General features: G+C 38.5%; 39 protein-coding genes and 1 pseudogene (1 of these 40 cut by a window edge). 17 read left to right on the top strand and 23 right to left on the bottom strand.

From position 1 onward, the window contains the following. The 4 genes from galE to BM327_RS07325 form a co-directional block, all read right to left on the bottom strand. Window positions 1-809, bottom strand: the 5' portion of a protein-coding gene (gene galE / locus BM327_RS07340; protein ID WP_090247724.1) for a UDP-glucose 4-epimerase GalE. The gene continues 217 nt to the left of window position 1, outside the view; only the first 809 of its 1,026 coding nucleotides appear in the window; its start codon is at window positions 807-809; its stop codon lies off the left edge, out of view. Window positions 810-858: 49 nt separating this feature from the next. Next, entirely contained in the window at window positions 859-1,749 is an 891-nt protein-coding gene (locus tag BM327_RS07335; protein WP_090247723.1) for a hypothetical protein, read from the bottom strand. 5 nt (window positions 1,750-1,754) lie between these two features. Beyond that, window positions 1,755-2,120: a hypothetical protein gene (locus tag BM327_RS07330; protein WP_090247722.1), complete on the bottom strand. Its 366-nt coding sequence runs from the start codon at window positions 2,118-2,120 to the stop codon at window positions 1,755-1,757. Window positions 2,121-2,216: 96 nt separating this feature from the next. Next, the gene (locus tag BM327_RS07325) at window positions 2,217-2,456 is read right to left on the bottom strand and encodes a hypothetical protein (RefSeq protein WP_090247721.1); all 240 of its coding nucleotides are present in this window, start codon (window positions 2,454-2,456) and stop codon (window positions 2,217-2,219) included. A gap of 114 nt (window positions 2,457-2,570) precedes the next feature. Here BM327_RS07325 and BM327_RS15850 point away from each other — a divergent pair, with 114 nt between their 5' ends. From BM327_RS15850 to nadD, 9 genes are all read left to right on the top strand, one after another. Next, on the top strand, window positions 2,571-2,744 hold the full coding sequence (locus BM327_RS15850) for a hypothetical protein (protein WP_170853707.1): 174 nt from the start codon (window positions 2,571-2,573) through the stop codon (window positions 2,742-2,744). Further along, a complete protein-coding gene (locus BM327_RS07320) occupies window positions 2,741-3,187 on the top strand; it encodes a nucleoside deaminase (RefSeq protein ID WP_090247720.1) in 447 nt (148 codons plus the stop codon). Before BM327_RS15850 ends, BM327_RS07320 begins: the two co-directional genes overlap by 4 nt. Window positions 3,188-3,267: 80 nt before the next feature. Beyond that, complete coding sequence (locus BM327_RS07315; RefSeq protein ID WP_090247719.1) at window positions 3,268-4,320, top strand: M42 family metallopeptidase; 1,053 nt, start codon at window positions 3,268-3,270, stop codon at window positions 4,318-4,320. A gap of 99 nt (window positions 4,321-4,419) precedes the next feature. After that, the gene (locus tag BM327_RS07310) at window positions 4,420-5,274 is read left to right on the top strand and encodes a hypothetical protein (protein WP_139230291.1); all 855 of its coding nucleotides are present in this window, start codon (window positions 4,420-4,422) and stop codon (window positions 5,272-5,274) included. A gap of 338 nt (window positions 5,275-5,612) precedes the next feature. Further along, on the top strand, window positions 5,613-5,966 hold the full coding sequence (locus BM327_RS07305) for an arsenate reductase family protein (protein ID WP_090248897.1): 354 nt from the start codon (window positions 5,613-5,615) through the stop codon (window positions 5,964-5,966). Then, a complete protein-coding gene (locus tag BM327_RS07300; protein WP_139230290.1) occupies window positions 5,966-6,952 on the top strand; it encodes a DMT family transporter in 987 nt (328 codons plus the stop codon). The genes BM327_RS07305 and BM327_RS07300 overlap by 1 nt, the downstream gene beginning before the upstream one ends. A 21-nt stretch (window positions 6,953-6,973) precedes the next feature. Further along, window positions 6,974-7,831 (top strand): YicC/YloC family endoribonuclease, encoded by an 858-nt coding sequence (locus BM327_RS07295; protein ID WP_211664720.1) that lies wholly within the window; start codon window positions 6,974-6,976, stop codon window positions 7,829-7,831. A 77-nt stretch (window positions 7,832-7,908) separates the two neighbouring features. Further along, window positions 7,909-8,481 carry a guanylate kinase gene (gene gmk / locus BM327_RS07290; RefSeq protein WP_090247715.1) on the top strand — a complete coding sequence of 191 codons (573 nt, stop codon included), beginning with the start codon at window positions 7,909-7,911 and terminating at the stop codon, window positions 8,479-8,481. 3 nt (window positions 8,482-8,484) lie between these two features. Continuing rightward, window positions 8,485-9,090 (top strand): nicotinate (nicotinamide) nucleotide adenylyltransferase, encoded by a 606-nt coding sequence (gene nadD / locus BM327_RS07285; RefSeq protein ID WP_090247714.1) that lies wholly within the window; start codon window positions 8,485-8,487, stop codon window positions 9,088-9,090. Window positions 9,091-9,210: 120 nt separating this feature from the next. Here the strand turns inward: nadD and BM327_RS07280 are convergent, their stop codons facing one another. From BM327_RS07280 to BM327_RS07240, 9 genes are all read right to left on the bottom strand, one after another. Further along, window positions 9,211-9,675, bottom strand: a complete 465-nt coding sequence (locus BM327_RS07280) for a hypothetical protein (protein ID WP_090247713.1) — start codon at window positions 9,673-9,675, stop codon at window positions 9,211-9,213. 12 nt (window positions 9,676-9,687) lie between these two features. Then, window positions 9,688-10,101 carry a hypothetical protein gene (locus BM327_RS07275; protein ID WP_090247712.1) on the bottom strand — a complete coding sequence of 138 codons (414 nt, stop codon included), beginning with the start codon at window positions 10,099-10,101 and terminating at the stop codon, window positions 9,688-9,690. Between the two features lie 189 nt (window positions 10,102-10,290). Beyond that, complete coding sequence (locus tag BM327_RS07270) at window positions 10,291-13,260, bottom strand: M1 family metallopeptidase (RefSeq protein ID WP_090247711.1); 2,970 nt, start codon at window positions 13,258-13,260, stop codon at window positions 10,291-10,293. 192 nt (window positions 13,261-13,452) lie between these two features. Then, window positions 13,453-15,831, bottom strand: a complete 2,379-nt coding sequence (locus tag BM327_RS07265) for a TonB-dependent receptor (RefSeq protein WP_090247710.1) — start codon at window positions 15,829-15,831, stop codon at window positions 13,453-13,455. Window positions 15,832-16,219: 388 nt separating this feature from the next. Further along, window positions 16,220-16,651: a hypothetical protein gene (locus BM327_RS07260; RefSeq protein ID WP_090247709.1), complete on the bottom strand. Its 432-nt coding sequence runs from the start codon at window positions 16,649-16,651 to the stop codon at window positions 16,220-16,222. Between the two features lie 338 nt (window positions 16,652-16,989). Next, on the bottom strand, window positions 16,990-17,736 hold the full coding sequence (locus BM327_RS07255; RefSeq protein WP_090247708.1) for a succinate dehydrogenase/fumarate reductase iron-sulfur subunit: 747 nt from the start codon (window positions 17,734-17,736) through the stop codon (window positions 16,990-16,992). A gap of 75 nt (window positions 17,737-17,811) precedes the next feature. Beyond that, window positions 17,812-18,174, bottom strand: a complete 363-nt coding sequence (locus tag BM327_RS07250; protein ID WP_090247707.1) for a four helix bundle protein — start codon at window positions 18,172-18,174, stop codon at window positions 17,812-17,814. Between the two features lie 38 nt (window positions 18,175-18,212). Continuing rightward, window positions 18,213-20,213, bottom strand: coding sequence for a fumarate reductase/succinate dehydrogenase flavoprotein subunit (locus tag BM327_RS07245; RefSeq protein WP_090247706.1), 2,001 nt, complete (start codon window positions 20,211-20,213; stop codon window positions 18,213-18,215). 2 nt (window positions 20,214-20,215) lie between these two features. Next, window positions 20,216-20,902 (bottom strand): succinate dehydrogenase cytochrome b subunit, encoded by a 687-nt coding sequence (locus BM327_RS07240; RefSeq protein ID WP_090247705.1) that lies wholly within the window; start codon window positions 20,900-20,902, stop codon window positions 20,216-20,218. A 296-nt stretch (window positions 20,903-21,198) separates the two neighbouring features. On the opposite strand from BM327_RS07240, the gene BM327_RS07235 reads away from it, so the two are divergent. The 4 genes from BM327_RS07235 (at window position 21,199) to BM327_RS07220 (ending at window position 23,841) form a co-directional block, all read left to right on the top strand. Beyond that, complete coding sequence (locus BM327_RS07235) at window positions 21,199-21,918, top strand: hypothetical protein (RefSeq protein ID WP_090247704.1); 720 nt, start codon at window positions 21,199-21,201, stop codon at window positions 21,916-21,918. A gap of 117 nt (window positions 21,919-22,035) precedes the next feature. Beyond that, window positions 22,036-22,776, top strand: coding sequence for a lysophospholipid acyltransferase family protein (locus BM327_RS07230; RefSeq protein WP_139230289.1), 741 nt, complete (start codon window positions 22,036-22,038; stop codon window positions 22,774-22,776). 499 nt (window positions 22,777-23,275) lie between these two features. Next, the gene (gene gatC / locus BM327_RS07225) at window positions 23,276-23,566 is read left to right on the top strand and encodes an Asp-tRNA(Asn)/Glu-tRNA(Gln) amidotransferase subunit GatC (protein ID WP_090247702.1); all 291 of its coding nucleotides are present in this window, start codon (window positions 23,276-23,278) and stop codon (window positions 23,564-23,566) included. After that, entirely contained in the window at window positions 23,566-23,841 is a 276-nt protein-coding gene (locus BM327_RS07220) for a hypothetical protein (protein WP_090247701.1), read from the top strand. Before gatC ends, BM327_RS07220 begins: the two co-directional genes overlap by 1 nt. Window positions 23,842-23,912: 71 nt before the next feature. On the opposite strand, the gene BM327_RS07215 is transcribed toward BM327_RS07220, so the two are convergent. From BM327_RS07215 to BM327_RS07200, 4 genes are all read right to left on the bottom strand, one after another. Further along, window positions 23,913-26,177 (bottom strand): OmpA family protein, encoded by a 2,265-nt coding sequence (locus tag BM327_RS07215; protein ID WP_090247700.1) that lies wholly within the window; start codon window positions 26,175-26,177, stop codon window positions 23,913-23,915. A 12-nt stretch (window positions 26,178-26,189) separates the two neighbouring features. Beyond that, window positions 26,190-27,104: a PorP/SprF family type IX secretion system membrane protein gene (locus BM327_RS07210; RefSeq protein ID WP_090247699.1), complete on the bottom strand. Its 915-nt coding sequence runs from the start codon at window positions 27,102-27,104 to the stop codon at window positions 26,190-26,192. Between the two features lie 12 nt (window positions 27,105-27,116). Continuing rightward, a complete protein-coding gene (locus BM327_RS07205; protein ID WP_090247698.1) occupies window positions 27,117-36,869 on the bottom strand; it encodes an HYR domain-containing protein in 9,753 nt (3,250 codons plus the stop codon). Between the two features lie 146 nt (window positions 36,870-37,015). Continuing rightward, window positions 37,016-37,501: a GNAT family N-acetyltransferase gene (locus BM327_RS07200; protein ID WP_090247697.1), complete on the bottom strand. Its 486-nt coding sequence runs from the start codon at window positions 37,499-37,501 to the stop codon at window positions 37,016-37,018. A gap of 243 nt (window positions 37,502-37,744) precedes the next feature. Between BM327_RS07200 and BM327_RS07195 the strand changes: the two genes are divergently transcribed. Continuing rightward, a complete protein-coding gene (locus BM327_RS07195) occupies window positions 37,745-38,722 on the top strand; it encodes a T9SS type A sorting domain-containing protein (protein ID WP_090247696.1) in 978 nt (325 codons plus the stop codon). 461 nt (window positions 38,723-39,183) lie between these two features. Here the strand turns inward: BM327_RS07195 and ileS are convergent, their stop codons facing one another. The 3 genes from ileS to BM327_RS07180 form a co-directional block, all read right to left on the bottom strand. Then, window positions 39,184-42,606, bottom strand: coding sequence for an isoleucine--tRNA ligase (gene ileS / locus BM327_RS07190; RefSeq protein WP_090247695.1), 3,423 nt, complete (start codon window positions 42,604-42,606; stop codon window positions 39,184-39,186). A 216-nt stretch (window positions 42,607-42,822) separates the two neighbouring features. After that, window positions 42,823-43,458, bottom strand: a complete 636-nt coding sequence (locus BM327_RS07185) for a DUF2306 domain-containing protein (RefSeq protein ID WP_090247694.1) — start codon at window positions 43,456-43,458, stop codon at window positions 42,823-42,825. Between the two features lie 235 nt (window positions 43,459-43,693). Further along, window positions 43,694-44,629 carry a LytTR family DNA-binding domain-containing protein gene (locus BM327_RS07180; RefSeq protein WP_090247693.1) on the bottom strand — a complete coding sequence of 312 codons (936 nt, stop codon included), beginning with the start codon at window positions 44,627-44,629 and terminating at the stop codon, window positions 43,694-43,696. A 138-nt stretch (window positions 44,630-44,767) separates the two neighbouring features. Here BM327_RS07180 and BM327_RS07175 point away from each other — a divergent pair. Together BM327_RS07175 and BM327_RS07170 are read left to right on the top strand one after the other, a co-directional pair. Then, window positions 44,768-45,532: pseudogene (locus tag BM327_RS07175) on the top strand (cation diffusion facilitator family transporter); the annotation flags it as partial. A 148-nt stretch (window positions 45,533-45,680) separates the two neighbouring features. Further along, window positions 45,681-47,414 (top strand): T9SS type A sorting domain-containing protein, encoded by a 1,734-nt coding sequence (locus BM327_RS07170; RefSeq protein ID WP_090247692.1) that lies wholly within the window; start codon window positions 45,681-45,683, stop codon window positions 47,412-47,414. 176 nt (window positions 47,415-47,590) lie between these two features. On the opposite strand, the gene BM327_RS07165 is transcribed toward BM327_RS07170, so the two are convergent. After that, complete coding sequence (locus BM327_RS07165; RefSeq protein WP_090247691.1) at window positions 47,591-50,491, bottom strand: HYR domain-containing protein; 2,901 nt, start codon at window positions 50,489-50,491, stop codon at window positions 47,591-47,593. Between the two features lie 117 nt (window positions 50,492-50,608). Beyond that, window positions 50,609-52,981, bottom strand: a complete 2,373-nt coding sequence (locus tag BM327_RS07160; RefSeq protein WP_090247690.1) for a lectin-like domain-containing protein — start codon at window positions 52,979-52,981, stop codon at window positions 50,609-50,611. A 560-nt stretch (window positions 52,982-53,541) separates the two neighbouring features. Between BM327_RS07160 and dxs the strand changes: the two genes are divergently transcribed. After that, window positions 53,542-55,491 (top strand): 1-deoxy-D-xylulose-5-phosphate synthase, encoded by a 1,950-nt coding sequence (gene dxs, locus BM327_RS07155; RefSeq protein ID WP_090247689.1) that lies wholly within the window; start codon window positions 53,542-53,544, stop codon window positions 55,489-55,491. Window positions 55,492-56,142: 651 nt separating this feature from the next. Here the strand turns inward: dxs and radA are convergent. After that, window positions 56,143-57,504: a DNA repair protein RadA gene (radA, locus tag BM327_RS07150; RefSeq protein ID WP_090247688.1), complete on the bottom strand. Its 1,362-nt coding sequence runs from the start codon at window positions 57,502-57,504 to the stop codon at window positions 56,143-56,145. Window positions 57,505-57,671 lie beyond the last annotated feature (167 nt).

The raw sequence follows: 57,671 nt of genomic DNA, 5'->3' as shown, positions 1-57,671 counted from the left end.
CCTGTTCCTAAATTAAAAGCATCCCAAAACTTATTGTCTTGATGGTCTAAATAATTCAATGCCAAAACATGGGCTTCAGCCAAATCAACCACATGTATATAATCTCTTACGCATGTACCGTCTGGCGTAGGGTAATCATTTCCGAAAACAGTTAAGGCTTCTCTTTCTCCTATTGCTGTTTGGGTTATATAGGGCATTAAATTATTCGGTACTCCCTGTGGTTCCTCTCCAATGATTCCTGAAGAATGAGCTCCTATTGGATTGAAATATCTTAATGATACAACCTTAAAACCCGTTCCTTTATCAAAACTATCTTTTAAAATTTGCTCACAAAACAACTTTGATGCACCGTATGGCGATAACGGAGCTCCAAGGGGTGTTTCCTCGGTTACGATTGCTGTATCTGCCGCTCCATAAACGGTACAACTGCTAGAAAACACAATATTCTTAATTTCAAATTTCTCCATGAAATTAAGTATAGATAAGAAGCTTGTTAAATTATTATCATAGTACTTCAGGGGTTTTTGAACTGATTCACCTACCGCTTTATCCGCAGCAAAATGAATGACTCCCCAGAAATTATATTGTTGACCAAGTTCATTCAATAACTCTTCATCCTGACAAGCACCCTTAACGGCAATTATCTTTCTGCCTGAAATTCGTTCTAAACGATCTGGAACATTTTCATTTGCGTTTCTATAATTATCTAAAATAACAGGTTCATACCCATTATTGATTAAGGCTAAAACGGTGTGAGAGCCAATATAACCAGCTCCTCCAGTTACTAAAACGTACTTCTTTTCGGTCATGAAATCAAAAGTAATAAAAATAGAAACCGGAAGAGGTGATCTACAGACTTTATTGTACGACTATGGGCTTTACTCCTCGTATTCCCATGTCCACCAAAGAGTCCCCATCCAAGGGTTCAAAAATATTGTTTTGGGCAGCGTCGTACCATTCTATACTTTTGTTTGTACTGAAAGATACGTCAACAATAATGTCTTCTGTTTCATTGCCTGTAATCACTAAGTCTTGATCAAAGTCGCCCGTTAACACACAACTTCCAGGAGGAATGGGCGAAGTTGCCGCCAAGGGGTTGGGAACTGTAATTTGTCCCGACTCACCCGTGCTTACAATAGGATTTTGAATCACATCATTTGGGTGGATTTCCAAGGCCCAATAGCCTTGTAATTTATTGCTGTTAACCGTTTCCGTTTGCGTTTTTATAACATGATCTGTAATGTAGGTGTTGAAACCTAGAAAACACGCCAAAGTTGCTGTGGCATCTATACCATTAGCCCTAAATTCTATATCCGCATTTTGATAACTCACAGAAACACGTATCCACTCATAAGTATCTGCCTTCAAATCTGCAATCGGAATTTCAGCCAACACCTCACCGTCATTAACGCGAATTGCCTTATCGTAATCTATAGCGTTATCGCCACCTGCCGTAGTTTGCGCTCCTATATAACACACCTCCCCGTCTTGCAATTGGGTATACGCATTTTGTGCTAGCTCAATGTAATGAATAGAAAAAGCATTGTAACTCGGATCTTGCGCTCCATGATTTGCGGGTACTGTTGCAGGATTACCCAAATTATCTGTACGTTCCTGATTGGGGTCTAACTTTAATCGGAAAACCACTTTAGGCGCTTCATTACTATTTGTCCCGTCGTCATTATTATCTTCCTTCTTGCAGGCCAACAAGCTCAATGCAAGCAAAGAAAATACAAGTGTTTTTTTCATACTCCTTAGTTTAATTCCACCTCCATTTGTACAATTTGCACCTGATTATCAAAGGCATGTTTGTAACCCAAATCATAAATCATCACATAGCGCGACCCATCTGGTGCATTAAAATTGTGGGTGTGGTAATCGGTTGAGAATCCCTGTTTTTCCAATATCTCCAGCTTCACCGGTGATGACCTGTAAATATCAAAGGTTTGATTTAAAACGGAATAATTGCGTTGTAATTGTCTGTTCAAGGCCGTAAAGAGGGCGTTCTTCTCTTTGTTGCGTTGATTGTGAAATTGATTTTTACATGAAGAAGAACAAAACTTCTTGTTAGATCTCCCTTTGAATTCTTCCTTGCAATTTTCACAGATTACTGCTTTCATAAGTTTGTCAGTTTTAGCAAATAAAATAATTAATACATAAATAGTTTGGGTTTAGTTTTTAAATCAATGTTAAGGGTAGAATAGCTGCGCGTTATGTTAATCTTCCCACTTACAAAGGCTGCGTTGATAGGTCCCTTTTGCTGTGGCTAAACTCACCGCAATAATGTCGTGGGTGCAGGCGTTCAATCCACGGCACGACTTCTTTAAGTGATAGCGCTGAGCACTGGTACTCTTACAAATATAGACTTGGTTTTGTACAGCCAGATCAGGCACATCCTTCCCTTGGAAAGAAGAAAAAAGTACAACTACCGAAGTAAGTAGTAATGTTTTTAACATGAATAGCGCGTTTCCTACAAATCTAACGAATTTTTTCAATGCGAAAAAAAGAAGCTTTTTCTATCCTTTTTCATCCCTCAACTTCCTCTTAAATTAAGTATCTTCACAGCTGCAATGGATTTACAACAACACAGGCATTACAAAAAAAGCTACAAACTTTTTATCCGTTATTTCATCTACGGTATTGTCTTGCTTGTACTCTTGTATTTGATACGCAACAAAATGGAAAAGCCAACCACAGCTGTTACTCCACAAGAAATAGAAAACTTTAGCATAGAAACTGAATGATAGATCCGTATAACGACGAGTATTTTATGAAACAAGCTTTGGCCGAAGCTCAAAAGGCATTTGACAGAGATGAAATACCTGTTGGAGCCGTTGTGGTTGCCAATAAGAAAATTATAGCGCGTAGTCATAATTTAAGCGAAGTCCTCAACGATGTAACCGCCCATGCAGAAATGCAAGCCATTACCGCTGCGGCAAATCATTTAGGAGGAAAATACCTCATTGATTGTACACTCTACGTTACACTTGAGCCTTGTGTAATGTGTGCCGGAGCATTGTCTTGGGCACAAATCAGTAAAATTGTATATGGTGCTAGCGATGATAAACGAGGAGCTGGAAGGTTCGATACTTCGCTCTACCATCCTAAAACAGAAATTTCTGGGGGTATCATGGCCGAAGAATGCAGCGAAATCATGCAACGTTTTTTTGCCAATAAGCGCAAATAGCCTTTACTCAGGTTATACTTGCAGCTCATCAAATAAGAAAAAACAAATAGGAAGATTAACTTTAAGTCAAAACCGAAAAAATGAGTTTTAACATAGATTTATTGAAACGCGTATGTGAGGCTCCAGGAGCTCCTGGGTTTGAGCAACGCATTAGACAAGTTGTATTAGAAGAAATCAAAGACCTAGCAGACGAGGTAGAACTCGACAACATGGGGAATGTATATGCCATCAAGCGTGGAAAAAATGACAAGCGCGTGATGGTGGGGGCCCACATGGATGAAATAGGATTTATCGTTACCCACATAGACGAAAAAGGATTTATTCGTTTTCATACTTTAGGTGGATTCGACCCTAAAACCTTAACCGCTCAACGTGTAATTATCCACGGTAAAGAAGATGTTATGGGTGTTATGGCTTCTAAACCTATACACGTAATGTCCACCGAAGAAAGAAACAAAGTCTCAAAAATTACCGACTACTTCATAGACACAGGTCTACCCAAAGAAGAAGTTGAAAAATTGGTAAAAGTAGGTGACCCAATTACTCGTGAGCGCGGACTAATAGAAATGGGAGATTGTGTAAACTGTAAATCTTTAGATAACCGTTTGGCTGTTTTTATTCTTATCGAAACCTTGAGATACCTTAAGGACAAAGAAATTCCTTACGATTTCTACGGAGTATTTACCGTGCAGGAAGAAGTAGGTATTAGAGGGGCAAACGTAGCAGCTTTAAGAATTAACCCAGACTTTGGATTTGGATTAGACACTACCATTGCCTACGATTTACCAGGTGCTCAACCGCATGAGAAAATTACAAGTTTAGGAGATGGAACAGCCATCAAGATTATGGACTCTTCTACGATTTGTGATTACCGTATGGTAGAATTTATGAAGAACACAGCCAACAAGCACAGCATTAAATGGCAGCCAGAAATCTTAACGGGTGGAGGAACAGATACTGCAGGAATTCAACGTATGACTGAAGGTGGATCTATCGCCGGAGCCGTGAGTATTCCTACACGTCACTTGCACCAAGTTATAGAAATGGCCCACAAAGAAGACATTAAATACTCTATAGAATTGCTTTCGAAGTGTATACAAGAAATTGATACTCACGATTGGAGTTTTAAATAAAACTATAAAGCGTCAATGGCTTAGGGGTCATTGACGTTTTTAACATTTCAACTTAAAATATAATCACACATGAAGCGTTTTGCTTCAAACTTAAAAATCATGAAAACTATCAAATTATTGGTTTTGGGACTCTGCCTTCCTTTTTTAGGTGCTGCCCAAACAACTACACCAGCATTAAGAATTAATGAGGCCTTTATGTCACTCGGTGCACAAGGCTCTTTCGAACCAGGTCTATCACAAGCAACTTTCGAAAAATTAAGCGAAAATTCAACATTATTACCTGATAACATTGGTTCTTCTTACACCTACTTTGGAAATAACACGTTTAAATTAGGAGTAGGACTTCAATTTAGAGATCGTGAAAAATCAGGTTTTAGAAAACACATGGAATTACGTGTAGGACTTGCATACAGCAATTCCTTAGGTTATTATTCTTCATCAGGAAATTCAACAAAACATCCATACGACACACTTGTTTCTCAACAAACCGGTCAAGAGTACTACATAGATTCTATCTACTCTGAATACACTACAGTACATCACAATTTTGACATGTTATCTATTGATGCATCACTCATTTTCAGAACAAATTCAGAGGCAAGGTGGTCATTATACGGTGGTCTTGGAGCATCGTTCGGATCATCTTTATTCAGTAAAACCTACTTAAGAAGTGGTTCAAACGGATATACTATTGGTGCACAAAGTGGCAACTCTCATAGCTGGAGTACTAATAATTCTGAAAGCGAAACGTATACCAACGGAAGCAATACCTCACTAACTGCATATGTTCCAATTGGTGTAGATTTTAGAATTGCTAACAACAATGCCTTCTTTAACAAAATGCATTTGTACACCGAAATCACTCCTAATTTTACGATGCGCAACATCAACAATTTGGAAACAATATCATCAGCAAGTGTAGGGTTCAACTTTGGTGCATACTACAGGTTTTAATCCTTATCCCAAATAATAATTAGAAAGGCTGTCTTCCACAAGGCAGCCTTTTTTGCACCCTATAATTTTTGAATTTTAAACCTTAAATTTTGAATTATTAACTGATGCTGGCAAACGGCCAGGCTATCCTTCCAAGCTCACTCCCCAAGGCTAAGTATTCACAAGGCTTACAGGGGCTTCTTTTAGTCGCCGCTTTAAACCAGTTCAACCTAAGCCTTCGCTTCACTCACTTTCCATCCTATCCTTGTTTGTCCTCTACTCCCAACTCACACTCAATACTGCCTTTGCTCACGCTCAATACTGTTTTTCTCTTATCTTTGCCCCTTCAAGAAAAGGCTATGAAAAAAATATATCATTTATCATCGTGTAACACTTGTCAACGCATCATCAGCGACCTAGAATTAAAGGGTGATGTTGAGTTACAAGACATCAAACAAGAGAACATAGACGAAGCTACTTTAGACATGATCAAAGAAAAAGTAGGATCTTACGAAGCCCTGTTTAGCAAACGTGCTATGAAGTATAGATCTATGGGCTTGAATGAAATGAATTTATCAGAGGCTGATTACAAAAAGTACATGTTAGAAGAATACACCTTCTTAAAACGTCCATTCATTATCTTAGAAGATGAAGTGTTTGTAGGAAATTCTAAAAAGGTAGTAGAGGCTGCCAAAAAAGCGTACCAAGCTTAGTGAGAAATGTAATCATTGCCCATCTGGCCCTTTTCTGCGTAAACATGATTTACGGTGCCAATTACATATTGGCCAAAGATGTTATGCCGAATTATTTAGGTCCAAATGCCTTTATCTTCATGCGTGTGGCAGGAGCCTCTCTTCTCTTTTGGATTATTTTAATGTTCCAAAAACGAGAGAAAATTGCCAAAAAAGATTGGTTAACCATAGCAGCCTGCGGCTTGTTTGGTATTGCCATGAACCAGCTCTTCTTTTTTAATGGATTGAGTTTAACCTCGGGAATTAACGCGTCTATTATTATGACCAGCACCCCTATTATTGTGGCAGTTTTGGCTTTCTTTATTCGTAAGGAAGCACTGAGCAAAATGAAGATATCTGGAATTATCATCGGTGCTATTGGCGCTATTAGTTTGACTTTAGCAGGGAGCAATCCTGCTGTAGATTCTGCCTTAGGTGATTTGTTCATCTTCATCAATGCGGCGAGCTACAGTATCTACCTTATCTTGGCCAAGTCACTCATGGAAAAATATAAACCTCTAACGGTTTTAACCTATGTAATGACCTTTGGACTTATCTTAATAACACTTTTCCCTTTAACCGTACCCGAACTTTTGGCAACTGATTTTGCCAGTTTCACGGGACCCATCATAGGAAAAATCATCTTTGTAATTGTAGGGGTTACCTTTGTGGCCTACCTCTTTAATATATTTGCATTGCAACATGTAAGTCCAACAGTTTCTGGATCTTACATATATTTGCAACCTATACTGGCCATTTTCTTCGCCTTCTTCTTTTTCTACATCGGTATTTCTGATGATGATTCTGGAAGTGTATCCCTAGAAAAAGTGCTGTATATGTTATTGGTATTTGCGGGAGTTTTTATTACTTCACGTTCTACCTACCTCGAAAATAAAAAACGTAAAGCTTTGGCGCATAACAATGCCAAAGTTGAACCAACTATTAATGCTGTTGACCAGCAAAATTGAGATTAGAGTATGCTTCAATCCATGACAGGCTACGGAAAAGCCACAGGAAATTATAAGGATAAAAAAATTGTTGTTGAAGTTCGTTCTTTAAACAGCAAGAATTTAGATTTAACTGCGCGTATAGCACCACTTTACAAACCGCTAGAATTAGAGCTACGTAAGAAAGTAGGTCAAGTTTTAGACCGTGGTAAAACAGAGTTAAGCATTAACATAGAAAACACCGGAGCTACGGCAAACTATGTCATTAACCAAGCTTTGGCCAAGGCTTATTACAAAGATTTAAAGCAATTGTCTGCCGACTTAGAAGAAGAGCAAGACCTCTTGCCTATGGTATTGCGCATGCCAGAAATCTACATTAACCAAACCGAAGAATTAAGCGAAGAAGAAAGTAACTACTTGATGGAGTTATTAGATGAAGCTTTACAAAAATTGGTTGATTTTAGAGCTCAAGAAGGTGTTTCATTGGCCCAAGATTTTACGGATAGAATTACGACCATCAAAACCTTGTTAGATGAAGTTCCGAAGTACGAAGATTTACGTATAGACATCATCAAAGAGCGTATGCGTAAAGGTTTTGAAGACAACAATGCACAAAGCATAGATGAGAACAGATTTGAACAAGAGTTGATCTATTACATCGAAAAATTGGATGTTTCTGAAGAAAAAGTAAGGTTGGCCAACCACTTGGATTACTTCATAGAAACCATGAACCAATCAGACATTCCTGTGGGTAAAAAATTAGGTTTCATCTCTCAAGAAATTGGTAGAGAAATCAATACCCTAGGAAGTAAATCTTACCATGTTGATTTACAGAAAATCGTAGTGAACATGAAAGATAATTTAGAGAAGATTAAAGAACAAGTGTTAAACACACTTTAAATTCAGAATTTAGAATTAAGAGTTAAGAATTAGCCAATATTCTTAATTCTGTATTCTTCATTCTTAATTAGTACAGAATGAACAAAGAAGGAAAATGCATCATATTCTCAGCGCCATCTGGAGCAGGGAAAACGACCATCGTACAACATTTATTGAAACAAGATTTAGGTTTATCTTTTTCTATTTCGGCGTGTTCTAGAGATCCTAGACCCAATGAAGTGGATGGGAAAGATTACCACTTTTTAGGATTGGCAAAATTTCAACAAGCAATTTTAGACAATGCCTTTTTAGAGTGGGAAGAAGTTTACACCAACAATTACTACGGAACCTTGAAAAGCGAAATCGAACGCATTTGGAACGAAGGTAAAACCGTAATTTTTGACGTAGATGTTATTGGAGGATTGAACTTGAAGAAATACTTTGGTGACAAAGCTTTGGCCATCTTCGTTCAACCCCCTTCTTACGATGAATTAGAGAAGCGTTTGCGCTACAGAAGTACAGAAAGTGAAGAGAAGATCAACCAACGTATGTCGAAAGCCAGAGAAGAGCTTTCTTACGCGCCAGAATTTGATCATATTTTAGTGAATGACAACCTAGAGCATGCTTTGGAAGAAGCAGAGAAATTAGTTGGGGCATTCATCAAAGCATAAGTTATGAAAGTAGGATTGTATTTCGGAAGTTTTAACCCCATACACATTGGTCATTTAATTATTGCCAACCACATGGTTGACACAACAGACATGGACCAAGTTTGGATGGTTGTTTCTCCCCACAATCCACTGAAAAAGAAGAAAAGTTTATTAGAAGATTATCACCGATTGGCCTTGGTAAACGAGGCCATCGAGGATAATGATAATCTTAGAGCTTCTGACATTGAGTTTAAACTCGAACAACCTTCCTACACCGCCAACACCCTGGCCTACCTTAAAGAAAAACATCCTACGCATGAGTTTGTACTTATAATGGGAGAAGACAATTTGCGCACTTTCCACAAATGGAAAAACTATGAACAAATTCTAGAGCGCTATGAAATCTACGTTTATCCCCGTGTGCTTACTGTACAGGAATTAGAAAAAGAAAAAACCGAATATAATACCTTACAAGACCATCCCAACGTACATTTTTGCGCCGATGCTCCTTTGATGAAAATCAGTAGTAGTTACATACGCAAAGCCATTAAAAATGAACGAGACGTCCGTTACCTCCTTCCCCAACCCGTGTTGAAATACATCGATGAGATGAATTTTTATAAAGGATAAATTTAGATTTCTAGAGGACTAATTATTTCGAAAACACGAAGCACATCTTACCACAAGTATTTTCTCGAGAAGCAGTGAAAACGGTATTTCGCAGGAGTAAGTGGTATTGACAATCCTCCCCTAAATAACAAACATCAAAAGAAGCATCAGGGTTACCGACACACAAATTAGTGTGGCTTGCACTAAGAATAAAACACTCATACTTTTTACAGCAACCAACAATTCTCTTTGATCTTTATTACTTAATGCCAACTTAATACGACGCGCAAACTTGTTGTACAAGGCGAACATATAGAGGTAAATAGACAAAACTATAGCACCCGTTATTAGTTCTGGAAGTTTTCTAAAAATTATGCGCAGCAAGACATTTTTATTTCCACCCGATGTGGAATAGAAATTACTATTGTACCTACTGTAAGAAGAAAAAACATCTATCATCAAAGAAAGAAAATAAATAACCGACAAAGCGAGTAGAATGATACTTATAATTTTCGACCACTTCCCCGTAGATAACAAAATGTTTTCGGTATGTTGACCGATGTTCAACAAAGGCTGTTTCACCTTGGTATTTGCAGTACTTTCCATTTGGTAATAGTTTTAGTTGTTAAACAAGAATATGGCAAACACTACAACAAGTAAGGATAAAATTGAAATAATTATTATCCCCTTCATTTTATAGTACAAACGCAAGTTATTAAGTGCAGTATCTAGATCTTTTTGCTCTTCGTTTTCCAATGCAACTTTCATTTTATTCGCTGCCGTGTTGAGAAAATGAAATAATACGTAGTACAAAAGAAATAAAAGAATGGCCAACATTACCCCGATGAAAATGCCCAGAAAATCGGAATTTACAAATTGCTTTAAAAGTAAAATGGCATAAATACTCGCCACGAATAAATAAGTTATTCCTAAAAACTTGCTGTTATTGATGAGTTTAAACAAGACCTTTCTAAGGTCGTAATTTACAGCTATACCATCCGTGTGATGGTCGTCTAGTATTTCATTTTCCATGTGTAGTGATTAAATTAGCTGCAACAATATACATAAATCTTTAATAAAATGTAACTCGTAAAAGCCTGAGACTACGTCTAAATTCATTGAGCACTTTTGACTTATCTCTTCTCCTTTATCATTCCATCCTTAAACAAAAAACTCCGCCCCAGAAAACTGAAGCGGAGAAAATCAACAAAAGATTTCGGACTATTTATCCAAAATTTGTTCTATTAAACCTTTATTGGTCAAATTGAACTTTAATGAGAATTTTATGCTTTGTGCGTAATTGCTATTCTGTAAATTGGTGCTTTGTACCAATGGAAAATAAATTCCGAAAACATCTCCCATTCTTATACCTAAACCAAGATCATACACTTCTTGTTGCACTCCGTTGTTAGAAATCATACCATAATCTGCAAACACACCTACTAAATGTGTTAATACAGGCAGTGGCGCATAGAAGTTTGCCATCACCATGCTTTCATTGGCTGTAAGTCCGCTAGCTGAACCAAACCCACCCATATCGTTGTTGTGTTGGTTGGCCCACATTCCGTTTACTTCATTTCTACCAAAGTAGTACTCTTCCATAAACAAATCTTGCGCTCCCGTTTTACCAGAAACAGGTGCTGCATACCTATTGGCATTGTAGGCGCTGTTTACAGCGTAAATAAAGTTATTCAACGCAAAGGCACGAAGCTCTATGTAGTTTCTTTTCTTTTTGATGTAGTAGTTCCATTTGTATTTCAATTCTATAGAAGCTCTTGCCATTTCATCGTTCAAGTTAGATTGCAAGTAACTCGCTCTAGCATTTGCCACAAACAAGTGGTTCGGACGCTTATAGGTATACTTATAATCTGCAAACGCTCCAATCTCCTCAATATTGGTAGCCGTTCTACGCGTCATTTTATACATCCCCTGCAACAACAAACGGTTGTGGTGTTTACTTTGTGCTCCTCGCTTTCCTAAGGTCAAATTTAAGTAAGGGTTTAAGGCGTAGTAGTTCGCGTTGTTTCTGCTTAATGAATCTACATCTTTAAAGGTCTTCATAGACAAACCTGCTTTCCCTAAACGAACTACATTGGCTGGTCTAAAGGTGTAAATCAATTCACCCATACCACTCAAATTTTGTCGACCTATAGAATACATAGGCGTTAACAAGAAAGTAAATTTATTGGGTGCCAATTGCAGGTTATGCAAACTTGCTCCTATCATAAACTTATCGCTGGTGTTAAATCCAATGGCTGGAGACCAAGCCAAGTTACTTTCATCTCTACGGTTGGCCGTAAACATAGGATTCAGTTTAAAAGGCTCTACTTTGTTAATGAACCAATCTTTCTTCCAGGTGTTGTTGGTTCTGTTCAATTCTGGAACTTGCGTATTTATGTCTACAACAACTTCTGCAGCTTCAGCATTTTCAAAAGTCACACGTTCTTTCCTACCTTCTGAAGTAGCCCATTTTGTAAGGGTATCACCTTCTGGCGTAATTAGTTGTACAGGAATTGGTCCGTGAACATGACCTTTGTGTTTTACCACAACTTCTGTATTTCCATCTTTCGCTTTTACACGTTTCAACTTGTAATCTATTTCATTCGCTGTCTTGATAATATCTTCGAACAACCAAGTAAAATCTTCTCCAGTTGCTTCCTCAAAACACGCTCGTAAATCTTCGGGCTGTGGGTGTTTAAACTTCCATTTTTGGTAGTAAGCATGCATGATGGCATCGAACTTTTCTTCTCCCAAATATTCTTTCAGGTAATCGAAAACTAACCCAGTTTTTTGGTAAACGATTATCCCGTAATTCACAGAGGCAAAATCATCTGAATGTAAATCCATCGGCTGATCTATACCCAACCCTTGAACGGTTCTGAACATTACGTCATTTTGGTCGTGGTAATCACACCCGTGGAAACGGAATCTACCGTTGGCAACCATGTCTGCTAAACGCGTATTGTCTGGGTATTTCGTTTGGATGTATCGTACTTCATTTAAGGTGTTCAATCCTTCATCCATCCAAGGATGTGTACGTTCATTAGAACCTAAGATACCGTAAAACCAGTTGTGTCCCACTTCGTGCACGATTACTACTTCCAAGGCTTCTTTATTCCCCGTATTTCCAATTACAGTTACGTTCGGGTATTCCATTCCACCACCTGCAGCTATAGTTCCATCCACAGCCGTTACTTGGTTATATGGGTAATCTCCATTCCATAAAGAATAATAGTACGTCCCATCATTGATGTATTCGATGGCATCTTCCCACAACATTCTGTTTTTTGGTGTAAACATGGCATAAGAAGTCACCTTTCTTTTAGAATGTGGCAACTCTACTTCACCTTGTAGTACTTCAAATCGCTTATCGGCAAACCAGGCAAAGTCGTGTACCTTAGCTTGTTTGTAAGTCAAAGTTTTGTATTCTTTCGAAGAAGCAGGGAAATCCATACTCGCTCCATTTTTGAAAGCGGCATCTTTAAATTGTTGTAGTGTAGAATCTGCTTTCGCTTTTAACCAAGCTTTTTCTGCAGGGTTTTGTAAATCTCCTGTTGCTCCAACTACGTAGTTTTTAGGTAGGGTAATACTCACCTCAAATGAACCGTATTCTGAGTAAAACTCTCCTTGGTTTAAGTAAGGCATAGCATGCCAACCGTCTTTGTCATATACCGCTGGTTTAGGATACCATTGTGTAATCATGTAAGATTCTTCTACGTGACCCAAACGCGAGTATTTTGCATTGGGTAATTTTACTTTGAAAGGCGTAGAAATGATGATTTTTTGTCCTGGTAACAAGGCTTCATTTAAAGTCAAAGTAGCCACATCTATGTGTTTTTCATCATAGGTTAAAGCAAGTGCTTTTCCATTCGCTTTAAAATCTAAAGAATCTATCCAACCTCTATCTGCTTCTTCGGCAAAGATGAGTCCGTTATCTCCTCTTTTCTGCTTTTGTTTAGCCAAGGCAGTAGATGCATTTTTGTAGGTATTGGGCCACAAGTGCATTTTAATAGCCTTGAGCGTGTCTGAAGAATTGTTGTAGTATTCGATGTATTCGAAACCACGAAGCATGTGATTTTGGTCGTCCAGTTTCACATCTATTTTATAATTCACTTCTTGTTGAAAGTAGTCTTGCGCAAGTGCAACATTTGCTGCCAACAGCACACTTAAAAAAGTAAAAATATGACGCATAAGATTGTATTTTCTTTCGAAGATACAGAAAAGCAACTATGTCACATATTAAATTCAGTTGAAAGCGCTAGATGCCTTATGAAAAGATGCAAGTTTGATATAAACGGTTACAGGAAATTGGAGCACAAAAAAACCAACTCCCAAAAGGAAGTTGGTAAAACTTAAAAAAATCAAAACCAGAAAAAGTAGGGCTTACCTTCTTCCTCCTGTATACTGCATGGCTTCTCCTTTACCGAAACCATAGCTAAATCCAAGTGTGATAAATCTACCTCTATAGCTTTCGCTAAAATTGTAAAAATTACCTTGAAAAGTCTCAACTGTTCGTATACGAGATGCGAAAACGTCGCGAACGGACAAACTAAATACGGCTTTTCCTTTTTTCAATTTCTTACGCACTCCTGCATCCATGAATAACATATCACTTACATTACCTTGTACGGTTTGGTATTTCGACTGGTAATTCCCCGTTACTTCTAGATCAAAATTATGAGGTAATTTAACTTTTGCTGTCCATTTGGTTGACCATTGAGAGGCATTGAAATCGAAAACAGTTCCGTTCAATTCTCCATCTCTCTTGAAATAACTGTAATTCACATCTCCTTGAATATCCAATTTTTTCCAAGGCGTATATTTCATATTCATTTCTAAACCTGTAGAACGTTTTGTACCCACATTCTCCGGCATGGTAGTGGTTACATTATTTTCAAAACTTGCAATACGCTCAACCACATCTGTAGTATACAATTGGAAGGCATTTACATTCAAGCTCATTTTCTTGAAGATGAAAATACTTGACAACTCGTATGAATCCGTAAACTCAGGCATCAAGTTGGGGTTACCTGTTCTAATATTGTAGGTATTTGAAATGTTGAAGAAAGGATTCAAATCCCACAATCTTGGTCGGTAAATACGCTTAGAATACCCTGCTTGCAATGAAAATCTTTTATTGATTTTGTATGAAGTATGCACACTTGGGAATAAATTACTGTAGTTTACATCATTTTTTTCATTGGTCGTTTTCAAGACGGTTAACAGATCTGTATTTTCAGCTCTCAGTCCCATTTTTAAACCATATTTCTTTCCTTCATAAGCACCGGTAGCATAAAGTCCGAGTACATTCTGGTTGTAATCAAAAACATTGGTCAAGCCCAAGTCTTGTACCCACTCACCATTTACGAAATCAGAAACAGCATAATCATTACTCACATCTTGTATCACATACTGCGATCCGGCTTCCAGCTTAAAGTTCTTTTTAAAAGGTTTGATGTAATCTACACTAAAGGTTTGTTTACGCTCTTGAAAGTTAGTACTGGTTCGCTGCTGACTGTTGTCATCACTTCCACTTACTATTCTGTTAAAGAATTCAGACGACTGATCCTTCCCAAAGAAATTACCTTGCGCACTCATCAACAAGGTGTGCTCCTTGTTATCCTTAAACGTGCTCTTGTAAATTAAATCATATTGATATTTTGGGTTCACGGCTTCAGTGGTTTCTGTTCGTTGCCACGTAGAAACTATGTTCCCTGTTGAATCTTGAAAAGAAAAATTCGTAGTTGAGGGTTGTTGTTCTAATTCCAAAGCTACAGAACCTGATAAAGTCAACACATTTCTATCGTTAATGTGGTAATCCGTTCCGAGGTTTAGGTTGTAAAAGTTCTCATTTCTGTAGTTCAATCCATCACTAATTACAGAAGTATTGTTGATTAAATCTGTACTAATGTTCTCACTGTATCTCGGCATAGAACGGTAACCTGCTCCTAACTGACTAAACAAATTAAACTTCTCTGTTCTATAGTTCAAAGAAAGTCCAAGACTGTGGTTATGTGGTGCACCTGTATTTAAAGAAATGGAACCATTTAATCCTTTCTTCTCTTCCTTTTTCAATACAATATTGATGATACCCGCTGTACCTTCTGCATCATACTTGGCAGATGGATTGGTGATTACCTCTATGCGCTCAATCATGTCGGCTGTAATTGTACCTAAAGCGTTTCCTTGTTCACCGGCTATGACACTGGGTTTTCCGTTAATTAAGATTTGTGCTCCGCTTGCTCCTCTCAGGTTGATTTCACCCTCTATACTTACATTAACAGAAGGAACATTGTTCAACACTTCTAAAGCACTGGCTCCTGTGCTGCTTAAATCCTTACCTACATTAAATACTTTCTTGTCTAATTGGAATTCGACGGTAGACTTTTCGGCTTGGATGTTTACTCCGTCTAACTCTTGTACAGATTTGTTCAGGTATATTGTACCAAGATCTACATAACCATTTTCTGAAGGGAACTCTGAGATGGTGTCTTTAAAATAACCTATGAAACTAAGCTCTAAAAAGAAGTTGGGTACTTTTACTTGTAGTTCAAACTGACCCGAATCATTGGTGGTTGTACCTCCAACTACAGCAGAATCTATGGCGTTTACAATTTTCACTGTAGCATAAGGTATGGGTTGTTGAGAATCTGCATCCTGGATTTTTCCTTCTATGGTTAACCCCTTTTGTCCCCATGTGAGTGTATTAAAAAAGCATATACTCACTATTCCCATCATCAACCTTAAGTAGTTTGTCTTCATTCCTTTGCCTATGTTTCTATTTTATGTTTGCAAAAATACAGTTTCAATTATCTCCTGCTCTACCCTAAAAAAGGGTATTTCAATCTTACAATTTCTTATGTTCGCCTATAAGACTAAGAATTAACAAAAGGGTTTAATGCATCGTTCAATTAATTTTGTCTGCTCTTAACATTTTGCATTAAAAAGGGAGTTGAACAGGGAAGTCTAAGCAGGTGGAAAAGCAAGGTGGGGTTTTCATACATTAACCATACACTATCCATACTTTATCCATACTCTATCCATAGGGGAGCCATCGGTTGAAAAGGAAAGCAATTTTTAGGGGTAAAAAAGTTGTTTAAAAACAAAAGAGCCAACCAAAGTCGACTCTTTTTTTTAAAGGGATTAGATGTTAAAATAACTTTGAAATCTTGTCTCCTAAGCCTCCGAGTAATCCGCCATCTTTGTCGTTTTCATCCTTTGAAAGGAAAGTGCTTAAAATGGACATGCCGCCACTTTCTCCTCCGATTTTTTCTCTCAGGAAATTTAAAATCATTGGAATGGCTGCACCTTTTAATTTTTGTATCAGGCTTTCACTAGCTCCACCAGAGGAAAGTTTGTTTAAGAATCCTTCTTCAATTTGGGCCTCGAGTATCTCATCGTCTGCAGTATTGCTCTCCTGCGAAAGCATGCTCACCATTTGCGTACCATTGGAAGAAAATTTTTCATTGATGGTTTCCAGAGCCGCATTGATTACATCACCAGAGTTTTCTTGGTCAACGCCTAGTTTACTTAAAATGCCGTGTATTGCATCTTTGTTCAGTAGATCTTTAAGGTCTAACATATTATAAAGTTTAGTTTAAGGTATATTGACCTTTAAAATAGGGATTCTGCGGTAAAAAATGGCGTAAAATTGAGTTAAAATAAAAGGTCAAAGTCCCTATAAACGCTGGAGTAAACGAAAAATAAGGTGATCTGAGAAAACTTTTTTACTTGGTTACTTTTAGACTAAGTTGATTTTTTGATTGAGGGGTGCAAGTACTCAACGACTAAGTTGTAAAAAGTTATCCTATATCTCTCCCACTTTTGACTTATCTCTAGTCACTTATCACTCCCAAATAAACACAAAAAGGCAAGTCCAACGAATTGAACTTGCCTTTGATATATCAGAAATTTTGCGTCTTATTTCTTCAATGAAGCAGAAAGGTATTCTCTGTTCATACGAGCGATGTTTTCTAAAGAGATTCCTTTTGGACACTCTACTTCACATGCTCCTGTATTTGTACAGTTACCGAATCCTTCTTCATCCATAGCTTTCACCATGTTCAATACTCTGTCTTTCGCTTCAACTTTACCTTGTGGCAACAAAGCAAACTGAGAAACTTTTGCAGAAACATATAACATAGCAGAAGCGTTTTTACATGAAGCAACACATGCTCCACATCCAATACACGTCGCCGCGTCGAATGCTTTGTCAGCATCAGCCTTAGGAATAGGAATTGCGTTTGCATCTTGTGTATTACCAGAAGTGTTTACAGAAACGAAACCACCTGCGTGCTGAATTCTATCGAATGCAGATCTATCTACTACCAAATCCTTGATTACAGGAAAAGCTTTCGCTCTAAATGGCTCAATGTAAATTGTATCTCCATCGTTGAATTTACGCATGTGCAACTGACACGTAGTTACACCTCTATCTGGTCCGTGTGGTTCACCATTAATTTGTAATGAACACATTCCACAAATACCTTCTCTACAGTCGTGGTCAAAAGCAATAGGCTCTTCACCTTTATCGTTTAATTGTTGGTTTAAAACATCCAACATTTCTAAGAATGACATGTCTGGAGATACATCGCTAATTTGGTAGCTGTGCATTCCACCTTTATCATTACTATTCTTTTGACGCCAAATTTTTAAATTAAGATTCATCTTTTTTAGTTATTTCGCCTTCGGCTCATGTGATAAGTGAAGAGTGATAAGTCATAAGACTCGTAACTCGTTTACTTACTTTAGAGACTTTAATAAGGCATTTAACATCTTATTTTCTTCTTCAAGTAGGCCTTCCAAATCTGTCATTACAACTTCATTAAAATTCAGACCTACTTCTTTAATAATTATCAATTGTGTTTCAAGTTCAAAGAGAGAGCCTCTAGCGTTTCTTAAGAATCTACAAAAGTCTGTTGTACTTTCTCTACCATAACCCTCAGCAATATTCGAGGAGATAGAAGTTGCACTTCTTTTGATTTGTGACTTTAAATTATACTTTTCTGATTCTGAAATCTGTTCTGTAAGGATGTAAACCAACTTAACGATTTGTATTCCTTTCTGCCAAACTTTTAAATCTTTGTATGACTTAATTTCACCCAATTCTAAATCACTTTTGACTTATCACTTATCACCAATCACTATTTATAACTTCTCTCTTTTACTTCGATATCTTCGAACACTAAGTCTTCCTTGTGCATAACTGCATCTTTAGGCTCACCTTTGTATTCCCAAGCTGCTACATATTGGAATTCCGGTTGTCTTAATGCTTCTCCTTCTTCTGTTTGGTACTCCTCTCTAAAGTGACCTCCACAAGATTCGTTTCTGTGTAATGCATCTTTAGCGAACAATTCTCCTAACTCTAAGAAGTCGGCAACTCTACAAGCTTTTGCTAATTCCTCGTTAAATTCGTTAGCTCCACCTGGAACACGAACTTCTTTGTAGAATTCAGCTCTTAAAGCAGAAATCTCTTCGATTGCTTCTTTAAGTCCTTGCTCGTTTCTAGCCATACCTACTTTGTTCCACATGATTTTTCCTAACTTCTTGTGGAAGTAGTCAACCGACTGAGAACCGTTGTTGTTCACGAATTTGTTGATTTGGTCTTCCACCGCTTTCAATGCTTCGTCGAACTCTTTCGTTTCTGTAGAAATAGCTCCTGTTCTAATATCTTGAGATAAGTAGTCTCCGATTGTGTAAGGCAATACGAAGTAACCATCCGCCAAACCTTGCATCAATGCAGATGCTCCCAATCTGTTTGCTCCGTGATCTGAGAAGTTCGCCTCTCCAATCGCGTATAAACCTGGTACAGTTGTCATCAAGTTGTAATCTACCCATAATCCACCCATAGTGTAGTGAACTGCTGGATAAATCATCATTGGCGTTTCGTATGGGTTCTCGTCAACGATCTTCTCATACATTTGGAATAAGTTTCCGTATTTCGCCTTAACTACGTCTTTACCTAATTGTGTTACTAATGCTTTATCGTTTACGTCTAAGTGCTTCACGATTGCTTGCTCTTTTCCGTAACGTTGAATAGCAGATGAGAAGTCTAAGTAAACTGCTTCTCCTGTTGCATTCACACCGTAACCAGCATCACATCTTTCTTTTGCTGCTCTAGAGGCAACATCACGTGGTACTAAGTTACCGAATGCAGGGTATCTTCTTTCTAAGTAGTAATCTCTATCTCCTTCAGCAATTTGTGTTGGTTTTAATTTACCAGCTCTAATCGCTTCAACATCTTCCATTTTCTTAGGAACCCAAATTCTACCATCGTTTCTTAACGACTCAGACATCAATGTCAATTTAGATTGGTGATCTCCAGAAACTGGGATACATGTTGGGTGAATTTGTGTGTAACATGGGTTCGCGAAGAAAGCTCCTTTTTTGTGTGCTTTCCAAGCTGCAGAAACGTTAGATCCCATTGCGTTTGTAGAAAGGAAGAATACGTTACCGTAACCACCTGTTCCTAAAACTACAGCGTGTGCTGAATGCTTCTCTAATTCTCCTGTAACCAAGTTACGAGCAATAATTCCTCTTGCTTTTCCGTCAACAATAACTACATCCATCATTTCGTGACGGTTGTACATTTTCACTTTACCTCTACCGATTTGTCTGTTCAATGCAGAGTAAGCTCCTAATAATAACTGTTGACCTGTTTGACCTTTTGCGTAGAAGGTACGAGATACCAATACCCCACCGAAAGAACGGTTATCCAATAACCCTCCGTAATCACGTGCGAATGGTACACCTTGTGCTACACACTGGTCTATAATGTTTGCAGAAACTTCTGCTAAACGATATACGTTTGCTTCTCTAGAACGGTAGTCACCCCCTTTAACCGTATCGTAAAATAAACGGTAAGTTGAGTCACCATCACCTTGGTAGTTTTTAGCGGCGTTGATACCTCCTTGCGCTGCAATAGAGTGCGCTCTACGTGGTGAATCTTGGAAAGCGAATGCTTTTACGTTGTATCCTAACTCAGCCAAAGTAGCTGCAGCAGAACCACCAGCCAATCCAGTTCCAACAACAATAACGTCAATCAAACGCTTGTTTGCTGGGTTTACCAAATTAATTTTGTTCTTGTAATCAGTCCACTTCGTTTTAATTGGACCCTTTGGTACTTTTGAATCTAATATTGCCATGATTAATGTCCTGTTTGAGTTAAGAAATGAAACAATGCGATGAAGACGAATCCTAAAGGAACGATGATAGCGAAAGCTGTTCCGAATTTCTTTCTTCCCGCAGCCATTTTACCGTCTATACCTGTAGATTGGAATGCTGAGTTAAATCCATGCATCAAGTGCATTGCTAATAAAACAAAAGCAACACAGTAAATTGCTACTCTCCATCCATCCACAAACTTGTGTTGTAACTCTTCGAAGTATCTAAATTCTCCGGCTGCATTTAATCCAGTCATGTCTCCTTCAACAAACTTCGTAGTTACCTCTGGCAACCAGAAATCGTAGAAGTGCAATCCTAAGAAAGCCAATACAACCAATCCAGAAACTAACATGTTTCTTGAGAACCAAGAAGCATTTGCTGCACCGTTGTACTTCGCGTACTTTACGTTTCTTGCCGCTTTATTTCTTGCTTCTAAAATGAATCCCATCACAAAGTGGAATACAACAGCAAAAATCAAGATAGGCTGCATTAAGTACTGAATCATAGGATTTGTTCCCATGAAGTGAGATGTTTCGTTGAACATTTCTGGACTTACTACAGACATCATGTTTATGGCAAAATGCTGCAATAAGAATAACATTAGGAAGAACGCCGATAACGCCATGGCATATTTTCTTCCTAGAGACGAACTAAAAAATGAGTTACTCATAGTATTTGTAGTAATTTATAATCTAAACATCGCAAATTTAACGATGTTCACCGAAAATGGGTAATTCTCTGCTTATTTAGAATCAGTTTAGTTAATTGCGCTACGTTCTAGGGAAAACCAAGGGGGTGGAGTGAACAAATTTGGGAGTCAACGATTCAAAGATTCAACAATTCAACTATTAAAGGATTCAAGGATTCAATGATTCAAGAATTCAAAGATTCAAGGACAAGGAGTAGGAGGCATTCATCGCTATTTCAAGAAAACTTTGTATTTTCCTGACCCAAAAACTAATCACTATGGACCAAAACGATAGACTCTACTACTGTAAACAATGTATCAACCGTGGGTTTAACCCTAACTTGGGAGTTGTATGTAACCTAACGCAAGAAAAAGCTGATTTCGATGAAAATTGTGAAAGCTTTAAAGCCGATCCTGCCATTGTGCGAGAAAATCAAATGAATGATGGTCACCTTAGAGCAGAATACTCCAAAGATGCCGTAAACTTTTTACCGAAAGCCGTTAGAGATACACTTTACAAAGAACAGAATTACAAAATGGGCTTACTCGGTGGTATAGCTGCCGCTATAGTGGGAGCTTTGGTTTGGGCAGGAATAGCCGTAATCTCTGGTTATAACTTAAGTTTAGTAGCCATAGGAATAGGCTTGTTAATTGGATTTAGCATACGTTTTACAGGAAAAGGTATAGATGAAAAATTTGGAATCACCGGAGGAGTTTTAACTCTTTTAAGTATTATTTTGGGTGATTTCCTAAGCATCATCTTTATGATTTCTTCTGAGTTCGAAATATCTTTTATGGAAATAATCTTCGGAGGAAACTTTGGTATTTTGATGGATCTTTTTCTCGAAAACTTAGACTTATGGACGCTTATTTTTTGGGCAGTAGGTATAGGTGAAGGCTATAAATTTGCTTTCCGCGTAATCCCCCATCACCAAGTTGAAGAAATGATGAAGGCCAAAGCACCTAAAAACGCGGAACTTTTGGATACAGAGGCCTAATTCATCACCCCTTAAAAATCAGAAAGCAAAAAGAAAATAATACTGTAAAATCGCTACTACTTTCCTAGATAGAAAATTAGATTTTAGCTACTTTAGCCACCAAAATTTGTATTAACGGTGAAATATATAGCAGCTGTATTTTTTAATCTATGGAAACTGTACATCGGTTTGGTGTTCGCTTTCTTTTTGCTGCTGTTTTATCCCTTCCTGTTTTTATGCATCAAAGTAAAAGCTTGGCAGAAACACGCTTTTAAAATCAGTGTGTTATGGTCGTACTGCATGCGCATCTTTTGCTTTTATGCCGTTCGTGTGGAAGGAAAGAAAAACATTCCTGAAGGACCTTATATTATATGTGCCAACCATACTTCTTACCTCGACATCTTTTTAATGTACAGCATACTTCCCGAACACAAGTTTTTGTTTTTGGGAAAAAGCGAGATACTCTCCTACCCTTTGGTGAAGACCTTTTTTAAGAACTACAACATTCCCGTATTTAGAAAGGACAGATTAAAAGCTGCAAAATCATTTATTGAATGTAAAAAAGCAGTGGACAAAGGTTGGAGTTTGGCCATTTTCCCAGAAGGTGGAATTCCTGATGAAAACCTGCCTCAAATGATGGAATTTAAAGAGGGTGCTTTTCAATTGGCTAAAAAATGTAAGGTTCCTATCGTTAATTTAACCTTCATTAATAACTACAAACTTTTCTCAGATCCGGATCATGTGCTGAGTCCTTCAGGACCTGGTTTATCACGTGTGAAATTTCATGCAACCATAAGCAAGGAAGAAGTTGCTGCTATGAGTGTGGAAGAATTGAAGTTGAAAGTTAGGGCTCAGATAGAGAGTGCTATTGAGAATTGAGATTTAAGGATTCAACAATTCAAAGATTCAATAATTCAAGGATTCAATAATTCAAGGATTCAAAGATTCAAGGATTCAAAAATTCATCTCTCTATTATCGATTGAGAACCTTAATTCAAGGATTTGAGATGTTGTAAAGACGCGTTGTTAAAAGGAAGAGTGTTTTTTATATTGTTTTGCCTTCCTGCGGTATAATCAAGCGATAGCTACCGGTGGAATATTTAAAAATTTAAGTTCAGGCTTACGCCTGATATTTAAAGATTTAATGAAATGGTATCAAGGTTTCGAGTATTCATAGATTTAGGTTATACTTCCCATCCTGATGAGCAGTTCATCTTTTTTAAATTTTTAAATATGAACGCAGTTCATGCTTAAATTTTTAAATCTGTTAACCCTAACCACTCTAAAAGTCTAAGAATCTATAGGTCTAACCGTCTGCGAAACCAAATAAATCTTGTCTTTTTTAAGCTATGATAAGAATCCTTATTAATTTTGTGGTATGAATATCAATGAAGAATTAGTAGATCACATTGCGCACTTGGCGCGTTTGTCGTTCGAAGGAGAAGCGAAGGATGCGATTATTGCTGACATGAAGAAGATTACAGACTTCATGGATAAGTTGAACGCAGTTGATACAGATAATGTTGAGCCTTTGATTTTTATGTCAGACGAAATTAACCGTCTACGTGAAGATGTTCCAGCGCAAACTGTAACCCATGAAGAAGCATTAAGAAATGCTCCAAAGAAAGATTCTGATTACTTCCGTATTCCTAAAGTACTCGACAAATAATGAAACTATTCCTAACTTCCATTTCGGCAATTTTACTCTTTAGCGCTTGTTCAAGCTCTAATGAAAACACCTTGTGTGACTGTGTAGAAAAAGGTGCACAGGTAGATGCTTTGGCACAAGAAATCTTGGTTACACAAGAAGCTAATCAAGCAAAGAAAGACAGTTTAGATGCCCTGTTAGAAGAGCGTGATAGCATTTGTAAGGAGTTTATAGACATAGATCCTATGGAACTTGAAAAGGAACGCGCCAATTGTGAAGGAATAAAGATTCAGTAAAAAATATTACGCATACATAAACGGAGGATCCAATGATTTGAGTCCTCCGTTTTCTTTTCCATCGCTAACTATTAAAATGAGTCAGAACTTTGATTTTCCACCTTCACTTTATCGTTTCCGGTAGCTATCACTCTAAACTCAGTTCTTCTATTTTCTTGGTGTTGTGCTTCTGTACAATCAGATTTCTGACTTCCTTCACATCCACAATCATTTAACAATCTGTACTCTCCGTAACCTTTACCGTAAATCCTCTCTGGGTTACTAATACGTTGCTTAATATAATTGGCAGAAGCCTTTGCTCTTCTATCTGATAATTTCTCATTGAAACGTGCAGAACCTCTACAATCTGTATGTGCCCCCAGCTCAATTACCATCTCTGGATATTTATTCATGATGGCAACAATCTTATCTAATTCCACCGCTGCATCAGGTCTGATGTTGTATTTACCATAATCGAAATTGATAGGGTTGATGGTAATCATCTCCTCCAAATTCTTCACGATAGGATCTAAGGATAAATCTACCTCATCATTTATATTGAACTGACCATTTTCATCGAACTCAACATTATACGTAAGCACCTTGGAGAAATAACCGTCTTTTTCCAACACGAAGTTGTAACTTCCTCTGTCTCCTTTTTTCTTGTTGGGCAAGGCACTCCTATACAAACCATCTTCTGGGGTTGAGAAGCTTGATTTTTTACCCGTCATATTATCAATGATGGTCATTTTCACACCTTCTAAAGGCGCACCTGACTTAGCGTCGGCAACAAGTCCGTACATAGAAATACCCGGATCTTTCTCCAACACCAAATCTGCCGTTAGATCATCTTTAACTCCTTGCGTATCTAAATTCTTCTTATCGTCGAAATACTTCGGTTTTTTACCCCAAACTGTATAGGATTGATTGGGTTTCACGCGAAAACTATAATCTCCTTTATCACTGGAATTCGTACTGTCTAAAACAGTTCCTAAGCTGTCTAGAATGTACAATTTAGCATTCACTAGTATATCACCCTTCTCGTCTCTTACGACTCCATCTATGTTAATTTCATCAGAAATTTCTCTCAGCTGCGTGAAGGTGTAGATGTCATCGTTTCCAACGCCACCGATGCGGTTAGAAGAAACAAAGCCAGTTTTACCATCGTGGCTCATTACAAAAGCAAAATCATCATTTCTACTGTTCAGGGGTCTACCTAAATTTATAGGCTTTGCCGGTGAAGCACTCTCCTTTAAATTTTTCACGATGTAGACATCCAAACCTCCTAAACCAATTAATCCGTCTGATGCGTAATACAAATTCCCTTTTTCATCCATCCAAGGGAACATCTCTTGTCCTTCCGTATTGATGACTCCTCCTAAATTCACTGGGTTACCAAAAGACCCATCCGACATAATCTCAACGCTGTAAATATCAGCGCGGCCAAAACCTCCAGGCATATCAGAACTAAAGTAAAGCGTTTTTCCATCCTTACTAATACATGGGTGCCCTACAGAAAACTCTGGAGAAGCGAAGGAGATTTCCTTTTCTTTCCCCCAAGCTCCCTCTTCATCTATCTCTCGGATGTAAATCGACAACTTTTTAATCTCTCTATTTTTATCTTCCTCACCATACGAAGCATTATTTCGCGTATAGTAGACGCGTTTGCCATCGGGCGAAAAACACAGTGGTCCTTCATGGAATTTGGTATTGATTTTCTTCACCCTAGAGATGTTCTTCAAAGCTTTGTGATTCTCTTTCAATTCACCTTTAAACACATCCAAGAAGTTGTTTCCATCCCAGGCCCATTGACTATTGATCAATGCTCTTCTATATTTTGAAGTTATGAAGTAAACCTCATCATTATTCGTAGAGAAATACCCTCCAAAATCAGAACCCTCCGTATTTAACTCCGTCTCTTCTACCTGAAAGAAAGGTTCTTGTTCTGAGATGGCTTTTAAATAATTTTGCTCCAATTGAAAACGTTGCGCTCGGGTATCCAAAGGTTCATTTTCTGCAAAAGTCATCATCCACTGATCACTTTGCTTGTATTTCCCATTCTCTTTTAATACTTGGGCGTAGTTGTAGTAATCTTCATTATTTACGATTGGCGAGAGTATCATTTGACTGTAATACGCCTCTGCTTTTTCTGTATTCCCAACCTGGAAGTAACTAAAAGCCAACATAGACTTCAACTTCGCATCATCTACCTTGCTTCCAATTAATTCCTCGAATAAAGGAATGGCTGTGGAGTAGGCAAAATTTTGAAAGTGCATCGTTGCTTTATCAAATTTTGCAAGTTGTCCCCAAGCTCCTAGGGAAATAAATAACCCTATATATACTATTGCTAATTTCATATGTTTTTAGGTTTAGAAATATCTAGGTGATTTAATTCCTTCTCTGTTAAAGTTGAAATCATAAGACAACATTAACTCAAAAGTTCCTTCGTTATAGGTTCTAATTTCTTGTACTCCAAAATCTGTTGCCAATCCCACTTTAAACTGGGGATTCACTTGAATTTGGAAAAAGACACCTGCCGCGGCATCCCATCTATACATAGCACCGAGGTAAATTTTATCGCTGTGAATAAAAGCTGCACTTAGGTCTACACTCAAGGGAGAACCTTCAGCAATTTTAACTTGCGCCGTTGGTCTTAACTTCCATTGATCTGACAAAGTTGCGACCCCTCCAATTATTGCATAATAGTGTCTGATCTCTATGTTTGACGCACTGAATCCATCGTAACTATTTTGCAACAACTTTGGGATGCTTGCCCCCACAAAAAACCTATCCGAATGGTATAAAATTCCAAAACCAAAATTTGGGTTGACGTTGTTTTTCACGTTGTTCATTAAATGTCCGTCATTCCCCGTGGTTGTTTCTAACTCACTCGAATTGACGTTAATGATATTCGCTCCAGCCTTTAAACCAAAAGACAATTTGCTCTTACTCCTTTTAAACCTTAGCGAATATGAAAAATCTAGATTCACCATGGTTTGGTTTAGCGGACCAATGGCATCATTTACCGCCGAAAAACCTAGCCCCACAGAACGATAAGCCAAAGGCGTATGCATTCCTATGGTTGTAGTTCTTGGATGTCCATCGAAACCCGCCCACTGTTCTCTGTGAATTGCGGTTACATTTAGCATATCCCTACTCCCCGCATAGGCAGAGTTTATAAACAAAGTATTATCAAAATACTGCGTAAACTGTGGGTCTTGCTGAGCCCAGGAAAAAATCCCTGAACTCAAAAGACCAATAAGCGTTATGATTATTTTATACATAATTTCTAAATATTATCGTTGTAAGTAAATAAAGCCCTTAACTATACCAGCTTCCACATCGCCTGTATAAAGCACGTAGAAGTAAGTACCTGTTGGTAAATCTTCACCTACCATTTGAGAACCTTTATTTACTGTACCGTCCCAATCATTTTGGTAAGCTACCATCTCGTAAACTTCCGTCCCCCATCTGTTAAAGATGACAATACGGTTATCTGGATAATCTTCAATTCCCTCAATCACCAATACGTCGTTAACGCCGTCTCCATCTGGAGTAAAGGCTTCAGGCACATTGATTTGAGCTCCCTTGAAACAGTTATTTTCATCACCTGCTACTTCCACATAGAAAATACATGTCTCTGTATTTCCGTGCACATCTGTAAAGGTGTAAACCACTTCATAGTTTCCAATTTCGAAGAAATCTCCAGGGCTGTAATTAGAACTTACTGAAGACAACCCACAGTTATCTGTTCCTGATGGAATTGTCCAAGTAACTGTAGTTCCACAAGAGTCTAAGTTGGCGTCTACAAAAATGTCTTTTGGACAATCAGTGATCAATGGCGCCTCCCTATCTTCCACAGTAACAGTGAAGCTACATGTAGAACTTAAACCATTTTCATCTACAGCTGTGTAGGTTACCAATGAAGTACCCACAGGGAATACATCTCCACTTTGGTAATTAGAACTCACAGTTACGTTACCACAGTTATCGGTTGCGGTAGGCGTTGTCCATGTCACAATTGCTTCACATAAGGCACTATCATTATCCACTACGATGTCTGCAGGACAATCGTCAAAAACTGGAGCTTGATTATCTACCACTGTAACATTGAAGCTACACGTAGAAGTTAATCCTACAGCATCTGTAGCTGTATATGTAATGGTAGTTGTTCCTAAAGGCAACACAGATCCATTTGGATAGTTACTTGAAAGCGTTACACCAGAACAATTATCGATTGCTATTGGACTAATCCAATACACGGTTGCATCACATGAACCAGGATCTGTAAATACTGTTAAGTTAGACGGACAAGCCGTAATCTCTGGTGCTGTAGCATCTTGAACGGTTACATTGAACGAACAAGTAGCTATGTTTCCTGAAGCGTCAGTAACTGTATAGGTAACCGTTGTGGTTCCTAGCGGGAATATACTTCCTGGTGTATGTGTACTTACAATGGTTGCACTTGTTGGACAGTTATCGTTTAGTATAGGTGCTGTCCATGTAGCTTGTGCTGAACAAGAACTTAAATCACTGTTGACTACTATATCAGATGGACAAGCCGTAAAGAATGGCACATCATTATCCGTAACTGTTACTGTGAAGCTACACGTAGAACTTAATCCATTATTATCCACTGCTGTATAGGTTACAACTGTAGATCCTATAGGGAAGAAAGCTCCAGAGTTATGCGTACTCGTAAAGGATGCTAAGTTACAGTTATCTGCTGCTGAAGGAGCTGTCCATGTTACCACCGCTCCACAATCATTGGCATCATTACTTACCGTTATGTTAGAAGGACAACCTGAAATAATTGGTGCTGTATTGTCCTCTACTGTTACATTAAACACACAGGTTGCCGTATTTCCAGATGCATCTGTTGCAGTGTAGGTTACCACAGTAGTACCCACAGGGAAAGTAGCTCCACTATTATGTGTACTCGTTACTATTACCCCCGAGCAGTTATCGGCAGCTATAGGTAATGTCCATGAAACTTGTTTCTCACACGCTGTAGCTCCTGCATTTACAACAATATCATTTGGACATATCGTAAAATGTGGTGCTTCATTATCTAGAACCGTTACCGTAAAACTACATGTATCTTGATTACCTGCAGCATCAGAAACGTAATAGTAAACCGTTGTTACACCTACAGGGAAGTTATTTCCTGGTGCGTGAGAACTGGTTAAAGCCGAAACTCCACTACAATTATCACCTGCCGTTGGAGCTATCCAAGAAACATTCGCAGAACATGTGTTGTATGCACTTGCTACTACAATATCCGAAGGACAGTTTAATACACTTGGTGCTTCAGTATCTTCTACGGTTACCGTAAAACTGCACGTAGAACTTAAGCCATTAACATCGGTAAAGGTATAGGTAACTGTTGTTGTACCGATAGGGAAAATATCTCCTGGGTTGTGCGTGCTTGTCATGGTTGGTGTTCCACAGTTATCTGTTGCTGTAGGAACTGTCCATGTTACACTTGCATTACAACTACCAGCATCATTACCTGTAGTAATATTTGTAGGACAAGCATTGATAACTGGTGCGCTATCATCTGTAACTACAACATTAAAGCTACACGTTGTTTGATTACCTGATGCATCTGTAGCTGTGTAGGTAACCGTTGTAATTCCTACTCCGAAGCTATCACCACTACTATATGTAGATGTTAATGTAACTCCAGCACAGTTATCCATCACAGATGGTTCTGTCCATGTGGCCACTACATCACATGCATTGCCTAATGTTAAATGAATGTCTGACGGACAAGCCGTAAGTACAGGTGCCATGACATCAACTACTGTTACGTTGAATGAACATGTAGCAGTAAGTCCCGTTACATCTGTTGCCGTGTAGGTTACAGTTGTTGTACCTACTGGGAAAACATCTCCTGAATTGTAATTACTCGTCAAAGTAACTCCTGCACAGTTATCTAATGCCACTGGCAATACCCAAGTTACTTCTGCTCCACAGATTGTAGAATCTGCGTTTACAGTAATGTTTCCTGGACAAGCAGAAATTTGAGGAGCTTGTGTATCTTCTACGATAACATTGAAACTACAAGAATCTACATTTCCTGCTGCATCCTCTACATAGTAAGTTACCAAAGTAGTTCCAATTTCAAACTCATCTCCTGGATTGTGCGTAGACGTAATCGTTGTTGAAGAACAGTTATCTAAACCAACCGGTGCAGTCCATACCACATTGGTAGCACATAAGTTATACGTATTATTTACGGTTATATCAGTAGGACAGTTCAATAAACTCGGTGCTTCTTGATCTTCTACCGTTACGGTGAAACTACAGTTTGTTGTTAAACCATTTACATCCGTTACCGTGTAAGTTACCGTGGTAGTACCTACGCCAAAGAAGTCACCAGAATCATAGTTACTTGTTACAGTTGCTACATTACAGTTATCATAAGTAACAGGCGCTGTCCACGTAACGATAGCTCCGCATTCTGAAGGATCGCTGGATACTGTAATATCTGCAGGACAAACAATTTCCGGAACACTAGCATCATTCACCGTTACGTTGAAAGTACACGTTGATGAGTTTCCAGAAAGATCTGTAAAGGTGTAACTCACTTGAGTAGTTCCCACAGAGAATACATCTCCACTTGTATGACTCGCAACAACATTTCCATCTAAACCACAGTTATCTGTTGCTGTTGGTGCTGTCCACACTACATTGGTATCACAATTTGCGATTACATCAACTACTATATCAGAAGGACACGTAAGCTCCGGTGCCTGATCATCAAGAACCGTTACAGTGAAGCTGCAAGTTGAAACCAAACCTTGAGCATCAGTAGCAGTATAGGTTACAGTAGTTGTACCTACATTAAAAGTATCTCCACTGTTGTGAGAAGAAAGCATATTAGCTCCTGCACAGTTATCAAATACCAATGGCGCCATCCAAGTAACATCTGCAGAACATTGTCCGGCACTTGCACTTACCACTATATTGTTTGGACAACCTGTTATCTGAGGTGCTGTTACATCCTGAACTGTTACATTGAAACTACAAGAATCTTGGTTTCCATTGGCATCTTGTACGTAATATACTACCTGAGTTGTACCTAAGTTAAATGCACTTCCCGGAACATGAGTACTGGTTACCACAACATTTCCTCCACAATTATCGCTCACAGTTGGGGGAGTCCATCCTACGATAGCTGTACATAAGTTATAATTTGTATTTACCGTAATATCTGAAGGACAACCTACAAATGTTGGAGCTTCTACATCTTGTACCGTAACAACAAAAGAACATTGAGTAGTAACACCACTACCGTCTATTGCTGTATAGGTAACTGTAGTATTTCCTACTGGGAAGAAACTTCCTGGAGCATGACTGCTTACAAATGAACTGATAGAACAGTTATCTGATGCTGTCGGTGCTGTCCAAGTTACATTAGTTCCACAATTACCTGTAGTAGCGTTTACGATAATATCAGAAGGACAGTTTTCAATAACTGGAGAAACATTGTCTATCACCGTAACCGTGAAAATACAGCTATCCATTTGTCCAGCGTCATCCACTACGAAGTACTTCACTTCCGTAACTCCCAATGGGAATTCATCTCCTGAATTGTGTGTAGAGGTTACCGTTGGGCTAGGACAGTTATCAAACACGCCTGGCTTTTTCCATGTAACTACCTTAGAACAAGTAGAATCTGTTGTATAGACCACTTTATCTAACGGACAGTTCGTAAACATAGGTGCCTGAACATCTATTACATGCGCAACAAACTCACACGTTGATGAAGCTCCACTGGCGTTTGTAGCTGTATAAACAACATCATTATATCCAACAGGAACTAAATCTCCCGAGTAATAATTAGAAGTAAGTGTTATGTTACTTGAGGAACTACCCGAACAATTTGAATTAACTGCAGTAGGGTTAGTCCACGTTGCAATACCATCACAAATATTGTTTTGAGCGTATAAAGTAACCGTGTCTGACGGACAAGTTGAGTTAAAAGTAGGAGCTGTACCCTCAATTACCTCTATGTTAAAGGTATATATAACATAATGTCCATTCATGTATAGCCAATAATCTATAGAATAAGATCCAATAGGGAAACTCTGGGGAGACAAATAATTAAATGGCGACAATCCATTTGACATCCAATTCGTGGAATAATTATTCACCCAGTAATATGAATTTCCATTATGGATTTGACAGGCTTCAATAACTTGAGGTGGATCCCACATGAAATCGACCGTACACGACCCTGAATTGGTAATTAAAACGGTGTCCATAGGCAAGATAAACACATCATCAATATCATAAAAAACATTCGTTTGGAAACTACATGAACCTAACACGTTACCTGCAGCATCTAAGGCATAATACTCAATGTATTTTAAACCAAAACCTAATGTGTCACCCGGGTAATAATTCCCAACTATGGTATCTACTTCTGCCATACACCCATGCGGTGTAAATACAGGCATGTCCCAATCTACGATACCTCCACAAATACTTGTATCACCAATAATTTCATAAGAAAAATAACCGGTTAAGTAATCGTAGGTAGTTTCTGGACATGTTACTTCCAAGTAGGTTGATGTATCTATCACCTGTAACTCGAAACTACATGTACTTAAAGGAAATCCTAAACCATCTCTTGCTTCATAGTAAATATAGTGCGTACCTGTTGGTAGCAAGTCTCCTGGATAATAATTCCCTACCACTGTATCAAAATCATTTAAACAACCTTGAGCTGAGAACATTGGCTCATCAAATTGAATAGCCGCAGAATCACAATTTACAGAGATATCTACATAATTAATTACAGGTTGAGTAGGACAGATATCTTTTTGCACGCCTGATATTGTATCAACAACATTTACATAGAAGTTACAATTTGCTAAGGCATTACCAAATTCATCACGGGCTTCATAATTAACGTAATAAAACCCTAAAGGAATGGTATCGTTATTTTCTATCGTTGACGTAAATACTACTGTATCTAAAGGATTAGAACAGAAGGAAGTAATAAATGATGGCTCCACCCATGCTGCATAAACTTCACCACACATTGCTGCAGTATCCACTTGATACGTTAAGGTAGCATAAGGCTGACAGTCTACGACATCAACAAGGTTGGTAGATTTGTTTACTGTAATGTTAAAACTACAGGTTTTTGTAAGCCCATCAAAAGTGACAGCTTCATATTCTACTGTGTAATTTCCTGGAGCAAATACATCACCTGGTGTATGTGTTTGATAAATAGTATCGAATCCACAAGGATGATTAAATGTTGGCTCTGTCCAGAACAAGGCAGTGTCACAAACTGTAGAATCTAAATTCACAACAATATCTGAAGGACAAGAGTTCGTAATTTGAACTGCCACTTGATTAACCGTTACCCAGAAATTACACGTTCTAACATAACCCGATACATCAGTAGCTGTATAGGTAACTTGAGTTGACCCAAACGGGAAAACATCTCCTGGTGAGTAATTAGAAGTAAATGAAGCCAAACAATTATCTTCAACTGTTGGTTCTACCCATTGTACTATGGCACCACCACAGGTATCTGCATTAACTACAATGTTCGAAGGACAATTAGAAATTACCGGATAAGGATCTGAGACGTGAATTCTAAAGTTTCTTGAATAAGACCTTCCGTTAACATCAATAACGGTATAGTAAACGTAAGTATTTCCCAAAGGAAAGAAATCACCTGATTGATGGGTACTGTACATAGTATCAATACCACAAGCATCAAAGGGTACAGGTTCCGTCCAAGTTACATTAGCTCCTCCACAAGTATCTGCCGTTTCATACAAATAAGGAGGGAAATCTGTAAAAGTTGGGTTGTAATTATCATTAATCAATACATAGAATGCATTAACGATGGTGTCTGCTCCATTGGTGTAAGCAAACTCTATATCTGTTTGACCTATTGGAAAATCATAGGTTCCACCTGGTAAATAAGCACCGGGAATTAACCAATAATTACCACATAAATTACTGATTTGGGGCGTACCTAAAGTTAATGATCGAACACATTCTTGGTTCGATGTAAACCCTGTAGAAGTATTACCTACCGTAGAAATGAAATAGAAGTTACTTGGATTCGCTTTTACGTAAATATTGAATCTACAGGTATCTGTATTTCCAGCAGCATCTGTAGCAACATAAGTTACCGTTGTAGCACCTACTGGGAAAGCATCACCTGGGGAAAAATCTCCTACCACACTTACTACACCCGAACAATTATCGGAAGCAATTGGTGGCGCCCAATTTACACTCGCCAAACAGTTACCAATTGTAGCTGTTAAGGTTCTATTTGTTGGACAAGCCGTAAACATAGGAGCCTCTTGGTCTTCTACTGTTACAACGAAAGAACAAGTATCTATATTCCCAGCATAATCCGTTGCGATATAGCTAACAGTTGTTGAACCTAATTTAAAAACATGTCCTGGCTGATGTGAAGCAACAACAGATTTCAAGAAACAATCATCTGCATAAGTTGGTGGTGTCCACGTAAAGACAGCCTCACACATTCCCGGTTCTGTTGAGATTACAGTATCATTTAAACATCCCGTAGCAACAGGCGCTGTTAGGTCACCACTTTCTACATCAAATGGGACGTTCAACAAACAATTCTGGTTATCAATAATATTGACATAATGATTTCCAATTGGAATATCATTAGCAGTAGATAAAGTTACTGTACTATCGTGCGACCATTCATAATCAAAAGGAGAAGAACCTCCCGAAACGTTTAAACTTGCAAAACCAACGGTATCACATCCAGAAGGATCTACAACGTTAATGCTTGCACTGTAACCAGAAACTGCAACAGAGTTAATTGTTACAGAAGCACTGTCTATACAACCCAAGCTATCTGTTACATAAGCGGTATAGGTACCAGCAGTTAAATTGTAGACTTCATTACCAGAAGTTACAGGAGTTGTGTTCCACGTAAATTGGTAGTCTGGAGAACCTCCTCCTACCACAGCACGAGCAGACCCTGTTCCCGTTCCACAATCGTCAAAAACTTTTCCTGATGGAATATTGATGGCCAGTGAAGTACCTGTTGTCGGCCCAACCAAGGTTGTACTATCTTGGTAAACACAGCCTATATCATCCGTGACTGTTAAAACGTAGGTTCCAGCTCCAACATTTACTAAGGTATCATCTGTTTGGACTGGGTTAGCATTCCAGCTGTAGGTAAAAGGTCCTGTACTACCTGTAACATTTGCAACTACAGATCCATCTGGATTTGAAAGATCACAAACAGGCTCGTGCGATTCAAAACTTATATCAAAAGCATTAATTAAGGTAACAGAATCTGTTAATAAACATCCTCTACCGTAATCTGCGCTTACCCAGTAAGTACCTGGCTGCGTAACTTCATTGGTAATTTCAGAAGTTCCATCGTACCAGAAATAGGTAGTGTACAGGTTACCCACCATACCCGAAGCATCTAGTGTATATGGGAAAATGGAAGGACAAACAATGGAATCAGGTCCTATCCCTTCTAAAGGAGCACCTGGATTATATGCATCAAAATTAATATTCGTGTTATTTCCTAAATCTAAACTGTGCTCATTGATTTGAAAAGGCGCATCTGACCCTGCGGCTATAAGGCCACGAATACGAACATAGTCTAATACTAATTGTGTCCCTGTATTTACTGTTAAAGTTGAAGTGTTGGATGTATTTACATTTAAAAACTCCGTTAAATAACAAGGGTTTCCATTTCCATAAATTGCATCATTAATTGTCGTATTAATATTCGTTCCAAAACGGTAAGAGTATCCTGGTGAGAACACCATAGTATCCAATGAATTGTTGTTCCCCGTTATGTAACCATGATCGAAAAATTCTGCATATCCAATGGTATTAGAACCAGCAGAAATCAATCCGTCGTAATTCCTAAATTCTACATGTCCGATAGTATTGTTCCCACCGGCAATTTCATTGGCTGTAACTGCTGGAGTATTACCGATTCCGTTAAAAATAACAGTTTTAAATACTGCGCTAGAACCATACAATCTATTATTGTAAGCACTAGTAGTCCCATACCACGCATCATCTTCTGTATTGAATTCAACTGAGTCGATAACACAAGGAGAATATGCTCTAAAATCGTTGAAACCTTCATCTGAAGTCACCCTGTGAAAAGTACAGTTTACAACGTAACTGTAGAAAGAGGTATTAGAATACCTTTTACGTAATCGAACGTTGTGAAACTTTAATGTATCATCCAGACCATATACATATAACGGGTGTCTACCTCCATCTATATCTATCATAGAATTTGCGGCATTAACAGTAATTCCGCTACCATACAAGCTGAAACTCCAGTTTTCTGAATTACTTGGCTCTGGGTAATGAAAACCAGAACCAACATAACCCGATTCAGAGTGACGTATGAAAAACGTTGAGTTTTCCATGTCTAGGTGACGGGTATTGTTGTTCCATGTCCAGTAGTTAGCTGCGTAAACATCAAACCCATTTAAATCAAAGGTTCCTGAGATATGATTGATATCTCCCGTAACAGCATAAGCTGCAGTACCGTTGTCGTACGTAACCGTTAAATCATCTAATAAAGTTAAGGATGTCCCTCCTTTTTCGATTAGCACGGCCCCCTCAATGTAATTTCCATTACAGGTAATGGTTGCCGGGTTACTTCCTGTAAAGTAAGCCTTGGCTTCAAAATACATATCGGCCTGCAAGGTTAAGGAGCCGTAGATCAAAAAGTCTTCGGCTAAACTCTCTAAGAAATTTGGAGAGTGTGGTGCTCCATCCCACACCATGTTTCTACAATAAATACTACTGGAGGTTGTTACTGTTGCATCTCCTGCAACAAAACCACTGTTCGCATCAAAGTAGACGTCGTCGGTTGGACTTGGAGGAATAAAATGTGTTGTGGTACCACCTGAGGTTGTTGCCCAGTGAGTAAGATCACTCCAATCCCCAGAACCTCCCACCCAGAAATAGTCTGTCGCCAAACTATAATGGTAAAAGGAAGTTAATAGGAATAGTAGAGTGAAAATCTTGTTAAAAATCTTCATTCTTTATTGGTTTAATTGTAACCGGCAAAGATGAAGAACTAAACCATCATATTCCAAGTTCAGTTAATATCCGTCACTTAGGAAGTAATTTTCGTACAACAACTGTTTTTCAGGCAACTATAAACCTACAACCTACCAAGTTGGAGCTAGAGAGGTTTCTCCATCACATAGTCGTTCATAAAGAAACCTTGACCTATGTCTATGTCTTCTGTCTTGGTAATTTCAAACCCGATATGCTTATAAAAATCTACGGCCGCATTGTAGCGGTTTACGTTTAAATTTAGGCAATCTAAGTTTAGATCTTTGGCGCGTTTCTCTGCAAAATCTATGAGTTGCTTCCCCACTTTTTTGCCTTGAGCCGCAGGTAAAACGTAAATTTTATGAATGCGCAATTTGGTGGTTCCTTGGTAATTCGGTTCTAACCCTATAAAGCCCAAATCTTCTTGATCCTTTAAGATGTAGAATTCATGTCCCTTTGCAATTTGCTCTTTAAGGGTGTCGACGTTGTACATCCAATTGAGCATGTAGGTTATTTGATCCGGGGTCAATATTTCTTTAAAAGTATCTGGCCAAGTGGCACGTGCTAAACGTTCCACTCTTTGGATTTCTTCGGGCGCAATTTGTTCTATCATGATCCTTTTTTCTAGCGGAGGTAAAAATAAGGAAATTACATGTTGGGGGGCAAGGATTCAACGATTCGATGATTCAACGATTCAAGAATTCAATGATTCAATGATTCGAAGATTCAACAATTCAACAATTCAAGGATTCAAGGAGGTTCAATTTTGACTGGTATAAGATTCTTAAAAACATCTAGAAAACCAATCCAACAACTGATTCTAAGCCAATAAATTAGCTCATCAAAACATCACACTATGAAAACACTCTTTACACTCGCAGTAAGCTTTTCTTTTATCTATTTCAACTTTGCCCAAACCCAAATCACAGCAAGTACCCTTACACCCACTATTGGATCGACGGTAAAAACAAGATCAAGTACCATAGAACCGATAAATTATCTTCCCAATGGAATAAATGTCCTGTGGGATTTATCTCAAGTATTTGCCAGTCAAATAGACAGCTTTACCTACATCAATGTTGCCGATGCACAAAACCCCAACCTGGCACCCAATGCAAGCTATGTAAAGCGCTACAACAGCGGGGAGCTTTTTGTCACTTTAAACGACAGCGCTTATGTGCACGACTATTACCATCCTTACCAAAACTATAGTTTTATCTACGATTATGCCATCCTTTTTAATTTACCTATGACCTACGGAAATGTAGATACCAACTACTATACAGGTGTACTTAGTCTGCCCGGAGCTACTACTATAAGAACAGTAGAAAGCATACAAAGCGTAGAAGGTGTAGGTACCTTGTTTACCCCTGAATGGCACTTAGAGGATTGTATAAAAACTAAAGTGGTACGCAACTTTAAAGACTCTGCTGTTAGCACGCAGGCAGTAGTTTACTCTAGCGACACCACTTACTTTTGGTTTAATGCGAATTTTCCTGAACCCGTATTGAGCATAAGTATCAATTACTCTGCAGCCAACCAACAAACCTATTACTATAATTCATTTAGACTCATTGAAAATTTATCGACCTCGAAAGCTGATCTTTATGCACTAAAAATTCACCCTAACCCCTCTAAGGGAATTGTTTACTTAAACGATTTGCAAGAGAACTATAGCTTGGAGGTTCATAATTTACTTGGAAAAAGAGTGGCTACTTACACCTTAGAAAAAGGAAACCAGCAAATAGACCTGGGTTACCTAGAAAGCGGTGGATACCTCTTAACTTTTACAGGTGCATCGGGCTCTCACACGCAAAGACTTATAATAGAATAACAAAACTACTAATCACACCTGCATTCTTCATTACTAATTGTTTTAGCAAATCTCCTCAACCTTAACTGGGTTGAGGGGGCTGCTGAAGAACAAGCAACTAGAAAATTAATTAGACCTGTAAACAAATCTAAAATTCAACTTATTTGTCCTCTTGTTTTTGAAGAAAACGAAGTACATTTAAGGAAACCTGTACTTAACCACGGCACTTGTACTGTAATTAATGCTGTAAGGAAATACATGGAATAAGCTTAGCCTAACACCGTCGTAAATTTATAAGCTTATTGCTCCTCAACTTTGTAAAAGGTTGGGGAGTTTTTGTCTTAGAGCGCTAGACGGGGCGATTCAGGGATTCAAGAATTCAATAATTCAAGGATTCAAGGATTCAAGAATTCAAAGATTTAAGCAAACAAAAAGGGTTGACTCTAGACGAATCAACCCTTTATTAACTTTTATGTTTTTGCTTAGGCTTTAACCAATAAGAATTTGGTATCTGCTTCGGCTTCTATGTCTGCAATCATATCTGTGTTTTCTACGGCTCCAACTACGATTCCTGTAGCCAATACCTCATCACAGATGTAAGATGTATTTTCAGCAATTGCTTTGGCGATGTTATCCGATGTTTCTATCGTTAAGGCAATTTTATCTGTTACTTCTAATCCTGCTTCTTTTCTGAAGTTCTGAATACGATTCACCAATTCTCTGGCAATACCTTCTTGTTTCAATTCTTCTGATAAAGTAATATCCATCGCCACAGTTAAACCACCTTCTGTAGTCACTAACCATCCTGGGATATCATCTGTCAAGATTTCGAAATCGGCCATATCTAAGGCAATGTTTTCACCATTTACTTCACCTGACCAACCGTTGTTTTTCTCAACTAAAGCTATCTCTTCTTGTCCCCATTGGTTTACCATTCCGGCAATCGCCTTCATTTGTTTCCCGTATTTAGGTCCAATTGTTTTGAAGTTTGGCTTAATTTTCTTCACCAAAATACCTGCAGTATCTTCTAACAATTCGATTTCCTTTACGTTGATTTCAGAAAGAATCAAATCACTTACGTGCTCTATATTCTTTTTGAAGTTGGCATCTAAAATAGGCACCATAATCTTCTGCAAAGGCTGACGCACTTTGATCTTCTCTTTCTTTCTCAAGCTCAAAGCCATAGAACTTACTTTCTGTGCAATTTCCATTTGTGCTTCTAACTCTAAATCAATCGCTGCTTCATCTACTGCTGGGAAGTCTGCCAAGTGAACAGACTCCAAATTGTGTTTACCTGAAACTGCATTTAAATCACTAAACAACTCATCTGTAAAGAAAGGAGCGATAGGTGAAGAAATGATAGCTATCGTTTCTAAACACTTGTATAAAGTCTGGTAAGCAGAGATTTTGTCTGTAGAGTAATCCCCTTTCCAGAAACGTCTTCTACATAAACGTACATACCAGTTACTCATTTGATCGTTCACAAACTCGTTTATTAAACGACCTGCTTTTGTAGGTTCAAACGCTGCAAATGCTGCATCTACGTTTTTCACCAAAGAGTTTAATTTAGAAATGATCCATCTATCAATCTCTGGTCTGTCCGCCAACGCGATATCGTCTTCAGCATAGCTAAATCCATCGATGTTTGCATATAAACCAAAGAAAGAGTAGGTATTGTATAAAGTACCGAAGAACTTACGTTGCACTTCCGTAATTCCATCTAAATCGAATCTTAAGTTATCCCAAGGCTGCGCGTTTGTAATCATGTACCAACGTGTAGCATCTGGTCCGTATTTCTCCAAAGTAGTAAATGGATCTACGGCGTTACCTAAACGCTTCGACATCTTCTGTCCGTTCTTATCCAATACCAAACCGTTAGAAATAACGTTTTTGTAGGCTACTTTATCGAACACCATCGTAGAGATAGCGTGCAATGTATAGAACCAACCTCTGGTTTGGTCCACACCTTCTGCAATAAAATCTGCAGGGTGAGCACCTGAGTTATCGATTAATTCTTTGTTTTCAAATGGGTAGTGCCACTGTGCATACGGCATAGATCCTGAATCAAACCAAACGTCGATCAAATCTGCTTCACGCTTCATTGGCTCTCCTTTAGAAGACGCCAAAGTGATTTCATCTACGTAGTTTTTGTGTAAGTCAACCTTGTCATAGTTTTCTTTCGACATGTTACCTACTTCAAAATCTGCCAATGGATTGCTTTCCATCACACCTGCAGCTACTGCTTTTTCACATTCTGCCTTTAACTGTTCTACAGAAGAGATACAAATTTGCTCATCTCCCTCTGCTGTACTCCAAATTGGAATTGGAATACCCCAGTAACGCGAACGCGACAAGTTCCAATCGTTTAGGTTTTCTAACCATTTCCCGAAACGACCTGTACCTGTACTTTCTGGTTTCCAGTTAATGGTTGTATTCAACTCCATCATTCTTTCCTTCACCTGTGTAGCTTTGATGAACCAAGAATCTAATGGATAATACAATACTGGCTTGTCTGTTCTCCAACAGTGTGGGTAACTGTGGACATATTTTTCAACCTTAAAGGCTCTGTTTTGCTCTTTTAATTGGATGGCGATTTGAACGTCTACCGACTTCTCAGGAGCTTCTCCTTCGTTGTAGTATTCATTCTTTACGAACATACCTGCAAACTCACCCATTTCTGGTCTGAATTTACCTTGCAAGTCAACCAAAGGAACTTGATTTCCTTTTTCATCCAACACTAACAATCCTGGTACTCCAGCATCTTTCGCTACTTTGGCATCATCTGCACCAAAAGTCGGCGCTGTGTGTACGATACCTGTACCATCTTCCGTCGTAACGAAGTCACCCGGAATAACCGCAAATGCTTTGTCTGCATCCTCACAAGGTTGTGCAAACGGTAACAATTGCTCGTATTTATTTCCTACTAAATCAGCACCCGTACATTCTCCGATTACTGCGTAAGGAATTTTCTTATCCCCTTCTTTGTAGTTGTCTACTTCTTCTCTGGTTTCAACAGAAACAAATTTCCCTTTGAATTGCTTTGCAACCAATGGCTCTGCTAAAATTAAGTTTACCGGCTGATGCGTGTATTGGTTCCAAGTTTTTACGATAACGTAAGTAATTTTTGGTCCAACCGTTAACGCTGTATTCGAAGGCAATGTCCAAGGAGTAGTTGTCCACGCCAAGAAGAAAGTTCTTTCTAACTCTTCAGCAGATAAATCTACCATAGAGAAAGGCTTGTTCCAGGTATCTGCTTTCACTTTGAATTGCGCTACAACCGTCGTGTCTGTTACGTCTTGGTAACATCCTGGTTGGTTCAATTCGTGAGAAGACAAACCTGTACCTGCAGCTGGCGAGTAAGGCTGGATAGTATATCCTTTGTACATCATGTCTTTGTTGTACAACTGACCCAACAACCACCATACAGATTCCATGTATTTAGATTCGTAAGTGATGTATGGATTTTCCATATCCACCCAGTATCCCATGTCTTTGGTTAACTTGTTCCATACATCTGTGTAACGCATTACTGCTTCTTTACACGCTTTGTTGTACTCGTCAACCGTTATCTTTTTACCAATATCTTCTTTGGTGATTCCTAATTCTTTCTCAACCCCTAATTCTACCGGTAAACCGTGCGTATCCCAACCTGCTTTACGCTTAACTTGGAAACCTTTTAGGGTTTTGTAACGACAAAAAATGTCTTTAATCGAACGCGCCATTACGTGGTGAATACCTGGTAAACCATTTGCTGAGGGTGGTCCCTCAAAAAACACAAAAGGCTTATTTTCGTCGCGAGAGCTAATAGACTTTTCGAAAACGTTTTCTTTTTCCCATTTCTCTAGCACACGTGTTGCCACATTCGGCAAGTTTAATCCTTTATATTCCTTGTATTTAGCGCTCATTTCGCTCGTCGTTTTAATTATGACTTGCAAAAATAAGGAATTCATGGAATTAGGGAGGATAGGGGGGCGGGAAGATTGAAAAATTCAAAAATTCAAGGATTCGAGGATTCAAAGATTGACACCTCCACTTAAAACAGAATCGAGTGTGAGATAAGAGTATTGAGATAAAGGCTTATTTCTAAAACATCACTTCAGGATAAAATCTCTTCAATAAAACTAAACTACTTCTTTTTTATTCTTCCTTCCCAACCTCACATTCCAGTAGGTAATCAAAATACTCCCGATTACACCGGGCAATAGCCAACCTACAATTCCGGGTACTAACTGATTCACTACTATAAAGGCGGTAATGGCAGAAATATAAGCGCCGAGCATTCTACTCAAATGTTGGACTAACCAGTTCTTTTTCAACTTCTCGGGATTTCGAAACAAGCGTAAATCCTGAATAGCAAACACAAGTAATGCTCCTCCAAATACGGCTTGGACGATGTTAATTACACCGAACATAAATATTGGAGCCACCATCATTACAGGTGCAAAAACGAGCATGAAGAAAGCCAAGGCTTTATCCCATTTGAGGTTAACATCGGCTTCCTTGTATTTCAACGCACGCCAACCGGTGAATAAAAAGTAAAAAGAGAAAATACCCACACTAAATAAAAAAGGACTTTCATGGTCGGGTAAACATGCAGTTATCATGGCCGAAATACTGCACAATAACATGGTATAGAAGAAAACCCTTCCCCACCCCTTGTGTTGCTTCCCTCCTTTTTTAAAAATGACGGCTAAGGTAGCGGATAAAAGAGCGATTCCTCCAAAAGCTGCATGGGTAACAATTAACGCTGTAATCATGACATTCTGAAATTCAAAAATTTAATAATCTAAAGATTCAACAATTGTAGAGAACCTTGTTATGACATTACAAGTTTATATGGAAACCACCGTAAAACCTGAGGGTTGGGATGTTTACCATAGGGTTGGGATGAAAAACAAAGTTTGCTGGGTTCTGCGCTATACAATCGCGCAGGAGCAACGGCGTTACAAACGCGCTGGAGTTAGGATATTCTGAATGCTTCGGAGTGGTTTATTAAAGCTTCTCCATTCTTTCTTTGAAGGTAGGAATGAAGGTTCTAGACACAGGAATTTTTGCGAAGATATTCTTGAGAGACAAGGTATAACCTTGTGCATTTCCATCTACCTCTTCTACACAATTGAGGTTTACAATAAATGCTCTATGACACTTAAATAAATAGGTCTGTTCAATGCTCTCATCCATCTTTTTAAGTGTCATTCTCAACCGCGTTGACAGCAGCTCACCTTCTTGGAGATGGAAAACATACAAATAATTCCCCACGGATTCTACATAAATGATGGCTGCAGGATCAAAGACGAAAGTTTGTGTTCCAGATTCAAGCACAATGTTTTCTACAGGTTCATCCTCTTTGGCCTGTGAAGCATGGAGTTGTGCATTTATTTGAGCCGACGATTTTAAGTTTTGTTTCAACAACTTGTTCTGCTGTAAAAATGTTATGATAACAGCAGGGAATAAACCTACAGGAAGGGTAAAACCAATAAAAGTTAAGAGTCCTTCCCAACCTATCCAAGGAAAAATATGCAACCCAACAGAATAGAAGTAATTTCCTACAGCTATCATCAACACGTCTATATTCAACCAAAGAATTTGTTTACCAACTGTCCAGTTTTTCTCCTCAAAATAATTGGGAAATAAGGCGGATAAAAGAACTAAGTTTAGCGCTAATATCAACAAAGTAACTCCTCCGTAGCCTAAGAGTTTAAGTGACTTATAAGATGTCTCAAGAAACTGTAATCCGAAGGGTTGAAAAAACATTAAAAAGAGTCCGATAAAACCACTAATGGCAATAATCATAGGCCATTTTTTAATGTTTACCGGATAGGGTTGATGAAGTATGTTTTTCTTTTGAGTCATCATTTCTTGTTGCACGAAGATAATCCTTCCACCTAATAATTTGAAATTCAACAAAAATACATGTGTTCTTAGCAATATTTTTTACCTTTTAACAAAGCAAGAAAAATGGCAGAACACCCTCATCACGGCAGTGGAGAAAATTTAAAACTCGCATTCTTCCTTAACTTGTGCTTTACAATATTGGAGTTCATTGGAGGTTAGTGGGTAAATAGTGTTGCCATCTACTCTGATGCTATACACGATTTAGGCGACTCGTTGGCACTCGGTACTGCCTGGTACTTGGAAAAGAAATCAAAACAAAAAGCGAATAAAAAATACACCTTTGGCTATCAACGCTTCTCACTGTTAGGGGCTTTGATCAATAGTGTGGTATTAATTGTAGGATCGCTATTCGTAATCAAAGAAGCAGCCGAAAGGATATTTGAACCTGAACCATCTAATGCCACAGGAATGCTTGTATTTGCATTGGTTGGAATTGCGGTAAATGGATATGCAGCATGGAAAGTAGGTCGTGGAAAGACACTTAATGAACGCGTGGTCTCCTGGCACTTGTTGGAAGATGTTTTGGGATGGGTAGCCATCTTGGTTTTGTCTTTAATCCTTCAGTTTACCGACGCGTATTACTTGGACCCCATTTTATCCTTATTTATTACCCTATTCATACTTTGGGGTGTTTTTAAACGACTCAAAGAAACCTTATACATTTTCCTTCAAGGATCACCAAAAGGGATGGATGTAGACGAAATAAAAAATCAAATACTGCAAGTTGAGGCTGTAAAAAACTTACACCATACACACATTTGGACATTGGAAGGAGAGGCTTACGTATTTACTACACATATTGCCTTGAATCCGAGCTTAAATCAAACGCAAATCCTGCTTGTCAAAAAAGAAATAAAAAACAAACTAAAACCTTATAACTTCAAACACATCACCCTAGAAATTGAGTTAGAAGTGGATAGTTGTTCGTTAAAATAACTCTTTGACTACTATTTTTTTAACGTTTAAAAATATAGCTCATCGATGATAATTAGTTGTTCGTCCCGCATAAGGGTTCATACAAATCTTTTCCAAAAATACAGATTCACTTTTCTCTACATTTGGTCGCGTAAAGGCGTATGTTTTAATGTTAAGGTTCTTAATTCCTATTATTACTATCTTATGGACTATAAATGTTTGTTATGCAACAAACTATTATTCAGTCCAACCGGGCGGGTATGGAACTAATTCAACCTGGATTACGGTTCCTAGCGTCAACCCAAGTGCTCCGCCTGACTATTTACCCTTTGGAGATACCGTGTTCATTTCACATGACGTAACCTACAACAAAAACATCTTTTTTGATGGCGTTTTCATCGTAGAGAATACGGGAACTTTTGACAATTCAAAGAGCGTAACGATAAACATTATTGGCGCCGCTTACTTGAATGGAAATGTAAACATAAGCACGAGTTACACCAATAACGGATACAGCGAAATCATTGCTTCTTTACTTGTTAAAACCTTTGAAAATAATCAAGGAGGAACGGTAGATGTGTATGGAACACTTAATCCTAGGTACTTTCACAACCATTCAATTTTAAATAATTACAACATCCTATTTATTAATGTCTCGAATGGAACTTTCATCAATTACGGGGATGCTACACTTACCAACACGGCAGAATTAAGTACGGAAACTGATTTAGAAAATGTTGGAACGCTCATTAACTCAGGTACTGTAAACGCTTCAAAAGACATTAATAACGAAGGATCCATAGTCTCCAATGGCCTTATAGACGTCATCATTAACCTCAACAACAACGGTAGTATTACCAATTCTGGATACATTAATGTGACTGGACATTTTTTTAATTACGCATCTTTAATTAATTCAGCCTATGTTACTGTTTTATTAGATTTTATAAATGACGGTAGTACAGATAACAACGCCTATATCACTGTATCTGAAAATTTTGAAAATGCTGGAACGCTAGAAAATAATACAAATGGCAGTATCAACATTACACTCGATTACACCAATACGGGCTCGGTAAACAATTCAGGTTATTTGAATACGAATACGGTTTTAGACCAAGGGTACACCTGTAATTCAGGAAGTATACAAGTGACGCAGGGCAATAACTACGATTGCGATGGATGTACCGTTACTTGTGGAGGGTATACTACAACTTGTATTCTCGACTTGAAATCGGGATCAGACATTTCCAATCAAAACTACTGTTGTCAAGACAATAGCAATACCCTTATTAGTCTTGCCACAGCGGGTAACCCAACCTTCATGATAGACTCCGCAACCATTTTCATTTGTGGAGTGCCACTTCCTGTTGAATTGCTATCTTTTTCGGGAAAAGCACTGGACAACGGAACCAACGAAATTACGTGGGTTACCGCTACCGAAATGAATAATGCCTATTTTGTTGTAGAGAAAAGTTATGATGGAGAACAATGGAGTTTTGTAGAACAGGTGGAAGGTGCAGGTTACAGTGACCAAGTATTGCACTACACTATAGTTGATGAAAAAACTTTAATTGGAACAACTTACTATCGTTTAAAACAGGTGGACTACAATGGTGATTTTAAATACTACGATCCCATTTCTATTTTTCAAGAAAAAGGCGAAAAACGTTTGTCGGCCTACCCAAATCCGAGTAAAGATGTACTTTACTTAAAATCCACAGAAATCATTACCCTAGACCGCTTACTTTTTTCTAGTCTTTCAGGTGAAAACATAAACAATCACCTAGAAATAATAGATGTTAGTGATCACAGCTTAACCCTAGACCTATCCGCTCTTCCGAGTGGTGTGTACATCCTTCAATATGATGGAGAGGTGCATCGCATAGTGATACAGTATTGAGTTTGAGTAATGAGCAATAGAAGCAATGTGTGATTTTAATCTCTAAATCCTTACTTCCTCTTCTTTTTAAATCTTTAAATAGAGAATTTTAATTCTCCTTAAATGCTTCAATCCAAAAAAAGACCGACTCCCTGAGGAATCGGCCTTTGTCTGAAAATCAATATGTAAACGGGTGATTAGTTTTTAGAAAATTTAATCGTTTGAACATGATCACCTTGTTGTACCACTAATAAGTACATACCGGCGCTATTGTTTGTGAAATCAAATTCAACATCGTGATCTAATTCATCACTGCTAATCGTTCTTGTCATGATTACTCTACCGTCCATGCTGTAAATTGTTACTTGTGCATTTACTTCATGGTCTTCTCCCGTAAAGAATAAACTGAAAGATCCGTTGTTCGGGTTAGGGAACAAAACAATGTTCTCTTCTTCAACAACTTCTATAGCTTCCATTTTAGCACTGATACATGGTCCTAAATAATCTCCATGAGCCAAGTGAGCTGGAACTGCATTTGCACTAACACAAATGTTGTGGTACTCTACAGTTGTAACTCCTTTTTTCGTTTTAGATTCTTTGTGACACACCATTACTTTGTTTAAGTTATTCCCACATCTTGCGTCTATCACATCTACAAAGAAAGAAGCTGTAGTTGTACATCCATTGGCATCTGTAACCAATAAAGTATAATTTGTAGGAACCATAGGAGATACATCTATACTTGCAGTATTTCCAACGTTCACACCATCTTGGTTTGTCCAAGCGTAAGTATACCCTTGAATTCCACCTGTAGTAGTTGACGCCAAATTAACTGTTTGCGTTCCGTAACCTAAGTAAATCGTGTATTGGTTCTGACCAGCTACTGGGAAGTCTGGCGACATCACTAAAGATGTAGCTAATACTTCTGGCTCAGTTAAAGTAACGGTTTCAGAAATCGTTCTTCCTTTTGCATCCGTAACGGTTAAGGTATATGTTCCAGCTCCTAAATTCGCTGCATCCTCCGTTGTTTGACCATCAGACCAAGCGTAAGAGTAAGGAAGACATCCTCCATCCATCGTAGCATCTATACTTCCATCTGTTAATCCGTTACAAGAAATATTCACACCACCTACATAAGTAGCAGCATTCAAGTTCAAGCTTAAAGGAACAGTGGTAATTTCAACATCAAAACTACATGTTGCTGTGTTTCCTGCAGCATCTGTTATTGTGTAAGAAACTGTAGTTATCCCTTCTTCAAAGTTGTCACCTGACTGATGCGAAGAAGTAACTGTGTATGAACAGTTATCCCAAACTTGAGGCGCATTCCATGAAATTGATGGACTACAATCGTTCGGTTGTGCTTGGTAAGAAATATTTGCAGGACACGTAATCGTTGGTGCAATGTTATCTTCTACCGTTACAACTGCTGTAGCTGTACTTGTATTTCCAGAAGGATCGGTAACCGTAAGTACTACCGTGTTATTTCCTAAATCTGCACATGTAAAGTTTGTTTGAGAAAGTGCTAAAGTAACACCACAAACATCGCTAGAACCGTTATCAATATCAGCTGTAGAAATTGAAGCAAGTCCATTTGCATCTAAAGCAACTACAAAATCTTGGGCCTGTGCCACAGGAGCTGTAGAGTCTACAACCGTAACCGTAGCAGTATTAGAAGCCGTATTGTTGCTGTTATCAACCACAGTTAACGTAACTGTATTTGCTCCGATATTCGCACAAGTAAAGTTGGTTTGAGAAGCAGTAATTGAAGCTACTCCACAGTTATCATTACTTCCGTTATCTATCATTAATGAAGCAGGAATAGTTTTATCTATACTTAAATCTGCAATGAAACATCCACTTGCATCATTTCCTCCCAATTGTTGAAGAAGCACGTTTGCAGTAGTTGTATTTGTAACAGTAAAGTTGATTGTTTCGGTTTGCGTTGCGTTTGTTGAAGTAAAAGTTTGATTGAATAAAGATCCTACACTTAAACTAAAGTTTTGCTGGTATTCACCGCTTCCACTGTTGTTTTTGTGTAAGAAGCTAATTGTGTAAGATCCAGGTGTAAACACTACACTTTGAACTGATTCTAAGTGAGCATTGTTGTTTCCTGATAAATCAACACTAACTCCACTTGCAGAACCCGGGATGAAAGTCGACCAAATATCTACACTACCCGAAATTACATTCCAGTCCGTTAATGAAGTAAGGTTAAACCCTTGTGTTTCATTAGCAAAGTTTCCATTAAATACTTGCTGCGTTGAAGTAGCTCCAAGAATAGAAGCGTTTCCTGTAGCATCTAAGTAAACCGTTACATCTTGCGTGTTTGCAGCTGGCGCTATTGAATCAATTACAGTAACTGTAGCTGTAGCTGTATTTGCATTTCCACTTGCATCTATAGCCGTTAAGGTAACAGTGTTATTTCCTGTAGCTGAACAATCAAAATTTGCAGGAGAAACTGATAAAGTAACTCCACACGCATCAGTAGAACCATTGTCTACATCTGCAGCTGTAATTGATGCACTTCCAGATCCATCTAAATAAACCGTAACATCTTGTGTAGCCATTGCAGGAGCAGTGCTATCTATTACTGTAACTATAGCTGAAGCTGTAGAAGTATTTCCATTTACATCCGTAACCGTTAATGTAACTGAATTAGCACCTTGATCAGCACATGTAAAGTTAGACTTGTCAATGGCTAACGCAGCAATTCCACATGCATCTGATGATCCACCATCTACATCTGCAGCAGCGATTGAAGCATTTCCTGCAGCATCTAAAATTACATTAATGTCTTGCGCTACCGCTAATGGGTTGGTAATATCTTCCACACCAACTGTATACGTTTGCGTGATATCTGCCGCTCCAGGGTTTGTGATTGTTAAGCTGTAAGTTCCTGGTAAAAGTCCTGAAACATCTTGCGTTGTAGCTCCATTACTCCAAGCGTAAGAAATACAAGGCTTGTTGTAAGATACTTCAACATCTATACTTCCATCTGCATTGTTTGCACAACTTGCATTTGATACGTTCGCCGATGTAATAGCAAAGTTTTCTGTAAAGGTTAAGCTGTTTACTTTTACTCTGTGTTCGTTATTCAAGCCACCAGTAGCAGCTGTCCAACCCCAATAAACACCTGTATTTCCTCCGAAAATTGTTGAAGCAATATTTCCCGTATAGTGAATTACCGTAGTACCGTCGTAAATTACTTGGTAGTTTTAATTAGCGGCATTCCAAGAAATAACTACATGGTGGTATTGTCCATCTTCCATATTTGCTACAGAAACTGGATTAACTAAAGTATTTGAACCGTAGTGACTCACGTCTCCATTCTTTTGAAGTGCAATGTGATCTGCAGCTGGGTCTGATGGGTTGGTGTAGGTATCAAACTCTACCGCCAAAGAAGTAGGAATACCTAAATAACCTAGACCTCCTCCAGCAGAACCTTGTCCTGTACTTAAAGGCTGAAGAACAAAGGCCATACCGTCTGCTCCCCAATCTTGGTTACCTGCGTAGATATCAAAATCTAAGGTGAAGTCTGTAGTTAAATCTAATTTATTTTGGTACCACATCGATCCGAATTGCGCACCAACCGCTTGTGTTAACCTAAAGGTTTCACTTCCTTGGTATACAGCATTTCCATTCACTACGTAATCTGCAGCGTTGAAAGTGTTTACAATATTTGCATTACTTACATTTACTGTAGCTGTTGCTGTTCCCGTAAAACCGTTAACATCTGTTACCGTTAAGGTTACTGTGTTTGCTCCAAGATCGGCACACGTAAATGCAGATGGACTTACAGACATACTTGCTATACCACAAGTAGCCGTTGAACCATTGTTCACATCACTTGCCGCAATACTTGCATTACCAGCAGCATCTAAGGCAACGGTAATATTTTGTGCAATTGCATTTACAGAACAATTGTTTACCACTAAAGCAAAGTTTTGGAAAACAGTACCCGCTGGGTCTTGGTGATGTAAATCATCCTCTGCTCTCAACTGAATATTTACTGTTCCTGCATCAGCAGATGAAGGTGTACCTGATAAAGTTGCAGTTCCATCTCCATTATCTGTTAGTGTTAACCAACTTGGCAAATTCAATCCTACAATTTCTAAGTGATCACCGTAAGTCATATCTTGGTCAGCGACTACAACATTATAGGTGTAAGTGCTTCCAACGTCAGCTGTAGTAACTGGTGATGAAGTGAAAGCTGGAGCTGAGTTTACTACTTGGTAAACTTCGTGTACTGTTTTATCTCCATAGCTATCTTCTGCTGTAAAGAAAACGTGACGGTGTCCCCACTGATCTGCTGTAGGTGTCCATGTAAAAGTTCCTGAAGTTGGGTTTGCTGCAGCTGTAGGTAAGTTACTGAAACTAGCTCCTGCATATAAAGGAATTTTGTTCCCCATCATATCCTTTCCTTGTACGTTTACAATTTGTACAACATCCAAAGGATCTGGATCTGAAGCTTGAACCGTGTACGTGTAGGTACTACCTGGTGCAATGGCAATATCATGAGAACCAGTTGCAGGTGTTGGAGGAACATCAAATTGTGGTTTCAAACTTACAATGATAGATACTGATGTGTTGATTTGAGATCCCACATTATCTTGTGCAATGAAGTTAATTACATTTGTTCCTAAGTTACTCGCTGTTGGCGTCCAAGTAAACGTTGTTAAAACAGGGTTTGCCGTTGTAGGTAAAGCAGGTGAAAAAGAAGAACCTAATGGAGCTCCGATTGCTGACAACTGAACTGTTGATCCTGCATCTGTATCCAATGCTTTTACATTAAAGGTTACCGTTTGTCCTGGTGATGTTTGATATACGTATCCAGCACTTGGCGTTACAGCGTAGTCAAACTCAGGTGGATTTGATTGTTGTACAATACGAATGATAAAATCATTGATAACTTTCGACTGCCCATCCTCTACAACAATGGCAGCATTATACAATTGTCCTACAGATGCATTGGTAGTATTAAATGTCAACACCCCAGTGGTAGGATGAATACTCAAACCTGCTGGTTGTGACCCTAAAAACTCATTGTACGTAGCTAATCTATAAGTCAAAGCATCATTATCTGGATCTGTAGCTGGCACCTGGAAAGTTGCCGTAGCACTATTGGTTTGCATGGCAATAATAGGTGCCATTGTAACTACTGGCGCATCATTTCCTGCTCCAACATTTACCTTGGTTTCATTTCTCCAACTTGCTGAAGAGTTGTTCACCATACCATAAATCTTACAACAACTTTGGAAATAAGCAATGTAATCTCCAGCATTGGCGTAAGTATGCGTAAAAGTTGTTTCACCATAATGCCAATTTTCAGCAGAACTAGATGAGGTAACTGTTACATTAAAACTTTGTGACGTTCCATCCCCAAAGTGGAGAACATCATAGTTACTGGAAGTACCTATAGCTCTATACCCAGCATAAGCTTGTGAAACTTTAAACTCTATGGTGTTTCCCGAGAGTACCCTCCACGAAATGGTACCATGTCTAAAGTGACTGGCCAAGGAGGTTAATGAAACTAAACAGATACTTAATAGCAGCAAGAACCTGTTCAGAAAACGTGCGTGTGTTTTCATAAAAAAATTTATTGGTTAAAAAAATTTCGGTTCAGCTGCACAGAAGTGTTAGACACTTAGCGGCAGAGTGTTAAAGAGAGGACAAAGCCTCTCCCTAACTAGTAGCAGTGCGTTAAAGGGCTTTCATTTTTCGGGCCTTTTAATAACGGAGTAAATGTATTCTAAGCTTTTGAGCTAGCATAAAAATTGTTGCGAATGACATGCATATAGTTACCAATTACAAAATTAGTTTTGGATTTAGATCAAAACCCTTGAACACCCTTCAAAAGTATACATATCTACCCCTATTTCCCACCTAGGAAATCACCCCTTACCCAAAGGGGGTAAACAACTCCGAATGAACGAAATAGAATGTTTTTAATTTCTCAACCTCTTCGTCCTCATTACACTTGATCTAATCAGTAGCAAAAAGTTGATAGAGGCAATCATAAATACACGCCAAGAAGGGCATCCAATTCTTCCTAACTTTCGTTAATTTCTCGAGCGAACAAAATATATCAACCCTTTGTTTGTTAGTAAAAGGCGGGAAGCGTATTTTTGTAGATTGGAACGAGTGCCATATGAAAGAATTTAAAGCAGGTCCTTTATTGGACAAAATAGATATACCGGAAGATTTGAGAAATTTATCGGTAGAGGATTTACCTCAAGTTTCGGACGAAGTTCGTCAGTATATCATAGATGTAATTTCAGAAATTGGAAACTCTCACTTCGGTGCTAGTTTGGGTGTAGTGGAACTAACGGTTGCTTTACACTATGTATTTAATACACCTTATGATCAATTGGTTTGGGACGTTGGTCACCAAGCTTATGGACACAAAATCCTTACCGGTCGTAGGAAGCAATTCCACACCAACAGAATGAAAGGTGGTATTTCAGGTTTCCCAAAAAGAAGTGAATCTGAATACGATACTTTTGGTGTAGGTCACTCTTCTACTTCTATCTCTGGTGCTTTAGGTATGGCCGTTGCCAACAACTATAAAGGAGAAAAAGAAAGACAACACATTGCCGTAATTGGTGATGGAGCTATGACCGCTGGTTTGGCTTTCGAAGGTATGAACCATGCTGGTTTCGAAAAAGACGCTAACCTTTTGGTAGTCTTGAATGATAACTGTATGTCCATCGATCCTAACGTAGGTGCTTTAAAAGATTACTTAACAGACATCACAACTTCGCATACCTATAATAAGGTAAAAGATGAGGTTTGGAAATTATTGGGCAAGATGTCTAAATTCGGACCAGATGCTCAAACGGTAGCTTCTAAAGTTTCAACGGCTTTAAAAGGAAGTTTGTTGAAGCAAAGTAACTTGTTCGAAGCCTTGAATTTTAGATACTTTGGTCCAGTTGATGGTCACGACGTTATCGGTTTAGCAAAAATATTAGAAGATTTAAAAGATATCCCTGGTCCTAAGTTGTTACACATTTTAACCAAAAAGGGAAAAGGATACAAATACTCAGAGGAAGGAAATCCAACACAATGGCACGCTCCAGGTGTATTTAACAAGCACACAGGTGAAATTGTAAAAGTGGTTCCTAAATCTCCACAAGCGCCGAAATACCAAGATGTATTCGGACACACCATCGTTGAATTAGCAGAAGAAAATGACAAAATCATGGGGATTACTCCAGCCATGCCAACAGGTTCTTCGCTAAACATCATGATGAAAGCCATGCCAGACAGAGCCTTTGACGTGGGTATCGCAGAACAACACGCGGTAACCTTCTCAGCAGGTTTGGCAACGCAAGGTATGGTTCCATTCTGTAACATTTACTCTTCATTTATGCAGCGTGCCTACGACCAAGTGGTGCACGATGTAGCTTTGCAGAATTTAAATGTTGTGTTCTGTTTAGACCGTGCAGGTTTTGCAGGGGCCGATGGAGCAACGCACCACGGAGCTTTAGATATTGCCTACATGCGAAGTATTCCAAACATGATTGTAGCATCTCCTATGAACGAAGCTGAATTGCGTAACATGATGTACACCGCTCAGCAAGAAAACATGGGGCCATTCAGCATACGTTACCCAAGAGGTAAAGGTGTGATGCCAGAGTGGAAAACAAAAATGAAAGCCATTAAGGTAGGAACAGGTAGAAAAATTACTTCAGGAGAAGACATCGCTATTCTTTCTATTGGTCACCACGGAAATTACGTGCAGAAAGCCGTTGAAATGCTTAAAGGAGAAGCAAGTGTGGCACATTACGACATGCGATTTGTGAAACCTTTAGATGAAACTTTATTGCACGAAGTATTCAGCAAATTCGACAAAGTTATTACTGTTGAAGACGGAACAATTATGGGTGGTATGGGTTCTGCAATTTTAGAATTCATGGCCGATAACAAGTACAAGGCAGATTTAACGCGTTTAGGTATTCCTGACGCTTATGTTCACCACGGTACGCAAGACGAATTGTACGCAGATTGTGGTTTTGATGCCATAGGTATTGCCAACACAGTGCGTAAAGAGTTGAATTTACCCCAACAGATTGCTGAAGAACAAAAGAACGTAGGATAAAAGAGTATTGAGCAAGAGTATTGAGTAATGACGCTTAAACGTGGTGAAAGCTCCTTATTAGAACTGAAAAAAAATAGAATAAGACCTGAGATTTTCTTGGGTCTTTTTTTTGGCCCTTACCTTCCGTAAACTACAGGTCGCGCTATACGTTATAGTCCTTAGTAGCAAAACTTAAAAACTACGTGCGCACTTGGCTTCTAAAGTCGCCAAAGCTGCACTTTGTTTTTATAGTCTTCCTCCCAGCGGGCTGCCACTGCTATCGCTAAGGAAGAACAGTTTTGAGCAAGAGTAGAGAGTATGGAAGAATCCCTCATATCGACCTTCGAGACTTCTCCTACCTCGAACCTCAGGCCTCAAAAGCCACTTAAACGTGGTTAATTAGTCCTGAGGTAATCACATGAACCTATTGAACGAAGACGAGTACACAATACATTTTTGTCCAATAATCAAACCTTCAAATTATGGTCCGTAGACCGTATCAAATCAATCAAATTTGAATTCTTGAATCTTTGAATCATTGAATTGTTGATTTGTTGAATCTTTAAATCATCCCAGCCTAACGTTTTCTTTGGTTCGTTTCTTTTTAACAATGGAAAAGAAATCAACAAACACTAACTATCTAGAAATCTAGACATCTCGCTATCTAGGCGTCTAAGAAAACAATTCCTTTAGTACCTCCTCTATTCTACTACACATCACGATTTCTATCTTGAAGTTCTTTTGATCGATTCCCTTGTTGTGTTTGGAGATAATAATCTTATCAAAACCGAGTTTTTGCGCTTCGTGTATACGTTGGTCTATTCTATTCACAGGACGTATCTCTCCAGCCAAACCTACTTCGGCACTCAAACAAATATTTCGCTCTACACTGATGTCAAAATTTGAAGACAAAATAGCTGCCACTACCGCTAGGTCAATCGCTGGGTCATCTACTTTAATACCTCCAGCAATATTTAAGAAAACATCTTTCGCTGCGAGCTTAAATCCACAGCGCTTTTCCATCACCGCCAAGAGCATGTTCAAACGACGTAAATCAAAACCAGTGGCACTTCTTTGAGGTGTACCATAAGCAGCAGTACTCACCAAAGCTTGTATCTCTATTAACATAGGTCGCAAACCTTCTAAAGTAGCGGCAATCGACACCCCACTTAAGGACGTATCCGAATCCGATATTAATATTTCGGATGGATTTTCTACTTGGCGCAATCCATTGCCCAACATTTCATAGATCCCCAATTCATTGGTAGATCCAAACCTATTCTTGATGCTACGCAACAAACGATAAACGTGATTTCTGTCTCCCTCAAACTGCAATACGGCATCCACCATGTGCTCCAAAACCTTTGGTCCGGCCAAAGATCCTTCTTTAGTAATATGACCAATTAAAAACACAGGCGTCTCAGTTTGTTTGGCAAAACGCAACAATGCCGCTGTACATTCCCTAATCTGAGAAATACTTCCAGGAGAGCTTTCTATGTGTTGCGAAAAAATGGTTTGTATAGAGTCAATGATTAAAATATCTGGTTCTAAAATTTCAGCTTGTTTGAAGATGTTCTGAACATTGGTTTCCGTTAATATATAACAGTCTTCATTCGTATTCCCTATACGTTCTGCTCGCATGCGAATTTGTTGATCACTCTCCTCACCCGATACATAGAGGATGGATTTTTTCTCCGCAACAGCCATTTGTAAGAGTAAGGTTGACTTTCCAATTCCCGGCTCTCCCCCAAATAAAATAAGGGATCCAGGCACAAGTCCGTTACCCAATACGCGGTTCAATTCTTTATCTTGTAATTGAATACGTTCTTCTTTACGTGTTTCAATTTCACCTAATTTTTGTGGTTTCGCCGTACGACCGGATGACGATGAAAAGGCCACTACCTCTTTCTTTGAAGTACTCACCACTTCCTCCACAAAAGAGTTCCACTCCGAACACGAAGGACATTTCCCCAACCACTTTGGAGTTTCATAACCACAACTTTGGCAAAAATATGCCGACTTCATCTTAGCCATAAAAGAAAATCAAAAATTAAAATTCAAGGTTCAAAAACAACCCCCGCTCAAATTTAGCAGGAACTACTTAGAGAACAAGTATAAATGAGGAAAGCGTAATCTATTTATGATTTGAGGGATTTGAGGGATTTGAGGGATTTGAGGGATTTGAGGGATTTGAGGGATTT

This window comes from Lishizhenia tianjinensis (assembly GCF_900116425.1).
GTDB classification, from domain to species: domain Bacteria; phylum Bacteroidota; class Bacteroidia; order Flavobacteriales_D; family Crocinitomicaceae; genus Lishizhenia; species Lishizhenia tianjinensis.
This window is presented reverse-complemented; position numbering and strand designations above follow the sequence as displayed.

What these genes read in the sequence shown, in the direction of transcription:
- BM327_RS07335 (WP_090247723.1), bottom strand. Translation starts at nt 1,749, where the DNA reads ATGAAAAAAACACTTGTATTTTCTTTGCTTGCATTGAGCTTGTTGGCC.
- BM327_RS07330 (WP_090247722.1), bottom strand. Translation starts at nt 2,120, where the DNA reads ATGAAAGCAGTAATCTGTGAAAATTGCAAGGAAGAATTCAAAGGGAGA.
- BM327_RS07325 (WP_090247721.1), bottom strand. Translation starts at nt 2,456, where the DNA reads ATGTTAAAAACATTACTACTTACTTCGGTAGTTGTACTTTTTTCTTCT.
- BM327_RS15850 (WP_170853707.1), top strand. Translation starts at nt 2,571, where the DNA reads ATGGATTTACAACAACACAGGCATTACAAAAAAAGCTACAAACTTTTT.
- BM327_RS07320 (WP_090247720.1), top strand. Translation starts at nt 2,741, where the DNA reads ATGATAGATCCGTATAACGACGAGTATTTTATGAAACAAGCTTTGGCC.
- BM327_RS07315 (WP_090247719.1), top strand. Translation starts at nt 3,268, where the DNA reads ATGAGTTTTAACATAGATTTATTGAAACGCGTATGTGAGGCTCCAGGA.
- BM327_RS07310 (WP_139230291.1), top strand. Translation starts at nt 4,420, where the DNA reads ATGAAAACTATCAAATTATTGGTTTTGGGACTCTGCCTTCCTTTTTTA.
- BM327_RS07305 (WP_090248897.1), top strand. Translation starts at nt 5,613, where the DNA reads ATGAAAAAAATATATCATTTATCATCGTGTAACACTTGTCAACGCATC.
- BM327_RS07295 (WP_211664720.1), top strand. Translation starts at nt 6,974, where the DNA reads ATGACAGGCTACGGAAAAGCCACAGGAAATTATAAGGATAAAAAAATT.
- gmk (WP_090247715.1), top strand. Translation starts at nt 7,909, where the DNA reads ATGAACAAAGAAGGAAAATGCATCATATTCTCAGCGCCATCTGGAGCA.
- nadD (WP_090247714.1), top strand. Translation starts at nt 8,485, where the DNA reads ATGAAAGTAGGATTGTATTTCGGAAGTTTTAACCCCATACACATTGGT.
- BM327_RS07280 (WP_090247713.1), bottom strand. Translation starts at nt 9,675, where the DNA reads ATGGAAAGTACTGCAAATACCAAGGTGAAACAGCCTTTGTTGAACATC.
- BM327_RS07275 (WP_090247712.1), bottom strand. Translation starts at nt 10,101, where the DNA reads ATGGAAAATGAAATACTAGACGACCATCACACGGATGGTATAGCTGTA.
- BM327_RS07270 (WP_090247711.1), bottom strand. Translation starts at nt 13,260, where the DNA reads ATGCGTCATATTTTTACTTTTTTAAGTGTGCTGTTGGCAGCAAATGTT.
- BM327_RS07265 (WP_090247710.1), bottom strand. Translation starts at nt 15,831, where the DNA reads ATGAAGACAAACTACTTAAGGTTGATGATGGGAATAGTGAGTATATGC.
- BM327_RS07260 (WP_090247709.1), bottom strand. Translation starts at nt 16,651, where the DNA reads ATGTTAGACCTTAAAGATCTACTGAACAAAGATGCAATACACGGCATT.
- BM327_RS07255 (WP_090247708.1), bottom strand. Translation starts at nt 17,736, where the DNA reads ATGAATCTTAATTTAAAAATTTGGCGTCAAAAGAATAGTAATGATAAA.
- BM327_RS07245 (WP_090247706.1), bottom strand. Translation starts at nt 20,213, where the DNA reads ATGGCAATATTAGATTCAAAAGTACCAAAGGGTCCAATTAAAACGAAG.
- BM327_RS07240 (WP_090247705.1), bottom strand. Translation starts at nt 20,902, where the DNA reads ATGAGTAACTCATTTTTTAGTTCGTCTCTAGGAAGAAAATATGCCATG.
- BM327_RS07235 (WP_090247704.1), top strand. Translation starts at nt 21,199, where the DNA reads ATGGACCAAAACGATAGACTCTACTACTGTAAACAATGTATCAACCGT.
- gatC (WP_090247702.1), top strand. Translation starts at nt 23,276, where the DNA reads ATGAATATCAATGAAGAATTAGTAGATCACATTGCGCACTTGGCGCGT.
- BM327_RS07220 (WP_090247701.1), top strand. Translation starts at nt 23,566, where the DNA reads ATGAAACTATTCCTAACTTCCATTTCGGCAATTTTACTCTTTAGCGCT.
- BM327_RS07215 (WP_090247700.1), bottom strand. Translation starts at nt 26,177, where the DNA reads ATGAAATTAGCAATAGTATATATAGGGTTATTTATTTCCCTAGGAGCT.
- BM327_RS07210 (WP_090247699.1), bottom strand. Translation starts at nt 27,104, where the DNA reads ATGTATAAAATAATCATAACGCTTATTGGTCTTTTGAGTTCAGGGATT.
- BM327_RS07205 (WP_090247698.1), bottom strand. Translation starts at nt 36,869, where the DNA reads ATGAAGATTTTTAACAAGATTTTCACTCTACTATTCCTATTAACTTCC.
- BM327_RS07200 (WP_090247697.1), bottom strand. Translation starts at nt 37,501, where the DNA reads ATGATAGAACAAATTGCGCCCGAAGAAATCCAAAGAGTGGAACGTTTA.
- BM327_RS07195 (WP_090247696.1), top strand. Translation starts at nt 37,745, where the DNA reads ATGAAAACACTCTTTACACTCGCAGTAAGCTTTTCTTTTATCTATTTC.
- ileS (WP_090247695.1), bottom strand. Translation starts at nt 42,606, where the DNA reads ATGAGCGCTAAATACAAGGAATATAAAGGATTAAACTTGCCGAATGTG.
- BM327_RS07185 (WP_090247694.1), bottom strand. Translation starts at nt 43,458, where the DNA reads ATGATTACAGCGTTAATTGTTACCCATGCAGCTTTTGGAGGAATCGCT.
- BM327_RS07170 (WP_090247692.1), top strand. Translation starts at nt 45,681, where the DNA reads ATGTTAAGGTTCTTAATTCCTATTATTACTATCTTATGGACTATAAAT.
- BM327_RS07160 (WP_090247690.1), bottom strand. Translation starts at nt 52,981, where the DNA reads ATGAAAACACACGCACGTTTTCTGAACAGGTTCTTGCTGCTATTAAGT.
- dxs (WP_090247689.1), top strand. Translation starts at nt 53,542, where the DNA reads ATGAAAGAATTTAAAGCAGGTCCTTTATTGGACAAAATAGATATACCG.
- radA (WP_090247688.1), bottom strand. Translation starts at nt 57,504, where the DNA reads ATGGCTAAGATGAAGTCGGCATATTTTTGCCAAAGTTGTGGTTATGAA.